Here is a 56821-nt window from a genome sequence, read left to right as displayed (position 1 = left end):
CCGCCACTGGCGCTTTCGCCAGGGCGGCGACGAGGTGACGGTGCGTGTGTCTGGCCGTTATGTCGCCAACCACAGCGAGGTACGGCTTGACGGCGCCCTGCAGCACCTAGGCCTGGCCAGCCTGCCCGACTTTACGACACGCCAGGCGCTGGCAAGTGGTCAGCTGGTGTCGGTGCTGGACGACTGGACCCATGTCACCGACTACGCGGGCACGGCCTGGCTGCTGTACCCGCCCAACCGTTATCTGGCGCCCAAGTTGCGTGTCTGGATCGACTTTGTGGTGGCTGGCCTTGCCGCAGATTTTGGGTAAAAATGGCTTTTTACCCTTATATTAAAAGGACCTATAGCTATAAAGTGGATAGCATCACGCGACCTGTTGGCCCCCACGGCGACGCCGTAAAATCTGGAACGACGTTTCGAAAATGAACTCACCCCACCCCAACCCCTCGTGTGCTGACGATTTGGCCCCGCTGGAGCCCGTCCAGGGCCGCACCAGCGGCGCCTGGCCCATCCATTACGAGGTGCTGGGCAACCCGGCGCATCCGGCCATTGTGCTGATCATGGGTTTGGGGTTGCAACTTGTGGCCTGGCCCGACAGCTTGTGCCAGGCCCTGGTGGCGGAGGGTTACCGCGTGGTGCGTTTTGACAACCGCGACTGCGGCCTGTCGGCCCGCGCACCGGCGCACGGGCGGTTTGACTTGCTGCGCACCATTGCCGCCTCGGTGTTCAAGCTGCCGGTGCCTTCGCCCTACACCCTGCACGACATGGCGCAAGACACACTGTCGGTGATGGACGCACTGCAGATCCAGCAAGCGCACATCGTCGGGGTGTCGATGGGCGGCATGATTGGCCAGGTACTGGCTGCAACCCACCCGCAGCGGGTGCTGAGCCTGACCTCGATCATGTCCACCAGTGGTCACCCGCGTTTGCAGCAGCCTGCGCTGCATGTGCGCCGTGTGGTGGTGAGCCGCCCCACGCGGCCAAACGACATCGAGTCGGTGATCGACCACCAGGTGCGCATTGTGCGCACCATTGGCAGCCCGGTCCACCAGGAGTCTGAGCAGGCGCTGCGTGAGCGTGTGGGCCGGGGCATCCGCCGCGCTTACGAGCCCGCTGGCCTGACACGCCAGGTGATGGCCATCATCGCCAGCGGTGACCGCCGCCCCTTGCTGCGCAGCATCACCGCACCCACCCTGGTCATCCATGGCCGCGACGACCCGCTGGTGCCGCTGCCCGGGGGACAGGACACGGCGGACCACATCCCCGGTGCCAAATTGCTGGTGGTGGAGGGCATGGGGCACGACCTCTCGCCCGCGCTGCTGCCGCAACTGGCCCAGGCCATGCTGAGCCACTGCAATACCATTTCGGCCTCTAGCCCTTATCGAAATTGAGCTAGATGCTCCTTTTTTTGACAATTTTACCAACCCGAGTCGATGACCATGACACAAACACTCTCCACCCTCAACACCACTTTTGCGCTGGGCAACAGCCTGCGTTTCACCGAGGCTGTGCCCGGCCTGCCGGTGGCCGAAATCAGCACCCCTCTGGCCACCGCCAGCGTCGCGTTACACGGCGCCCATGTGCTGAGCTGGCAACCGGCCGGGCAGGCGCCGGTGATCTGGGTCTCCAAAGCGGCGATTTTTGAACTGGGCAAACCGGTGCGTGGTGGTGTGCCACTGTGCTGGCCTTGGTTTGGCCCGTTGGCCGACAAACCCATGCACGGCTTTGTGCGCACCATGGTCTGGCAAGTGCGTGGTGCTGAGCTCGATGCCAGCGGCCAGCTGGTGCTGCGTCTGGGCATCAGCGACGACGCCAGCACCCGCGCGCTGTGGGATTTTGCTTTTGACCTGGAGCTGGTGATCACCGTCGGCAGCACGCTGACCATCGCACTGACCACCCGCAACACAGGCGCGACACCGTTGAGCATCAACCAGGCTTTGCACACTTACTTTGCCACCAGCGACATCAACCAGACCACGGTGCAGGGCCTGGCCGGTGGCAGCTACATCAACAAGGTGCAAAACTTTGCCGTCTGCCAGCAAGACGGTGACGTGGTGTTCACCGGCGAAACCGACCGCATCTACACCGACACCAAGGCCGACAGCGTGATTGTGGACGGCGTGACAGGCCGCCGCATCCGCATTGCCAAACAGGGCAGCGCCAGCACCGTGGTCTGGAACCCCTGGTCAGAAAAGGAAAAAAACATCGTCGACATGGCTGCCGGTGAACACCGCCAGATGGTGTGTGTGGAAACCTGCAACGCCGGCCCGGACAGCATCAGCATCCCGGCTGGCGGCGTCCACACACTGGCAGCGACCATCTCGGTCGCCTAAAAGCTCAGAGTGACCCGGCAACCAACGCCTCAGGGCGCTGGCCGAACTCGGGCGTAGACACAGGTGTTGCGCAGGCTGCCGTCGGTGGCGCGGCGGTCCTGGCGCAGGATGCCTTCGAGTTCAAACAAACAGCGCTCAGCCACCCGGCGTGAGGCCAGGTTGGCCTCGTCGGCAATCAGCTCGACCCGGGCCACCTGCATCTGGCTGAAGGCGTAGTCCACCAGCGCCAGCACCGCCTCCCGGGCGTAGCCCCGGCCCGCACACGAACTGCGAACCCAATAACCGACCTCGGTCTTGGGTGTTTCCCAGACGGTGCGTAACAGGCCCGCGCCGCCCAGCAGCTGGCCGGTCGACTTCTCGAACAGATGAAAAGGCTGATGGGTGCGCATCACAAAGTGGGCCGCACCGGTGCGGCTGCGGATTTCGGCGTCCTCGGGGGTGGTCGGGTTGGCCACCCAGGGCAGGGCGCTCAGAAATTGCCGGAGTTCTGGCAAGGACTCGCAGACAGCCGCATGCAGGGCCGGGCCATCGCCCTCCTTCGGCACCCGGATCAGCAGGCGCTCGGTTTCAAGCGTGGTTGGCAGGGGCAGAAGCAGGGGGTCGATCATGGTGGTGAAGTGCTGCGCAGGGTGCGGGCATCTGTTGGCTGCTGGTGCAGAACAGTGGATGGCGGGACAGGCGGCTATTTTGCCGCGTTGGCCGACCCCGCTGCGCCGATATGAATGGGAAAATGGTGCGAGTTCTCAGCGTGATCGCCGCCGCTCTGAGGTAGCATTTGCCCATCACACGTGTTCGTTGGAAGGGGCATTTTTCATGGCACCAGAGACAACCCCCACGAGAGCGCCGTTCGTGATCGAATGGCGCGACGGGTTCAAGATCGGCATCGACCAGGTCGATCAGGAGCACCGACAGCTGTTCACCCTGGTGCGCGCGCTCAACCTGGCGTCGGTCGACCACACCGTGGACGAATTGCTGAACTATGTGGTCACACACTTTTCCAACGAGCAGGCGTTGATGGAAAAAAGCGGTTACCCGGCGTTTGAGCAGCATCTGAAGTTGCATGAGGAATTTGCCGCCCAGGTGGCTGAATTTCTGGGCAGCGACCAGGCCTGGACCGAAGATCGGGTGCAGGATTTGCGCAAGTTCCTCAACAAATGGCTGATTGGTCACATCATGACGCACGACCTGCGCTTCGGCAAATGGCTCCTTGGTCATCCGGTCTCCAGCGCGCCGGTGGCGCCCCAGCCGCCGCCCAAACCAGGCGGGTTTTTTGCCCGTTTGTTCGGCCTCAAATGAGCACGGCGCAGCGGCCTGAGTCCGACATCTGCGACGCCCGGTTACCAGAGCACCTGAGTCTGGTGCGCGAGATGCTGCGTGAGTACCAGGCCAGCCTGGGTGTCAGTCTGTGTTTCCAGGACTTCGAGGCCGAGCTGGCCGGTTTGCCTGGCGCCTACGCCGCACCCCAGGGTCGTCTGCTGCTGGCTTGGGCCGACGGCCAGACGCTGGGTTGTGTCGGCCTGCGCCCGCTGGAAGACGGTCTGTGTGAAATGAAGCGCCTGTACCTGCGCCCGGTGGCACGTGGCCGGCATCTGGGGCGGCGGCTGGCGCAGGCCATCTGTGTCGCGGCCCTGGAAAGCGGTTACCGGGCCATCCGGCTTGACACGTTGCCGGGCATGGCTGCCGCGCGGGCGCTCTACGCTTCCATGGGTTTTGTGCCGGTGCCTGCGTATGTGTACAACCCGATCCAGGGCACCCATTTTCTGGAGCTGGACCTCCAGACCTGGCAACCCAGCTGATGGCGGTGGCCGGACCGCACAAAACACACAAGTTATGGGTATTTTGTCGGTCTCGCTAGACTCCACGAGTTTTTACCTCTAGCGACCCGCCCCATGGAACTACTGACCGACCCGAACACTTGGATTGCCTTCTTCATGCTTGCCGCACTGGAGATTGTGCTGGGCATCGACAACATCATTTTCATCAGCATCCTGGTGGGGCGCCTGCCGCCCGAGAAGCGTGACCTGGCGCGCCGCCTGGGTCTGGCCTTCGCCATGGTGTCGCGGATTGCGCTGCTGTTCAGCCTGGCCTGGGTGATGACACTGACCGAGCCACTGCTGACCGTGCTGGGGCAGGAGATCAGTGGTCGTGACCTGATTTTGCTCGGTGGTGGCCTGTTTCTGCTTTACAAGGCCTCGCACGAGATTTTCATGGAAGTGGAAGCCCAGGAGAGCAACGAAACCCAGTCCGGTGTGGACAGTGTCAAAGCCGGTGCCGGGATATTCTGGGGCACGATTGTGCAAATTGGTGTGGTCGACATCGTGTTTTCGCTGGACTCGGTGATCACAGCGGTGGGCATGGTCGACAACATCGGTGTGATGGTGGCGGCGGTGATCGCCTCGGTGGCGGTGATGATGTTTGCCGCCAAACCGATTGGTGAATTTGTTGACAAACATCCCTCGATCAAGGTGCTGGCACTGGCCTTCCTGACCATGGTCGGCACACTGCTGGTGGCCGAGGCCTTTGACGTGCATGTGCCCAAGGCCTATGTCTACGTGGCCATGTTGTTTTCACTGACGGTGGAGGCGCTCAACATCCGCGCGCGCACTAAGCGCCAGGCACGCAGCTAAGGCAACTGGCTGGCTTTGCGTCAGCTCAGCAGCAGCCGGTCAACTTCAAGGCCAGCCCGGCTACGGCGCACGCGGCCATCACCCGTAGCATGCCCAGCTTGTAGCGCAACAGCGCCAGCGCAGCCAGTGCCGCCAGGGTCAAGGCGGGCAGGTCGACCATCACGCCCCACAGGCTTTTGGCCCCGCTGCCCTGGGCCACATGCACCAAGAAAAAAAGCGCCAGGCTGGCCATCACACCCACCACGGAGGCGGTGATGGCGGTCAACGGGGCTGTGAAGTGTTGCTTGCCGTGGGTCGACTCCACCAGCGGGCCACCGGCCAGGATGAAAATGAACGACGGCAAGAAGGTGAACCAGGTCACCACCGTGGCGGCCAACAGCGCACCCGCGAGCAGGGCCTGCGGACCCAGTACCTGCTGGCTCCAGCCGCCCAGAAAACCGACAAAAGCCACCACCATGATCAGCGGGCCGAGCGTGGTTTCACCCAGCGCCAGGCCGTCCATCATCTGCGGGCCGCTGAGCCAGCCAAAGTGTTCCACACCGCCCTGATAGACATAAGGCAGCACCGCATAGGCGCCACCGAAGGTCAGCAACGCGGCTTTGCTGAAAAACCAGCCCATCTGCGCCAGCGTGCCGCTCCAGCCTTGCCAGGCCACCAGCAGCACCATTGGCAGCAGCCACAGCGCCGCACCCGCCAGCAGCACCCGGGCCAGCCGCCAGGGTTTGAAACGGGCGTGCTCGGGTGTGGGGCAGTGGTCATCAATCAGATAAGCGGTGTGGGCCTGTTCTGGTGCGATGCTGGCCTGCGCCGTGCCGCCATGGCTTGGCGTTTTGGAAAACTGGTCCATGTCCCGGCGTTGAGCCAACCAACCGGTCAGTGCCGCCACCAGCACCACCCACGGAAAAGACACGTTGAGCCAGGCCACGGCCACAAAACTCATAGCAGCTACCGCCCATAAAACGGGGGCTTGCGCCGGTTTTTTTAATGTGCGGCTGCCCATGCGGTGCACTGCCTGCAGCACAATCGCCGCCACGGCGGGTTTGATGCCATACAGCAGGCCCGCCACCCAAGGCAAGGTGCCAAAGGCCACATAGACCCAGCTCAGCCCCATCAGGATAGCCAGCGAGGGCAGCACAAACAGCAGCCCGGCCAGCACACCGCCCCAGCTGCGGTGCATCAGCCAGCCGAGGTAGGTGGCCAGTTGCTGCGCCTCGGGCCCGGGCAGCAGCATGCAGTAGTTCAGTGCGTGGAGAAAGCGGGCCTCGGAAATCCAGCGTTTGTCCTCGACCAGCGTGCGGTGCATCAGCGCAATCTGCCCGGCCGGCCCCCCAAAACTGATGAAGCCGAGTTTGAACCAGAAGCCCAAGGCCTCGCCAAACGGCACCTGGCCAAGCGGTGCGGCCTGGTGCTCATGCAGCCCCATGGACGTTGTTGGCGGGCGGCGTGGCCGTTGCGCTCAGCGCTGCTCGAGTGTGGGGTAGTCGGTGTAGCCCTTGGCGCCACCACCGTAGTAGGTGTTGCGGTCACCTTCATTGAGCGCGCTGCTGTGGCGCAGGCGCTCCACCAGGTCGGGGTTGGCAATGTAGGCGCGGCCAAAGGCAATCAGGTCGGCGCCTTCACGCACCGCTTGTTCGGCCAGCGCCTTGTCCAGGCCGTTGTTGACCATCCAGGCGCCTTTGCCACCGGCCGCACGGTAGGCGCGGCGCAGGCCGGTGTAGTCAAACGGGCGGTCTGAGAGCTCGCGCGGGCCACCGGTGGCGCCTTCGATGATGTGCACATAGGCCAGCCCGAAGCCCGCCAGCTCACGCACCAGGTAGTCAAACAGCGGCTGCGGATCGGGGTCAAATGCGTCGTTGGCCGGGGTCACCGGCGACAGGCGGATGCCAACGCGCCCGGCGCCAATGGCCCCGGTGACGGCGCGCACCACTTCGAGCACCAGCCGGGCGCGGTTTTCGATGCTGCCACCGAAGTCGTCACGGCGGATGTTGGAGCCGCTTTTCAAGAATTGGTCGAGCAGGTAGCCGTTGGCAGCGTGGATCTCCACCCCGTCGAAACCGGCGGTTTCCACCGCGTTGCGGGCGGCGGCGGCGTAGGTGTGCACGATGTCGGGCAGCTCATAGGCTTGTAACGCACGCGGCTCGGAGGTGTCGACAAAGGTCGGCACCCCGTCGGTGATCAGAACCGTCTTGGCATTGGCGCGGATCGCTGACGGGGCCACGGGCGAACCGCTGTTGGGTTGCAGGCTGGTGTGGGAGATGCGCCCGACATGCCAGAGCTGCACCACGATCTTGCCGCCCGCAGCGTGTACCCGTTTGGTGACCTGTTTCCAGCCATCGATCTGCTCGCTGCCGTACAGGCCGGGCACGTCAGCGTAGCCCTGACCTTGGTGGCTGATCGCGGTGGCCTCGGTGATGATCAGCCCGGCGCTGGCGCGTTGGGCGTAGTACTCGGCCATCAGCGGGGTTGGGATGGCGTCCGGTGCGCGGTTGCGGGTGAGCGGCGCCATCACGATGCGGTTGGCCAGGTGCAGGTCACCTGCGTGCACGGGATTGAACAAGGTGGCGTGGGTGTGAGGCATGGCAAGGGGTTCCGTTTGACAAGATCAATGGGTTGGGGACAGCTTGGCCACATCGCAGGCCAAGTTGCCCTGGTCAAGCCATTTTGGAGCAAGACGGGCGCTTGCGCCAGTGCGCCAGGCCACCAACGGAGGGAAAGGTCTAACGGGTGAGCTTGTAGACCGAGGTGCCTGCCAGCAGGTTGGGTGCAAAACGTAACACCTCGCCGTCCTGGATGCCAAAGCTGTCGACCACCTTCAAGCCACAGGCGCGTGCCAGCAAGCCCAGATCAGCGTGGGTGCCGACGCGGATGTTGGGCGTGTCGTACCACTGGTAGGGCAGGCGCCGGGTCACCGGCATGCGCCCGCGCAGCACACTCAGGCGGTTGGGCCAATGCGCAAAGTTGGGGAAGGCGACGATGCCGAGCTGGCCCACACGCACCGTCTCGCGCAGCATCACCTCGGCATTGCGCAGGTTCTGCAAGGTGTCGATCTGCAGCACCACGTCGAATGAGGCGTCCTCGAACATCGACAAACCTTCGTCCAGGTTGAGCTGGATGACGTTGACACCGCGTTGCACACAGGCCAGTACATTGGCATCGTCAATCTCGATGCCGTAGCCGGTGCAGCCACGGGTGGCTTGTAAATGCGCCAGCAAAGCACCGTCACCACAGCCCAAGTCGAGCACACGTGCGCCCTCAGGCACTAGTTCGGCCAGGGCCTGGCCAACCACACTGACACTCATGCTGACACCTCCATGCTTTCAAAATAAGAGCGAACAACGTCCATGTAGCGAGGGTCATCGAGCAAAAAGGCATCATGGCCATGGCGTGCGCTGATCTCGGCGTAACTCACCTCGCGCTGGTTGTCCAGCAAGGCCTTGACAATCTCGCGGCTGCGTTTGGGTGAAAAACGCCAGTCGGTGGTGAAACTCACCAGCAGGAATTTGGCTTTGGCACGCCCCAACGCCAGGCTCAGGTTGCCGCCGTAGGCGCGCGCCGGGTCAAAGTAGTCCAGCGCCCGAGTGATCAGCAGGTAGGTGTTGGCGTCGAAGTATTCGGCAAACTTGTCGCCCTGGTAACGCAGGTAACTCTCGATCTGGAACTCGACGTCTTGCGTGCTGTATTTGTAGGCCCCGGCATCCAGGTCGCCAGCGGTGTTGTTGGCCTGCGCCAGTACCGCGTCGCGCAGCTGACGGCCAAACTTCTCGTTCATCACATCGTCACTGAGGTAGGTAATGTGGCCGATCATGCGGGCAATACGCAGGCCGCGTTTGGGCACGGTGCCGTGCTGGTAGAAGTGCCCGCCGTGGAAGTCGGGGTCGGTCACGATGGCGCGCCGCGCTACCTCGTTGAAAGCGATGTTCTCGGCCGTCAGATTCGGCGCGCTGGCAATCACCAGGGCGTGGCGCACCCGGTCGGGGTATTGCAGTGTCCAGCTCAGGGTTTGCATGCCGCCCAGGCTGCCACCCATCACCGCAGCCAGGGTCTGGATGCCCAAAGCGTCGAGCAGCCGGGCCTGGGCGTTGACCCAGTCTTCGACGGTGACCACCGGGAAGTCTGCGCCATAGACCTGGCCGGTGTCGGGGTTGATGTGCATCGGCCCGGTCGAGCCAAAACAGGAGCCCAGGTTGTTGACGCCGATGACGAAAAATTTATTGGTATCGAGCGGCTTGCCCGGGCCGATCATGTTGTCCCACCAGCCCTCGGACTTGGCCTGGCCCGCGTAAACCCCGGCCACATGGTGCGAGGCGTTGAGCGCGTGGCAGACCAGCACCGCGTTGGACTTGGCCGCGTTCAAAGTGCCATAGGTCTCGTAACTCAGCGCGTAGTTGCGCAGACTGGCGCCGCTTTGCAGGGGCAAGGCGGCCGCAAATGACATCGACTGGGGGGTAGCGATCAGTTGCATGAATGAAAAAACCCGGTAGCGCTAAAGGCAAAACCGGGTTGGCTGACATCTTTAGCGGTATTTGTTAAGCGCCCGCAATTCTGGCAAATCGGCGCAACAACAGTATAACCAGACCGTCCGGCCAGCCCGGCTTGGCCGTGCGCCGTGCCAGGCCAGCCTTTGTGATGTTGGATGCCAAATAGGCCTCTAGCCCTTTGAATAAAAGGGCAGACAGCTCCTGTCTTTGTAGTTTTTTCATACATATTGCCGCTGTGTTTCCCCAGAACGTCCAAGCGCCTGAGGTAGCATGGTTCACAGCCCACACGCTTCACCCACCCCGCAGCCCATAGAGAGGAGCGCCATGCCTGTTTTGCACCCGGACCGCCGCCAGCTTTTGGCCAGCGCGCTCGGGCTGTCGCTGGTGGGTTTGGGCGCCTGTGAGCGCGCTGAGCCGCTGGTGCGGGTGGCGACCAACCCTTGGGTGGGTTACACCGGCTTGTTGCTGGCGCGCGAGCTGGGTCATTTCAACAACCCCAGCCTGCGTTTGCTGGAGCTGACCACCGCCTCCGACAGCCTGCTGGCGCTGGCCTCTGACCAGGTCGAGGCGGCGACCCTCACGCTTGACGAATGGCTGGTGGCGCGCGAGGGCCAGCTCGACCTGCGGGTGATCATGGTGTTTGACGAGTCGGCCGGAGCCGATGTGGTGATGGTCCGCCCGGGCATCACCCGCGTGGAGCAACTGCGCGGGCAGCGTGTGGCGGTGGAAGAAACCGCCACCGGTGCGCTGCTGTTGTCGCGCACGCTGGATGCGGCCGGCCTGCGCCCTGACGATGTCATCAAGCTGCCGCTGGCTGGCGCCGCGCAGCTGGCTGCCTATGCCAGCGGTGCGGTGGACGCGGTGGTGTGTTTTGAGCCTTATGCCAGCCAGCTGGCCCGTCAGGGGGCCCACCGCTTGATCGACAGCCGGCGTTTTCCGGGTGTGATCATGGATGTGTTGGCGGTGCGAGCCAGTGCGCTGGCCGCCTCGCCCGAGGTGTTCAAACAGCTGCTGGTCGGCTATTTTCAGGCGCTTGGGGTGTTGCAAAACTCGGCCGCACAGTCTGCCGCCTTGATGGCCCCTGCGCAGGGCATCAGCGCGTTGGAGTTCACGGCGGCGCTCAAAGGGGTGCACCTGATGAGCCTGGACGACAACCGCCGGTTGCTCGATGCGGCTGCCCCGGGACTGCGACCGATGGCGCAGTCGGTGGCGACCCTGATGCAGCGCTCCGGGCTGCTCAAGCAGGTGCCGCTGCTCGACGGTGTGATGGATGGACGGTTTTTGCCTGCGCCTGATTGGAGAGCTTGAGATGCGTTTTCCCTGGAGTCTGAAATGGGCCTTGCCGCTGGCGCTGGCCAGCCTGTTGCTGATTTTCAGCAGTTTCGCTACCTGGCACAGCCTGAGCACTCGTTTGACCAACCTGACACAGACAGCACGGCAGGACGCGCTGGACCATGTCTCCCATCTGGCGCGTATGGCGGAACAGGGGTTGCAAACCAGCACCGCGATGGTGGCCTCCGATCTGGCGCAGACCAGCACCGACCCGCGGGTGCTGGCGGTGCTGATCCTCGACGAGCAGGGCCGGGTGCTCATGGCCCACCGCAAGGCCTGGGTGGGCAGTGCGGCCAAAAGCCTGTTGCCCGACTTTGACGATGGCTGGCGCCTGCAGGTGATTGCCGGGCGGCTGCCTCAGGTGCGCACCGAGGAGGATGGGCTGCGCCTGGCTGTGCTGCAGCCGTTTGAGTTGCCTGCCGCCAGCAACGAGGTGCGCAGTTCGCGCTGGGGTTCGGTGTTTTTGGAGATGGACCTGGATCTGGCCTGGCAGCAGGCCCGCTACGAAACCTTGTTGTCGCGTCTGCCCTGGCTGGTGCTGGCCCTGCTGGTGTTGCTGGCCGTGGGCCTGTTGCTGCGCCGGTTTGTCGCCCAGCCTTTGCAGGCACTGGCAGATGCGGCAGGCTGTCTCAAACAGGGGCAGCTGAGCAGCCGCGCGGTGGTGCAGGGGCCGCTCGAAATTGCCGCATTGGCGCGTGACTTCAATGACATGGCGCAAGCCATTGAAGACGCCCAAAAAGCACTGATCACCAGCGAGGAGCGCATGAGCATCACCCTGCACTCGATTGGTGATGGCCTGATCGCCACCGACGCCCGTGCCCGCATCACCTTGATGAACCCGGCCGCTGAACGTTTCACCGGTTGGGCTTTGGCAGAGGCCCGCGGCTTGCCGATCTCGGACGTGTTTGTGATTGAGAGCGAGATCACCGGCCTGCCCGCCGAGATTCCGGTGAAACGGGTGCTGACCGAGGGCACGGTGCTGGGGCTGGCCAACCACACGGTGCTGATTGCGCGGGATGGCACCCGGCGCGATGTGGCCGACTCGGCCGCGCCGATCCGCAACGCCCGGGGCGCCATCGAGGGGGTGGTGCTGGTGTTTCAGGACGTGACCGAGCAGTACCGCATGCGCCGCGCACTGGCCGACAGCGAGCAGCATTACCGTACCCTGGCCAACACCGGGCAGGCGCTGGTCTGGACCGCCGGGCTGGACAAAAAATGCAATTATTTCAACAGCGTTTGGCTGGCCTTTACCGGCCGCACGCTGGCCCAGGAGCTGGGCGACGGCTGGGCTGAGGGCGTGCACCCGGACGACCTGGCGCACTGTTTCACCACCTATGTGGCGGCTTTTGAGGCGCGCGAGGCCTTTGCCATGGAGTACCGCCTGCGCCATGCCAGCGGCGAGTACCGTTGGATTCTGGACCAGGGCAGCCCGCGTTATGACAGCCAGGGGCGGTTCTTGGGCTACATCGGACATTGCCTGGACATCAGCCAGGTCAAGCAGGCAGAAGCCCAGGTGGCGCATCTGGCCTACCACGACGCCCTCACCGGCCTGCCCAACCGGGCGCTGTTTCAGGACCGCCTGACCCAGGCGGTGGCGGCGGCGCGGCGCAACCAGCGTGTGGGTGCGCTGATGTTTGTGGATCTGGACCATTTCAAGCGCCTCAATGATGTGTACGGCCATGCGCTGGGGGATGCGGTGCTGAAGGAGGTGGCCGGTCGCTTGCAGTTCTACCTGCGCCAGGAGGACACGGTGGCGCGTCTGGGTGGGGACGAGTTTGTGGTGCTGCTGCCCGCGCTGGCGGCCGAGTCTGACGGTGCTGCCACGCTAGCACGGGCGGTGGCTGACAAGATCCGGCTGGCGCTGGAGGGGCCGATTCTGATCGACGGCACCAGCTACCACACCGCCGCCAGCATGGGGGTCACGCTGTTTCCCAAACACAACGAGTCGGTGGATGACCTGATGCGCGAGGCCGACATCGCCATGTACCGCGCCAAGGAACGTGGCCGCAATCAGATCTCCTTCTTCCAGGTTGACATGCAGCAGACCGTGACCCAGCGTTATGCACTCGAGCAGGAACTGCGTGAGGCGGTGTCGCAGCAGGCTTTTGAGCTGTTTCTGCAGTCGCAGGTGAATGCCGACGGTGAGGTCATCGGTGCCGAGGCGCTGGTGCGCTGGCGCCACCCGACGCGTGGCCTGGTGGCACCGGCCACCTTCATCCCGCTGGCCGAGGAGTCGCGTCTGATCCTGCCGCTGGGTGACTGGGTGCTGCAGCAGACCTGCCAGGTGCTGGCCCGACTCGAGGCGGCTGGCCACAGCCTGCATATCGCCGTCAACGTGAGCCCGCTGCAGTTTGCCCAGCCGAACTTTGTGACCCGCATTCGCGACATTCTCAAACAAACCGGGGCCGACCCGACTCACCTGACGCTGGAAATCACCGAGGGTCTGCTGGTGGAGCACATGACCGAGACCATGGGCCGTATGGCCGAGCTCGCGGCGCTGGGCATTCGTTTCTCGATCGACGACTTTGGCACCGGCTATTCGTCGCTGTCCTACCTCAAGCGCCTGCCGCTGTACGAGCTCAAGATTGACAAGAGTTTTGTCCAGGACCTGCCAGAAGACCCCAACGACGTGGCACTGGTCGAGACCATGCTGGCCATGGCGCAACACCTGCATCTGAGTGTGGTGGCCGAGGGTGTGGAGACCGCAGCGCAGTTCGAGTTCCTGAAGAACCGAGGTTGCAGCCGGTTTCAGGGTTACCACTTTCACCGGCCGCAAGACCATCGCGAGTGGTTTGAGGCCTTTGCCAAACCGTCGCAGCTGGCGCCCCAGTAGCCACCTCCAGACGCACCATGCCCCGATTTGCTGCCAATCTGACATTCCTGTTCACCGAGGTGCCGTTTCTGGACCGCTTCGAGCGAGCAGCACGTGCCGGGTTCTCTGCGGTGGAGTTTTTGTTTCCTTATGCCTGGCCCGCCAGCGAGATCAAGGCGCGACTCGACGCCTGTGGCCTGCAGCTGGTGTTGCACAACCTGCCCGCAGGTGACTGGGACGCGGGTGACCGGGGCCTGGCCTGCCATCCAGGGTGCCGTGAGGCGTTTCGCGCTAGTGTGGCCACCGGCATCCGTTACGCCCAGGTGCTGGGTGTGCCACAACTCAACTGTCTGGCTGGCAGGGTGCCTGCTGGTGTGAAGGAAGCGCTGGTGCATCAGACCCTGGTGGAGAACCTGCGTTACTGCGCGGGCGAATTCAAAGCGGCTGGGCTCAAGATGCTGCTGGAGCCGATCAATACCTTTGATATGCCCGGGTTTGTGCTGAACCACACGGCCCAGGCCGTGGCGGTTTTGGATGAGGTGGGTGCCGACAACGCGTTTGTCCAGTACGACATCTACCACGCCCAGCGTATGGAAGGTGAGCTGGCGGCCACACTACAACGGCACCTGGCGCGCATCGGACACATGCAGCTGGCTGACAACCCAGGCCGCCATGAACCCGGCACTGGTGAGATCAACTTCGCCTTTTTGTTCAAACACCTCGATCAGATCGGCTACACCGGCTGGATCGGCTGTGAGTACCACCCGCTGGCCCAGACCGAAGGCGGGCTGGGTTGGTTGCAAAACCTCAGGCGAAGCTAATTTGATAGCTATCTGCCCTTGTTTTGAAAGGGCTAGAGGCACTTTTGACGTATAAGTGGCCGGGTTGGTCGGTTCGGCCAGCTCCGCCACTGACTCGTCGGTTCAGCGCACCAACATCACCCCAGCAGCGCCCACAAGCCCAAGCCCGCAAAAATCAGCGCCGAGACAACATGCACCACACGCAGTGGCACCAGGCGTGTCATGCGTTCGCCGAGCCAGACCACCGGCGCATTGGCCAGCATCATGCCCACCGTGGTACCGGCAATCACCGCATAGTAGGCTTGGTACTGCGCTGCCAACATCACCGTGGCGATCTGGGTCTTGTCCCCCATCTCAGCCAGAAAAAACGCCACCACCGTGGTGCCGAATACACCAAAACGTGGTTTGGCGGGGGTGTCGCTGTCATCGATCTTGTCGGGAATCAGCATCCAGACGGCCATCGCGATGAACGAGGCACCCAGTACCCAGCGCAGCACGTCTGGCCCGATCACGGTGGTCACCCAGGCTCCGGCGGCCCCGGCCAGGGCGTGGTTGACCAGGGTAGCGACAAAAATGCCCAGGACAATCGGCCAGGGCTGGCGAAAACGCGCCGCCAGAATGAGGGCCAACAGTTGGGTTTTGTCACCCATCTCGGCGAGGGCAACGATGCCGGTGGATACAAAAAAGGCTTCCATGAGGGTCTCCGGCCGGACAAACAAAACCAATGACTGCGCAGCATCCCCGGCCAAAAACGGAGGCGCGCAGCCAAAGGTCTCGCCAAAATCCTGTTGCAGGACTCTGCTTGCGCCATGTTGGCCGATGCTGGCCAGACAAGTCTGTTGACGCAAGCCCCTCTCAATAAAGAAGGGCGGCTACTCCCCAATGACAGCGCGCATTGTAGGGGTATCGCGCTGGCACCCGTCCCGTGTGTCTTCTTGATCTGTTGGCGGGCGGGGCTTGCGCAGGGACTGCCAAGTCAACAAGTGTCAACTTTACGTTGGCTTCACCGCAGCGACATGACACATCGTGGGGCATGGGGCAACATCACGGACTTTGGACGCGGCGTGTCCCGCTGCCCTGTCCTGTCTGTACTTCACTGTGAATGGATCCATTTTGAACGTCTTGCGCTTTTTCCAGCTGTGCCCATCGAAGGGGATGGCGAGTCTCGTTTTGGCTGGCCTGACCGGTCTGGGGGCCATCCAGGTCAGCCACGCCCAGAGCCTGCCCGCCACTGCCCTGGCTGGGCCACGGACCACGGCGCTGCCCGACATGACCAGCATCGTGGCGCAGTTTGCGCCGACCGTGGTGAACATCAGTGTGCGCGGAACCCGCAAGGTGTCGACGGCGGGCACCACCGCGCAGGACCCTGGCAATGAGGCTGAAAGATCCCAGGAGGATGATGCGGTGAGTGACTTTCTGCGCGGGTTTCAGAAACGTTTTGGTGGTCTGCCATCGCAGCTGAACATTCCTGTGCGTGGAGAGGGTTCCGGTTTCATCGTCAGCGCGGATGGTGTGATCCTGACCAACGCGCATGTGGTGAGTGATGCGGAAGAGGTGGTGGTCAAACTGACTGACCGCAGAGAGTTCATGGCCAAGGTTCTGGGTACGGACAAGCGCACCGACATTGCGGTGCTGAAAATCGATGCCCGTGATTTGAAGGCCGCACCCACCACCTCGTCGACCCCGCCGCAGGTCGGCGAATGGGTGCTGGCCATCGGCTCCCCCTTTGGGTTTGAGAGCACGGTCACGGCGGGGGTCGTCAGCGCCACCCGGCGTTCCTTGCCGGGTGATGGCTCGGTCTCGTTCATCCAAACGGATGCGGCCGTCAACCCAGGCAATTCGGGTGGGCCGCTGATCAATATGCGTGGCGAGGTCATTGGCATCAACTCCCAAATCTTTACCAAAACGGGGGGATATCAGGGCCTGTCGTTTGCCATCCCGATGGCGGTGGCGCAGCGTATCCAACAGCAGATCCTGAGCACCGGCAAGGTACGCCACGCCAAGCTGGGTGTGGAGGTGCAGGATGTCAACCAAACATTGGCGGAAGCTTTCAAACTGGGCAAACCGGCCGGAGCGCTGGTGCTCAATGTGGAAAAAGGTAGCGCGGCCGAACGGGCTGGTCTGCAGGACAGCGATGTTGTGCTGGCGGTCAACGGCAAGGTGATCGAGTTTTCAGGCGACCTCTCTGCCAGCGTGAGTTTGGCGCAGCCAGGTGACCGTTTGGAACTGAATGTGTGGCGCAAGGGAGCCACGCGCACGATGCAGGTCCAGCTGGGTGATGCGACCGTGCCGGTGACCCAGTCGGTAGCCAACGCCACCGTCGCATCCAGACCGGTGGAACGGCTCGGTCTGCTGTTGCGTCAGCCGAAAGTAGCTGACAAACCCGGACCCACCAGCGACACGGGCTTGCTGATTGAGGGTGTGGCTGCTGCGGCTGACCGAGCAGGTGTTCAACCCGGTGATCTGCTGCTGGCGATCAATGGCCAGACCGTGAGCACGTTGGCCCAGGTCGACACGGCGGTGCAGCAGGCCGGCAAGTCGGTGGCACTGCTGGTGCTGCGCGATGGTGTCAAGATCTACCTGGCACTCAGGCTGGCTTAGGCGCATCACCCAGCAGCTGGCCTCCAAATCCCTCAAAAAAGTGCACACGGTTGCGACCTTCGCCCTTGGCCTGGTACATCGCGGTATCTGCCCGTTGCAAGATCTGCTCCTGGCTGGTGTCGTGGTGTGAAAACAGAGTGACGCCGATGCTGGCTGTGCAGAGGTGTCCCACTTCGCGGGTTTGGTAACCGGTGTCGCAGAAGGTCAGAACATAGGGTGCGGCCAAGCTCGCCAGTATCTTGGCCGCAACAGCCTGAGCTTGTGTTGAGGACGCGCCAGCATCGACCGCCAAGTCGGTCAGCATGACCACAAATTCATCACCACCAATACGCGCCACGGTGTCGACCTCGCGCACGCAGGCTTTCAGGCGCCGTGCCAGTTCGCTCAACAACATGTCCCCCAACTCGTGGCCATGCCGGTCATTGAGCGGTTTGAAGTTGTCCAGGTCGATGTACATCATGGCGCCATAACATCCGCTGCGCCGACTGGCGGTGATGGCCTGGGCGAGCCGGTCGATCAGCAGTCTCCGGTTGGGCAGCTGTGTCAGTGCATCGTAAAAAGCCATGTGTCTGACCTGCAGCTCCATCTCATGGCGGTCGGTCACGTCCTCAAACACCACGTAGGCTTGCGCCAGCTTGCCGTCTTTGAACAAGGGCATGGCACTGACCAGCAGCCAGACGTAATCGCGTTCAGGCACAGCAATGCCCATGATCACGTTGCGCACCGGTTGGCCGGTCCTGAGTGCCCTCGAAATGGGATGTTGTTCACCGGGAAAATCGCTACCGTCTTCGTGGATGGCATGCCAGCGCGGGTCGGTGGACGTGGTGCCTTGCAGCTGGTCCAGTGTCAGGCCCAGCAGCCGCTGCGCCGCCGGGTTGGCCGAGGTGATGACACCGTCGAGATTTTCATAGAGGACGCCGGTGGGCAGGGTCTCGAACAAGGTGCGGAACATGTCTTCGCTGGCCCGCAAAGCCTCTTGGGTGGCCTTTTGATCCAGGGCAATGCTGACCAAGCGGGCAGACTGCTCGATCAGGGCAATGTCATGGGGTGCGGGTGAATGGACCTGGCGGTGGTAAATGGCGAAGGTCCCCAGCACCCGCCCGCTGGCGGACAGCACTGGCTGCGACCAGCAGGCGCGCAGCCCCGCTTGTTGGGCCAGGGCCTTGTAGTTGGCCCAGTAGGGGTGGGTGGCGATGTCTTCCACGATGACACGTTCACCGGTGGTGGCGGCCGTGCCGCACGAGCCCTGGCCAATACCTATGGGCATGCCCACCAGAGCCTGGTTGTAAAAATCGGGCAGGCTCGGTGCGATGGATCGCTCCAGATGCCGTCCTTGGCTGTCGAGCAAAAGAATGCTGCACAGCATGGCCGGGTGCAGCTGCTCCACCCCTAACACCATCGCGTGCAATAGATCTGCCAGGCTGGCATCACCCGTCATCAGCTCCAGGACATGACCGCGAAACTGCTCTAGGCGTTCGGTCAGCTTGATGGTGCTGATGTCGGTATAGGTGATCACCGCGCCGTTGTGGGTGGGTAAGTGCACCGGCCGCACGACCATGCTGAACCAGCGCTGCTGGTCGGGCGAAGCCGCGGGGTAGTCCAGACAGAACTGGGTTGAGCGACCTGCCAGCACCGACTCAACACCCTCGCGCACCAGTGCCAATGTTGGATCGGTGTTGATATGTGTGATGCCACAGGCTTGCAGGTAGTTGGAACCGACGTCGGTGTTTGGCGCAGCTTGGCAGGTTTGAGGGCTGTTGCCCAGGGCAAAACGCCGCCATTGTTCATTCACTGACAGGATGGTGCCTTGGTGATCAATCACCGCCACCCCGGCCGCCACCGAGTCTAGGATCAGGTTTTGAAACGTAGCGCTGTTGTCCTGGTCGTGCTGATCCAACTCGACCCCATGGGCAAGCCCGTTGGCGGCTGCCCCCCGACGCGTCAGCAGTGCGCTGGCCAACACTGAAAAAACCGCTGCCATCAGGGTACCCAGCAGCACATAGAACACGCCATCACGTGTGAGCTGTGACAGGCGCTCCTGCAAGGCCGCGGTCTGGCTTGGCTGAATGGCAAGCAGAGCTTCCTGCTGGCGGCGTGTCAGATCCCAGACCAAGGCTGACAGCGTCAGGGCGACGCACAGCACCGTACCGGTCACCAGTTGACGGCGCAAACTGCCCAGCAGCAGGTGGTGCAGGAAATCGCGCATCAGCAGCTTTCAATCGGCCGCATGGCCACCCCAAACGCTCTGACATTGCGGGCCACCACGTCATGACGGCGCTTGGCGAATCTTCCGGTCGGCAGCTCGGTTACCCACATCTCCTGGCCTTGGGGCGCTGCCTGGGCGTGGGTTCGCTGACGCAGTGGCCCGTTTGCGCCTGCGCCAACCGGGGTCTTTACCCGCTTGTTGCGCAGTGACGTCCCATTTGAAACGGGCTGGCAGGAACACCGTACAACGGCCATCAGTGCAGCGCCTCCTTTGACCAGTTGTTGCAAGTCTTTCATGTGCCCCCACCTGCTGGTTTTGTCAACCCCACTCGTCTTTGATAACTTTAGCACCGCTGTTCAGAATGCGAAAGCAACTGTAGGTCTATTATGTGGAAAATACCCTTCAATCCCTTGCTAATAAAGAGGAACAAGCTTTGTATTTGATAGCGTATCATGTGCTGACTGCGGGCTAACCAAGCCCTCTGGCTGGTGATCTGCGGGGTGCTGCTAAGCTCAAGCCATGTACAAGCATCCTGATCACCCGCCCGCAGTTGGGGCACACACACACCGCATCAACCTGGGGCTGCAAGGTGGCGGTTCACACGGCGCATTCACCTGGGGCGTGCTGGATGTGCTGTTGCAAGACCCGCGCATCGACATCGAAGGCATCAGCGGCACCAGCGCTGGCGCCATGAACGCTGTGGCCCTGGCGCACGGCCTGGCGCAGGCTCAGGGGCGATCCCGCGTGACGGCACGTGAAGCCGCGCGCGAGTCGCTGGCCAACTTCTGGAATGGCATCGTGGCCATGGGGGCGCTCAGCCAAGCGCAGCGCGCCCCGTTTGACCTGATGTTCGGTTTGACAGGCTTGGACAGCTCACCCACCGGGCAATGGGCTGACGCGATGGCACGCGCCTGGTCAGGGTCGATGTCGCCCTACCAAAGCAACCCGCTCGACATCAATCCGCTGAAGGACTTTGTCGAACGTCAGATCGATTTTGAGCGACTGGCCGCTTTTCAGGATCTCAAAGTCTTTGTGGTGGCCACCAAGGTGAGCACTGGCAAGGCCGAGGTGTTTTCGGGTGAACGCCTCACCGCCAGCGCGGTGATGGCCTCGGCCTGTCTGCCGATGATGTTCCAGGCGGTGGAGATTGACGGTGAGTTCTACTGGGACGGTGGCTACGTCGGCAACCCGGCGATTCATCCCCTGATCTATCAATGCACCAGCCGCGATATCGTGCTGGTACAGATCAACCCGATCCGGCGCGACAAATTGCCCACCAGCGCGGTGGACATCATGGATCGGCTCAACGAAATCACTTTCAACGCGGCGCTGATGGCTGAAATGCGTGCCATCGACTTTGTCAAGCGCCTGCTCAAGGAAGGCAAACTCAACCCTGAGCACTACAAGGACGTTTTGCTGCACCGCATTGACGGTGGAGAGGTGCTTGAACAACTCGGCGCGGCCACCAAGCTGGCAACCGACGCGCCGCTGATCAACGCTCTGCACGACCTGGGGCAAAGCCACGCCCGCCAATGGCTGGCCCAGCACGCCGGCGACTTGGGTGTGCGCTCGGGTGTCAATATTGCGCAGGACTACCTCGACGATTTGCGTGTGCCAGTTGTGCGTGAGCGTCGAACTCAAAACAACTGATGGGTAACTTACAAAGTGGTATCGGGGCGACAGATTGATGCCATTTCAAGCACTGATGAAAAAATAGTTTGAAAAACGGTAACTTGACGTATGATCCTCGCCATATTGCTTCTTCATGGAGTGGTATGGGTTTGCGGTGAATGCCAGTTACGCGTCTTCTCTAAGTCTCCAGGGGTTTGGTTGCAGCGGTCATGGACTCCATCGCGTTTTGAGTTATTTTGAGGAGTCCTTTCATGGGCAACAAACTTTACGTAGGCAATCTGCCTTATTCCTTCCGTGACGATGACCTGCAACAGGCATTCTCCCAACACGGTACCGTTACCAGCGCCAAAGTCATGATGGAACGTGACACCGGCCGCTCCAAAGGTTTCGGTTTCGTCGAAATGGGTAGCGATGCTGAAGCACAAACAGCCATCAACGCCATGAACGGCCAACAATTCGGTGGTCGTGGCTTGGTTGTCAACGAAGCCCGTCCGATGGAACCCCGTGCTCCTCGCTCTGGTGGCGGCGGCTTCGGCGGCGGTGGCGGTGGCGGCTACGGTGGTGGTGGCCGCTCTGGCGGCGGCGGCGGTGGTGGTTACGGCGGTGGTGGTGGCGGTGGTTACGGCGGTGGCCGTAGCAGCTACTAAGCACTTGCTGCTTGGTTCAGACTTCGGTCTGACAACAAAGGGTCCCTCGGGACCCTTTTGTTTTTGCTACGTGGTTCAGACGCTGTTGCTGCGCGGTTTGCGCGGGCGTCCGGCGAAAGCCTTGTCAAACAGGGCGTTGGGCAGCAGGCGCAGCACCTTAGCCACCACGCCCATTTGCCAAGGGATCACCCGGTAGCTGCAGCCCGCCTGAATGGCTTTGAACGCTATTTCTGCAAACGCCTCAGGTTGCATTAAAAAAGGCATGATGTAGCCGTTGTTCTGTGTCAGTGGTGTGGCGACATAGCCCGGGCACAGGGTCACGACCTTGACGCCCGTGTTGCGCAACTCACCGCGCAGACTTTCGCAATAACTGATGACCGCTGCTTTGCTGGCGCAATAACCCCCGTGGCCGGGCAGGCCCCGAATGCCAGCCACACTGCCGATACCTACCAGCGTGCCCGAGCCACGCGCCACCATGGCGGGGATGAATGGTCCGAGGGTGGCCGCTGTGCCCATCACGTTGGTGGCCAGAATACGGGCCATGACGTCCAGGTCTTCGGGGTGTGACGAATCCACACCGATGCTGATGCCTGCATTGGCAATCACCACATCGGGCACACCCTGGCGCGCCATGCAGGCTTGTGCCATGTGCTGCATCGCCTGGGTATCTGTCACATCGGTGCTATATATTTGGTATCTGTCAGTGCTTATTTCATAAGGGTTGAGCCAGGATTTGATGCTCTCCCCTCGGCGTGCGACCAGGGCCAGTCTCCAGCCTGCTCGGGCGTAGTGCACGGCCAAAGCTTGGCCCAACCCGCTGGAGGCGCCGGTGATCAGGACGAGAGGTGCCATGCGGGTGTCCGATCAGCGTTTGGGGCTGGGAATCAGCACACCTTTGACACGGCCGTCGAGTTGAATCACACGCGTCTGGTTGTCGTAGGCCATGTTGTCGGCGGTGAAGGTGTCCTGGTTGCGTGTCAGAACAACCGGCTGGTTCGAGCTGACCTGCTCGGTGTTGATGAACGCATGCAAATGCTCGCCACTGAAGGTCAGTGTGGGTTGCTCCTTGCCGTTGGCGCTGACGGTGGCTGCCCTCAGCACCTTGGCGTCGCCGATCAGGGTGACTTCGGAGCCATCCCCATTACTCAGCGCGCTGCGGGCGGTGGCCGTGGTCAAACGCCCCTCCTGATCAAAAGAACGGATGATCACCTGGTCGATTTCCAGGGTGTCGGTATCGGGATAGTGCCGCGCCTCGGTCCCTTTGACCTCGCTCTTGAGCTGTCCCGTGGCATCAAAGGTTTTGACAGAAAACTGGCGCATGAAGTAGTCGGGCTCATGCTGAGGCGCTGTGGCCGCCGCCACGGCGCCAGGGCTGGGGGTGCTGCGCACCAGCCAGTAGGTGGCGCCCGCCAGCAGCCCCATCAGCAGCACCGGCAGGTACAAGGCCAAACGGTCCCAGGCCCAGCGCAGCCTGTTCATGGCAAATAGGCTTGCAACAGCTGGGCATACCGCCCACTGGCCACCAGCAACAGGTCACACAGCTCGCGCACCGCGCCCTCGCCCCCACACCGCTGTGTGACATAGTGGGCCCGCGCGAGCACTTCGGCCTGGGCATTGGCGGGCGCACAGGCGAAGGCGCAGCGCGTCATCATGGGCAGGTCTGGCCAGTCGTCACCCATGGCGGCCGCTTGTGTCCAGTCCAGTCCAAGGGTCTGCAGGATGGCCTCGGCAGCAGGGCGTTTGTCCTCGGTGCCGAACACCGCGTGTTCGATACCCAGTGCGGCCAGCCGCAGGCGCAAGGGTTTGGAGTCGCGCCCGGTGATTACCGCCGGGGTGATGCCTGCGCGCTGCAGCAGTTTCAGGCCATGGCCATCGAGAGTGTTGAAGCGTTTGAGGGTTTCGCCGCCTTCCGAAAAATACAGGCCACCGTCGGTCAACACACCATCCACATCCAGAAAGACCACGCGGATGCCTTGTGCCTGGAGCAGCAGTTCGGGGGGGAAGTTCAGAGCCGGTGCCATCAGATCACCTTGGCCCGCATCAGGTCGTTGCTGTTGAGCACACCACACAGCTGACCGTTGTTATCGAGCACCAGCACGCTGGTGATACGGCGCAACTCCATCAGCTCGGCGGCCTCCACCGCCAGTGCATCCACACTGACCGTCTGCGGGTTCAGGTGCATCACCTGCCCCGCAGTGGTCTGGCGTAAATCGATGCCTTTTTCCACCAGACGGCGCAGGTCGCCGTCGGTGAAGATGCCGCGCACCTGACCAGCCTCGTCCATCACGGCGGCTGCACCCAGGCCCTTGGCGCTCATCTCACGCATCAGCTCGCTGAAACTGGCCGTCAGGCCCACCTTGGGGATCTGGTCACCCGTGCGCATCACATCACGCACATGGGTCAGCAGCTTGCGCCCCAGCGCGCCACCGGGGTGGGAGCGGGCAAAGTCCTCTGCCTTGAACCCGCGAGCGTCCAGCAGGGCGACGGCCAATGCATCACCCAGCGCCAGCTGGGCGGTGGTGCTGGCAGTGGGGGCCAGGTTCAGCGGGCAGGCTTCTTTTTCAACGCTGCTGTTCAAGAAGACGGTGGCATGGCGCGCCAGGGTTGAGGTGGCGCTGCCCGCCATGGCCAGCAAAGGGATGCCCAGGCGCTTGATCATTGGCAGGATCACGTTGAGTTCGTCGGACTCGCCACTGTTGGAAATCGCCAGCACCACATCCAGTGGCTGGATCATGCCCAGGTCACCATGGCTGGCCTCGGCCGGGTGCACAAACATGGCCGGTGTGCCGGTGGAGGCCAGCGTGGCCACAATCTTGCGCCCAATGTGACCACTTTTACCCATGCCCATGACCACCACCCGTCCGGGGCTGGCCAGCACCAGCTGGACCGCTTTGACAAAGTTGTACCCCAGATGCTGCTTGAGGCGCAGCACCGCTGCCGCCTCCACATCCAGGGTGTCTCGGGCCAGCATCAGAACGCGGTCAGCGTCAAAAGATGGCGCAGAGGTGGGCAGGTTGTTCATGCTCGCATTTTATCGGCCAGCCGGGGTTCATCCCAAAATCGCTTGTTAGTATCCAGGGGTGAATCCGCTTGATTTAACCCTTCTTTACCTGCTGGCCGCCGTACTCGGTGTGGTGGTGTGCCGTTCCCTGAAATTGCCACCGATGCTGGGTTATCTGGCCGTGGGTGTGGTGATTGGCCCGAACGCGCTGGCGCTGGCCAAAAACGCCGATGGTGTGCGCCACCTGGGCGAGTTTGGTGTGGTGTTCCTGATGTTTGTGATTGGTCTGGAGTTCAACCTGCCGAAGCTGCGCACCATGCGCCAGCATGTGTTTGGCCTGGGGATGTTCCAGGTGACGCTGACCATGCTGGTCACCACCGCCGCCAGCATGGTGTTGGCGACGCTGGCGCCCAGCCAGTGGGGTATGGATTGGAAAACAGCCCTGGCCCTGTCGAGTGCGATGGCCATGAGCAGCACCGCGATCGTGGTCAAGCTGATGTCCGAACGCATCGAAATGGAGAGCGAACATGGCAAGCGGATCATGGGGGTGCTGCTGTTCCAGGATTTGGCGGTGGTGCCCCTGCTGGTGCTGATTCCGGCGCTCAGCGCCTCACCCGAACAGATGGCAGAGACCCTGACCTGGGCGCTGTTCAAGGCCGGGGTTCTGATCACCCTGCTGCTGGTGGGCGGGCCGCGTGTGATGCGCTGGTGGTTGACCCAGGTGGCACGGCGCAAGAGTGAAGAGTTATTTGTGCTGAACCTGCTGTTGGTGACGCTGGGCCTGGCCTGGCTGACCGAGCTGGCGGGGCTGAGCCTGGCGCTGGGGGCGTTCATCGCGGGCATGCTGATATCGGAGACGCAGTACAAGCACCAGGTGGAGACCGACATCCGACCCTTCCACGACGTGCTGCTGGGTCTGTTTTTCATCAGCATCGGCATGATGCTGGACTGGCGCCTGGTGCTGGAGCGTTGGCCACTGGTGCTGATCCTGGTGACACTGCCGGTGCTGTTCAAGGCCGCGATGATCACCCTGATCACCAAAGGTTTTGGCGCCAGTGCCGGGGTGTCCTTGCGCACCGGCCTGTACCTGGCGCAAGCCGGTGAGTTCGGTTTTGTGCTGCTGACGCTGGCGCAAAACAACAACCTGGTGCCACCGGCATTGCTCAACCCGATTCTGGCCGCCATGGTGTTATCGATGCTGGCCACACCCTTCATCATCATGCGCAGCAGCGCCATCGTGATGCGCATGGTCAGCAACGAATGGCTGATGGAGTCGGTGCAGATGACCACCATCGCCCGCAAAGCCATCAAAGCGAACAAACACGTCATCATCTGCGGCTATGGCCGCTGTGGCCAGAATCTGGCGCGTATGCTTGACAAGGAACACATCGCCTACATGGCGCTCGACCTGGACCCGGACCGGGTGCGCCAGGCCGCAGCGGCGGGTGACTCGGTGGTGTTTGGGGACGCCGGGCGATTACAAGCCTTGATGGCTGCGGGTCTGGCGCGTGCCAGCGCGGTGGTTGTGACCTATCTGGAAACCGCCAGCGCCCTCAAGGTGCTGTCCCATATTCAGGAGCATGCACCGCAGGTGCCGGTGGTGATCCGCACCCAGGATGACCACGACCTGGAGCTGTTGCAAAAAGCCGGTGCCACCGAGGTGGTGCCCGAAACCATCGAAGGCTCCTTGATGCTGGCCAGCCACGCGCTGGCGTTGGTGGGTGTCCCGATGCGCCGCGTGATCCGCATCGTGCGCGAGCAGCGTGATGCCCGCTACAGCCTGCTGCGCGGCTTTTTCCGTGGCGCCGACGATGGGGACGCCGACGAGGCGCAGCTGGAGCGTCTAAGTACCCTGCAATTGCCTGCCCATGCCAAATCCATCGGCCAGACGGTGGGGGATCTGGACCTGGACGTGCTCGACACCCGGTTGGTGAGCCTGCGTCGCCAGTCCGGGCAGATCATGCCCCTTACCGATGAACTGGTGTTGGTGGCGGGCGACACCCTGGTGATCTCCGGCAAGGCCGACGCCATCAGCCAGACCGAACTGAAACTGCTCAAAGGTTGATGTTGCCCAAACTGGCATGGCCACAGCGCCATGCACAATAGAGGCTGATCTTCCAACTTTGCCGTTTTTATGTACAACACCAGCGTCAACCAATACCTTCGTGAGCACATCCGCACCGTGATGGACTGGCCGGCACCCGGCGTGCAGTTTCGCGACATCACGCCGCTGCTGCAGGATGCCAAGGTGTTCAGGGTGCTGATCGACGCCTTTGTGCACCGCTACATGGACCCCGCTTTGCGCCCCGACGTGGTGGCTGGGCTGGACGCGCGTGGGTTCATCATCGGTTCGGTGATTGCCTACGAGCTGGGTGTGGGGTTCGTTCCGATCCGCAAAAAAGGCAAGCTGCCCTTCACCACGGTGGAAGAAACCTACGAGCTGGAATACGGCAGCGCCACCGTGGAGTTGCACGTGGATGCGGTCAAGGTCGGCCACCGGGTGCTGCTGATTGACGACCTGATCGCCACCGGCGGCACCATGATGGCTGGCAAAAAACTGCTGGAAAAACTTGGTGCCGAAGTCATGGAAGGCGCCGCCATTGTGGACCTGCCCGAACTGGGCGGCTCCGCCAAACTGCGTGCCAACGGCTTGCCGCTGTTCACCCTGGTCGATTTCGAAGGTATGTAAGCCCCTGGGCGTCGTTACAGCCCGCCGAACTGGGTGCGGCTCAAGGGCGAGGCCGCATCGTCCGGTTCCAGCAACTGGGTGTCTTCATAACCGGGTGGAGGTGCTGGTTTGCGTGGCCCCGAGGTCAGCACCTCTCCGGGTTTGACGTCTGCGGGCGTCCCAGGTGAGGCCTCTGAGATGGCTTTTTTGAAGGCCAAGACCTCGTCGTTGTCGATCGGGTCATAACCCTGACGTGCCGGTGTGGCCGGGATTGCGACCTCGGCCGGTGCCCGCACCGGTTCCTCGATGGGCTGTGCGCTGCGTCGAGCCGCCTCTGCCGCCGTGTGCGGCACCAGCCGCCAGTACACCGCCTTGACCTGCAGGTCGTAACGCTGCGCTGCCGTCATGGCCATCAGCTGCTCCACCGCATTCCAGCGGCCTGGGGCCAGCACCTGGTCACCCAGCAAGTCGATCATCACCAGAAACTGGCGGCCGCGTGCGTCGAGTGACAGCACCTTGAATTTGTAGTGCGAGGCCAACACCTCGCTGCGCAACATGACATTGCGCACCACGTCGTACAGGTTCTCACGCCGTTCGTGGCGCTGGTGTTTGAGGTCGGCCAGCGGGTCCACCGAGTTGGGTCCGGGCACGGACCTGGGTGCTGCGCTCTTGGTAACAGCGGGCGCAGCTGCAGTGGGCTCTGGCGCTGACTTGGCAAACAACCAACTGAATACGGACATGGTGAACCTCTTGAGCAGTCGGGCCGATAGGAGCTGGCATTCTCGGTCAGTCCGCTGTGTGGCGGCCTGACACCTGGCTATTTTCCAATGCAAAAACTTGAAAAAATGACACCCAGCAAATCATCGGCACTGAACTCGCCGGTGATGCTGTTGAGGGCATTTTGTGCCAGCCGCAGCTCTTCGGCCAGTACATCCAGCGCCTGCGCCTGCTGCGCCAGGTGTTGGTCGCACAGTTCCAAATGCGCTTGTACCTGCTGCAAGGCCTGAACGTGGCGCGCCCGGGCGGTGAACAAGCCCTCGGCGCCGGGTTGCCAGCCCGCCAGGGCCAGCAGTTGCTGGCGCAGCGCATCGAGCCCAGCGCCGGTTTTGGCCGACAGCGCAATACCGGACGCGGGCGCTTTGTCAGGCGCGCTGTCGAGCTTGTTCCAGACATCGATCACCGTCACAGTATGTGGCAGTTTTTCGGTCATAGCCCTTGTGATGTCAGCATCAGCAGCTCTGTATTCCGTAGCGTCCAGGCGCGTCAGGTCGTGCAGGAACAAGACCGCATCGGCCTCGCCAATGGCGTCCCAGGCGCGTTCGATGCCGATTTTTTCAACCTCGTCCTCGCTGTCGCGCAAGCCGGCGGTGTCGATCACATGCAGCGGCACCCCGTCGATCTGGATAGTTTGCTGCACCTTGTCGCGGGTGGTGCCCGCTACCGCAGTGACGATGGCTAGCTCGGCTCCGGCCAGGGCATTGAGCAGGGAGGACTTGCCAGCGTTGGGTTGTCCGGCGATCACCACCTTGATGCCTTCGCGCAACAGGGCTCCTTGGCGTGTTTTGGCAAGCACCTGGGCCAAACGCTGTTGCAGGTGTGTCAGCTGACCCTGCGCGTCCGATTGGCGCAGGAAGTCAATTTCTTCTTCAGGAAAGTCGAGCGTGGCCTCCACCAGCATGCGCAGGTGGATCAGCGCGTCACGCAGTTGGTGGATCTCATGCGAGAAGGCGCCAGCCAGCGAGCGGCTGGCGCTGCGCGCGGCGGCCTCGGTGCTGGCGTCGATCAGGTCGGCAATCGCCTCGGCCTGGGCCAGGTCGATCTTGTCGTTGAGGAAGGCGCGTTCGGAAAATTCACCTGGCAGCGCCAGGCGCAGATGCGCCAGCGTGGGTCGGCCATCGGGCTGCGCTTGTGCCGCAGCTTCGAGGCAGCGCGCCAGAAGCAGTTGCAACACCACCGGGCCACCATGCGCCTGCAGCTCCAGCACATCCTCGCCGGTGAAAGAGTGCGGCGCCGGAAAGTACAGCGCCAGCCCGTGGTCAATCGCCACACCCTGGCCGTCCAGAAAACCGGTGTAGCTGGCTTCGCGCGGGTGCAAGGCTTTGCCACACAGGGCCAACACCAGCGCCTGCAGACCGCGTCCGCTGACGCGCACGATGCCCACCGCACCCCGGCCCGGGGCGGTGGCAATGGCGGCAATCGGGTCTTGGTGGCGTGGCAGGGTCACGGTGTGTTCTTTCTGTGGCAGTGGGCTGGCTTGGCCGCTGGGCCAAGGGGGCCTGAAGTGTACGGTTTTTACAAGACTTTTTGGGGTGTTGGCCCTTGTTGATCAAGCGCTGATAGCTATGTTTTTAGGAGTGTTTGGCCTGCGGCACTGCAGGCCCCGAGCCGCCTACCAGGGGCGTTCTGCCATCACCTGGCGTGTCAGCGACATCAGCCGCTCCAGGGTGTGGGTTACCTTGACCTCGCGAAATGGCACACTGCTGGTGATGCGGTACTCGGCCTGGCTGGTGTCGCGCACAATCGGTTCACCCGTGGGCATGCCGTGCCGGTTGATCAGCACTGCCACCTTGGGCATGGTGGTGTTGAGGCCGCGCTTGACGACCACCGCCACCTCTTGCGAGCTCAGTTTGACGTAGGTGCCGGGGGAGTAAATGCCGACCGCCTTGATCAGTGCCGCACCCGCCTCGTCAATTTGTTTGTTTTCATCAAAATAACAGGATTGCATGGCTACGCCGGGGGCTTCCGGTGCACGGGTGACACGTGGCGACATGCGGGCCGCAAACATGTCGGCACGCTGGATCAGGCGCGCCAGGCGCTGGCCGTCACTGCGCGGTGCCAGCGGTCCGGGGGATTTGGCGCTGTGGTTGAGCACCGCCTCCAGCCACAGTACATCGGACACCCCCATTTGTTGCAGCAGGTCCACCGAACGCGGCGCATGGCTGTGGATGAGTTTCAACTGGGCCGGATTGGGTGGTTCTTTTTGCGCTGCCAAGCGGTCCTGCAGCTCGGTCATGCTGATGTTCATGGTCAGGGCCGCACTGCTCAGCGCTCGGACGTGGGCTGCTGGCCAGCGCAGCACGTCCCGGGCGGCCAGGCAACACATCACACAGACCAGCATCGCGTGGGTGGCGCTGTAGTGCCGGATTTCGCTGCCCGAGAGGTGGATCAGCGCAAACAGGGCGCCGTCGGGGTTGCGCAGGGTTTCGCGCTCCAGATCGTTTTGCAGGCGCTCCAGCCGTGGCAGAAAAGTGTCACCCTGTTGGTCGCGCAGCAGGGCGTGGGCCTGGTGCTGCAGGTACAGCCAGTCGGCCGCGTCGTTGTCAGTGTCAACACTCTTGCTTGGTCTGGCGTCATAAGGGGACACCTGGACCTCGGCAATTTGCCCCAGCGATTTGTCCTCCAGCACCAGGTTGTTGAGCCGGTTGACGTAGCTGCGACGCAGGTTCTCGGTCTGGTCTGCGTCGATGTAAATCTGGCTGCGTTTGCCAACCATCACCTCCAGCTCCTGGCGGCTGCCCACCATGAAGCCCGGGCTGGCCAGCAGCACGCCATTTTGGTCGAGTAAAGCACATGGCAACGGTTGCCCGACAAGGATCGAATCGGTGGTGACAGGGACCAGGTTCATAGCGGCGTTGATTATGCCCAGCAGCCCACAGTGGCGCAGGTGCCGGGAGGATAAACCAGAGTCTGCGCCTGATAGCATCCAATACATGCCACAAACCCATTCTGTTCCTGCCTTTGACGATGCCCTGAAGCCAGGGGCTTTGACCCAAAAACTGTGCCGACCCGACCAGCTGTTGCCGTGTCTGGCGCGATTACCACGCCCGCTGGTGTTCACCAACGGGGTGTTTGACGTGTTGCACCGCGGTCATGTGATGTACCTGGAGCAGGCGCGTGCGTTGGGTGGCAGCCTGGTGGTGGCGCTCAACACCGATGCCTCGGCCAAACGGCTCGGCAAAGGGCCGGACCGCCCGCTCAACAACGAGGTCGATCGCGCCTGTGTGATTGCGGCGCTGGCCAGCAGCTCACTGGTGACCTGGTTTGACGAAGACACGCCGATAGAGCTGATCCGCCTGGTGCGCCCGGACATCCTGGTCAAGGGTGGCGACTACGACATGGAGACTCTGGCCGAGACCCAGGTGGTGAAAGCTTACGGCGGGCGGGCGCTGGCGCTGCCTTTTGTGCACGGTTACTCCACCACGGCGCTGGTGAAGAAAATCAGAAGCACATCCTAAAGTGCCTCTAGCCCTTATTCATAAAGGGCTGGTAGCTACTTATTGGATAGCGGCAGTGGCTTGTGCCCTGGCTCGGGTTGCAAGGTGTGCTCAGCGCTCGTTGCGGAACTGCTGGTGGCAGCTTTTGCAGCTTTTTTCCACGTCATTCACGGCAGTGCTGATGGCCGGTAGGTCGCCACTGCCAGCCACCGCCAGCAGTTGGTCGACACTGGCCAGGTAGCTGTCCTGTGCTTGTTTGAATTCGGCTGCTTGGCTCCAGGCCTCCGGCTTGGCACGCGTGGGCGGGTAGTTGCCATCGGCCGTGAAAAAAGCCCAGGGTTGGCTGGACAGGTCTTTGAGCGCCTGGGCACCCTCGACAAAGACCGGTTTGACGTAGTCTTTGTGGCCACGCGCGACCAGACCCAAAGGCTCCAGCGTTTGGGTCATCTTTTTGAAAATGGCAACACGTTGGCTGACAAGTTGCTGCGGGTGGGTGTCTTTGGCCGCGTCGCTGCAGGCGCCCAGCAACAAGGTGCAAGCCAGCAGCGACAGCGTGATGGGGAAGTGTTTGGACATGGACGTGTGCCGTTGGAGGTTGGAGGGCAGAGCGGGCATCAGCCGTTCAAGGCCACTGGCCCGCTCGCAAAAGGGTTCAGTGGTCGAAGACGGCCTGCCACAAGGCCAGGATCGCTTGGCGTTCCGTCTGTAATTCGTCGGGGCCGACTTGGGGCGACTCTTCATTGAGCCGTGCCCGGTGTTGTAGCACGCGCAGGGTGCGGTAGGCGCTGGCAGCCGCGTGGCCGATGCCAGCGGGTAACAGGCCCAGCACCTCGGCGCGTTCCAGCAAGGCAATGTTGCCCGCATTGACCATCAGCTCCGGATGAGTACCGGACTGCGACAACACCAGAAACTGCATCACAAACTCGGCGTCCATCATGCCGCCAGGGCTGAACTTGACATCAAATTTGCCTGGGCGGATCGGGTGGGCGCTGGCCACCCGGGCACGCATGGCGCTGATCTCGGTGCGCAAGGCGGCCACATCACGCTCGGCGCTGATGACGGCCGTGCGAACCGCTTCAAACCGGCTGTGCAAGGAGGCGTCGCCGAGCACACAGCGGGCGCGGGTGATGGCCTGGTGCTCCCAGGTCCAGGCGGTGTTGGAGCCACGCTGCTGCTGGTAGTTGGCGTAGGAGGAGAAAGAGGTGATCAGTAGCCCGGCATTGCCATTGGGGCGCAGCGCGGTGTCGATCTCGTACAGGTCACCTTCGCCGGTTTTCACCGTCAGCCAGTTGATCAGCTTGCGCACCAGGTTGGCGTAGACCTCGGACGCGCGCTCATCGTCATCGTCAAACACAAACACCAGGTCCAGGTCGCTGCCGTAGCCCAACTCCTTGCCACCCAGTTTGCCGTAAGCAATGATGCCGAACTGGGGCTGTTCGCGGTGGGTCTTCTTGAGTCGACTCCAGCACCAGCGGGTGGTGATGCGCAACACCGCATCGGCCAGCGCACTCAGGTCATCGGCAACCTGTTCGACGCTGAGCTTGCCCTCGATGTCACGCGCCAGGGTGCGAAATGTTTCGGCATGGTGCGCCCGGCGTAGCAGGTTGAGCAAGGCTTCCTCGTCGTCTTCACCAGCAGTCTGCAGCGTCAAGCGGCGGTGGTCGAGCTCTGCCTCAAAAACCGTAGCGTCAAAACGCGCTTCGAGCATGGTCGAGACGGCCAGCTCGTCGATCACACCGGGGTGCAAGAGCAGATAACGCGCCGGCCAGCGCGCGGCGCCCAGCAGGCGCAAGAGGCGTTTGTGCACATTGGGCCGCTCCAGCAGCAAGGCTAGGTAACTCTCGCGGCGCAGCAAGGGCTCCATCCAGTCCACCAGGCCCACGGCGGCGGCCTCGGTCACCCGTCCTTCGCGCACCCACTGTGCGGTACGCGACAGCAGGCGCATCAGCCGGGTACGGGCTTCCTCGCGCAGGGCCAGCACCCGCGGGTGCTCAACCCATGCCGTCAGGCGTTGGCGAAAGTCCTCCCCGAGCTGGGGCAGCAACTCGGTCATGCTGGCCGTCACCTCAGGCGTTTTGCCAGCGTGGCAACCCTTGCATTCGGGCGCGCCGCCACCGAGTAACTTGTCAAACTCTTGCGCCACCAGCTCCCGGTGGCTGTCGAGCTGTGTGAGCAGGGTCTGGGCCGAGTCCAAGCCCATGGTGCTGGCAATCCAGGCCAGATCGGCATCCTGGGTGGGCAGGATGTGGGTTTGCTGGTCGTCCAGGTACTGGATGCGGTGTTCCACCTGGCGCAGGAATTCGTAGGCCTGCGCCAGCGCCTGGGCGGTGTCGCTTTGCATCAGCTGGGCCTTGACCAGGCGCGACAAGGCGCTCAAGGTCGGGCGAGTGCGCAGCTCAGGATACTGGCCACCACGCACCACCTGCAGCAGCTGCACGATGAACTCGATCTCGCGGATACCGCCGCGAGAGAGCTTGACATCGTTGGCCCGTTCGGGCCGACCAGCGCTGCGTTTGCTGGCGTGGTCGCGAATCTGGTGGTGCAACAGGCGCAACGCGTCAAATACGCTGTAGTCCAGATAACGGCGGAACACAAAAGGCATCACCACCTGGCGCAGAGGCTGGATGGCGCCGCGCTCAACGCTGGCCCGGGGCGCCACCACCCGGCTCTTTAGCCAGGCAAAACGCTCCCACTCGCGTCCCTGGACATGCAGGTACTGCTCCAAGGCGTCGAGCGACACCGCCGCCGGGCCCGAGTTGCCGTTGGGGCGCAGCGCCAGATCGACCCGGAACACAAAGCCGTATTCGGTGACATCCCCCACCAGCCCGTAGACGGCACGCACCACTTTGCCGAAATACTCGTGGTTGGTGATGCGGTTGCGGCCCAGCGTGTCGCCAGCGGTGTCTCCGTCTTCGTCGTAGATGTAGATCAGGTCGATGTCGCTGGAGACGTTGAGCTCACGCGCGCCCAGCTTGCCCATGCCCACAATCCACAACTCGGCCCGCTGGCCACTGGCCGCCATGGGAGCGCCGTAGGTCTGGTCCAGGGTGGCCAGCACCTCGGCCAGCGCCTGGTTCAGGGCAAATTCCGCCAGGTCGGTCATGGCCTGGGTGACCTCGGGCAGGCTGGCCTGGGCGTCGCAGTCCAGGCACAGCAGCCGCTCGAGCACCAGCGCCCGGGTGATGCGCAAGGCACTGCCGGTGTCCTGTCCCGAGCTTTTCAAGGCATCAAAGGTGGCCTGGAGGTGTTCCGGCGTGGGCAGGCCCGGTGCCAGCAGGGGCAATTGCTGTTCAAACCGGCGATGTACACGCTGCGCAAAGCGGGAATGCAGAGCCAGGGAGGCGCGGGTCATAATTCTGCTGTGCAACTTCTTATCCAAAAAATTTGTCTCCCCCGACTTTCACTTTGCTGAGAACCTGGTCCGCTCTGACGCGTGGCCTGTTGATCGTCGCGGTGCTGGTCTGGCTGTTGTTTGGCGCGACCTGGGCCACGCTTCATTGGTGGATTGTGCCGCGAATCGGTGACTTCCGCCCGCAGCTGCAGGCCCAGGCCAGCAAGGCGCTGGGGGTTCCGGTGCGCGTGGGTGCGGTCTCTGCCCACTCCAGCGGCTTGATGCCTTCGCTGGAACTGCGCGACGTGGAGATGCTCGATGCTGCCGGCCGGGTGGCCCTGCGTCTGCCGCGTGTGCTGGTGAGCCTGTCGCCGCGCTCGGTCTGGCATCTGGGGTTTGAGCAGCTCTACATCGACCAGCCCCAGCTCGACATCCGACGTGACGCCAGTGGTCGTATCACGGTGGCGGGGCTCGATGTGTCTGGCGCAGGCGGCACCAACCAGGACAGCTTGAACTGGCTCTTCTCCCAACGGGAGCTGGCGATTCAGGACGGTACGGTGCGCTGGACCGACGAGATGCGGCACACCGAGCCGGTAGCCTTGCAACAGGTGAGTTTTGTTGCTCGCAACAGCGGGCGCCACCATGACCTGCGCATCGACATGACGCCGCCCCTGTCCTGGGGTGAGCGATTCACGGTGCAGGGCCAGTTTGTGCAGCCCTTGCTGGCGCGTGACAACGGGCGCTGGCAGGACTGGGATGGTCAGCTGTTTGCGTCTTCTGGGCGGGTTGACCTGTCCGAACTGCGCCGTTTCGCGGATCTCGGTTTTGATTTGCAGCAGGGCCGAGGTGCGCTGCGCGCTTGGGGTGATGTCAAGCAGGGCCAACTGACCGGAGTGACGGCCGATCTGGCCCTGGCCCAGGTGTCGGTCAAGCTCGGGGCCGATTTGCAGGTGTTGTCGCTGCAGCAGGTGCAGGGGCGCCTGGCCGGGCGGGTGTGGGCAGATGGGTTTGAGGTGTCAACCCAATCTCTGGTGTTTGACACCGCGGATGGCCAGCATTGGCCCGGCGGCAATGTCCGGATGCTGTCCCAGGGGCCCCAAGGCAAGCTCGCCGCGCATGGCGAGTTACAGGCCGACCAGCTGGATCTGGCCGCGCTGGCCCAGATTGCGGACCGGCTGCCGCTGGACGCCAAGCTGCGCGACGGTTTGATGCGTTATGCACCGCAGGGCCGGGTTGAATCACTCACGGCCAGCTGGCAGGGGCCGGTGACCGCGCCTGTTTCCTACCGGGCCAAGGGCCGGTTGCGGCAGCTGGCGCTGGCTGCCGTTGATGATGTGCCGGGCTTTCAGGGGCTAGACGCTGATGTGGACTTTGACCAGAACGCGGGGCGCGCCAAGGTCTCGGTGGTGCAGGGCAGTGTGGCGGTGCCGACGTTTTTCCAGGACGGGGTGATACCGATTGACCAGCTGAGTGCGGATGTGTCGTGGCAGCTGGCGGGCGAGCAGATGTCTGTGGATGTGGCCAATGCCAAGTTCAGCAACGCGGACGCGCAAGGTCAGGCACGCATCAAGTGGCACACCAGTGACCCCGCCACATCGACGGCGCGCAGCCGTTTTCCTGGGGTGCTCGATCTGCAGGCCAGCTTGAGCCGTGCCGAGGGACGCCGGGTCTACCGCTACCTGCCGCTGGTGATAGATGCCCAGGCGCGCGACTATGTGCGTGACGCGGTGCTTGCTGGCCATGCCAGAAATGTGCAGTTTGCCATCAAGGGGGACATCAATGACATGCCCGCCACACGGCCCGCCCAGGGTGAGTTCAGGATCAGTGCCGATGTCAGCCAAGCCCGGCTGGCGTATCTGCCCAGAAGCCTGCAAGGCCCCAAAGAGCTGCCCTGGCCGGTCTTGACCGAACTCAGCGGACAGTTGCTGATCAACGGCATGCAATTGCATGTCAAAGGCGCGCAGGCCAAGCTGGGTGAGGGCAGTGCGCTACAAATTTCTCAAGCCGAGGTGGCCATCCATGATCTGGAGAAGACCCGGGTGGAGGTCAATGCCGAGATGAAAGGCCCGCTGAAAGATGCCTTGCGGGTGGTGAACAGCTCGGCGCTCGCGGATTTGACGGGCCATGCGTTGGTGGGTGCGGTGGCCTCTGGCAATGCAGACTTCAAACTCAAGCTGGATTTGCCCATTGCAGACATCAACAAGTCGCAGGTAGCGGGCAGTGTGTCGCTGCCAGGCAATGATGTGCAGATCTCGCCCGACACGCCCAAACTCATGCGTGCCCGCGGTGTGGTGAATTACACCCAAAACGGGTTCAGTCTGGCAGGGGTTCAGGCGCGTTTGTTGGGTGGCGACGCGCGGCTTGACGGTGGCCTGGTGTTGTTGCCCGGGGCGGTGGCAGAGGCCGCTGCACGTGGTGCACCCACCAGCTTGCGCATCACCGGCGTGGCCAGCGCCGAAGGACTGCGCCAGGCCAGTGAACTGGGTTTTGTCTCGCGCCTGGCGCAAAACGCCAGTGGCAGTGCTGCCTATAGCGCCACCGTGGGCTGGCGTGGTGGTGCCCCGGATGTGCTGGTGACCAGCAGCTTGCAGGGCCTGGCCTCGACCCTGCCAGTGCCGCTGCAAAAAGAGGCACAGACCCGTCTGTCACTGCGCTACCAGTCTGGCATGCTCAGCGGTGAGGCAGGTGCGGCGGCTGCGCGTGACCGCCTGAACCTGAGTCTGGAAGGGCTTGGCCGCTTGACCTACGAGCGTGATGTGAGCCGCGCCGAGCCACGTGTGCTGCGAGGTCAGGTGCTGGTGGGGACAGAGGCATCGTCCTCACCCGCGCTGCCGTCACAGGGCGTCAGCGCCAGCATCAACCTGGCACAGCTCAACGCTGACGCTTGGGGGGGGGTGCTGCAACCGCTCTTTGGCAAATCGCCTGTGACCACAGGGGGCAGTGCTGCTGTGGACATGGCTTATGTGCCCAGTGTGCTGGCGGTACGCACCGGTGTCCTGACCGTGGGTGGGCGGTCCTTCAACCGGGTGACGCTGGATGCACGCCGGGAAGACCAGGTCTGGCGCGGCAATGTGGATGCAACCGAGTTGGCTGGTTACCTCGAATACCGCCAGGCCAGCGAGGCCACGGTGGCAAACAGTGGGGGGCGGGTGTATGCCCGGCTGTCGCGCCTCAACATCGCGCCCAGCGCCGCCACCGAGCTGGAAGCTTTGATGGATGCCCAGCCCGCCAGCATGCCCGCACTGGACGTGGTGGTGGATGAGTTTGAGTTGCGTGGCAAGCGCCTCGGGCGTCTGGAGGTTGATGCTGTCAATCGCACCGCAGGCGCCTCTGGCAGTACCGCTGCGACCACCGAATGGCGGCTCAACAAACTAAACCTGATCACGCCTGAGGCGACCTTGAGCACCAGCGGGAACTGGGCACGCCTCAATGCCCAGGCCCCGGTGTCCGGTCGAGGCGGCTTGGCCAGCACCGCGCAGCGCAGTCGAACCGTGCTGAGCTTCAAGCTCGATATCAACGATGGTGGCAAGCTGCTCAGCCGCTTTGGCATGAAGGACGTGGTGCGCCAGGCCAGCGGCAAGATGGAGGGGCAGGTGTCCTGGATGGGCTCACCGCTCAAGCCAGATTACCCGAGCTTGGGTGGGGCATTCACGGTGAATGTGGCCTCCGGACAGTTTCTCAAAGCCGATCCCGGCCTAGCCAAGCTGCTGGGGGTGCTGAGCTTGCAGGCCTTGCCCCGGCGCCTGACGCTGGATTTTCGTGATGTGTTCAGCGAAGGCTTTGCCTTTGACTTTTTGCGCGGCGATGTCACGGTGGACCAAGGCATTGCCCGCACCAACAACCTGCAGATGAAAGGGGTCAACGCGGCGGTGTTGATGGAAGGCTCGGCCGATATTGCTCAGGAAACACAGAATCTCAGGGTGGTGGTGGTGCCCGAGATCAATGCCGGCACCGCCTCATTGATTGCAACGGTGATCAACCCTGCCGTTGGCTTGGGCACCTTTCTGGCACAGATGGTGTTGAGGCGCCCACTGATCGAGTCCAATACCCAGCAATTTCACATTGACGGATCTTGGGCCGACCCCAGAGTCACCAAAATCAGCAGCGCCAGTGCGCTGCCCAAGGAGAAAACCCCATGAAAGTTGCCGTGATCCAGATGGTGTCGTCCACCAGTCTGTCTGCCAATCTGGCGCAAGCTGCGGACTTGCTGCACCAGGCCGCCCTGGGCGGTGCCGAACTGGCGGTGTTACCGGAGTACTTTTGTCTGATGGGCCAGCATGACGCCGACAAACTGGACATCGCTGAGCCTTTTGGCCAGGGGCCGCTGCAGCAGTTTCTGGCAGAAACTGCCCGGGCTGAAGGTTTGTGGCTGGTTGGTGGGACGATCCCGCTGCGGACAGACAGCGGCGATGTTGCCACCGCCCCCGATCGGGCTTTTAATGCCAGTTTGGCCTTTTCCCCTGATGGTGCCTGCATAGCGCGCTATAACAAAATTCATCTTTTCCGTTTTGACAATGGCACTGAACGTTATGACGAGTCGGCGGTGCTGGTGGCTGGCACCGAGCCGGTGACGTTTGATCTGGATTCGCGCGATGGGCATGTCTGGCGCATTGGGATGAGTGTGTGTTACGACATGCGTTTTCCGGAGTTGTACCGGGCCTATGCCGATGCCGGGGTGCACCTGCTGCTGGCGCCCAGCGCCTTCACCTACACCACCGGTCAGGCGCATTGGGAGGTGCTGCTGCGTGCCCGTGCCATCGAAAACCTGGCATTTGTGGCCGCTGCCGCGCAAGGTGGCCAGCATGACAACGGGCGCCAGACCTGGGGCCAGGCGATGCTGATCGACCCGTGGGGCCAGGTGCTGGCGCAACGCGCGCAGCAAGCAGGGGTGGTGCTGGCGGATCTGGACTTTGAACGCTTGACCGCATGCCGCAGCCGTTTGCCAGCCCTGGCGCATCGCGTTTTATGACGACTGCCTCGTCTCTCTTTCGGGCAGTCACAAGTGTTGGCGTGCTGGCTTTGTTGGTGGCCTGCGGCGGCGTGCCCCTGTCCAGCCCCGGCTACCGCACCGACGGCGTGTCGCCGACCAGTCCATCCGTCGCGCCCGCCGCCCGTAGCGCTGCGCCGGAAGCTGCGCCGTCCGGCCCCGTGTTGATGCAGCGCAACAGCCGCTGGGTGCCGGTGGCCTGGTCTGAGCTGCCTGGTTTGGAACAAGACGCGCTGCATGAAGCCTGGAACGCCTGGCTTAAAAGTTGTGAGCGTCCGGGGCCGGTGTTTGCGCCGCTATGCCCCGAGGTGCGGCGACTGAGCATTGGAGATGCCCAAGCGCAACACAGCTGGTTGCTGTCGCGTTTGCAGCCTTACCGGGTGGAGCCGCTGCAGGGGGGCACAACGCCGGGTTTGTTGACGGCGTACTTCGAGCCCGAGTTTGCCGCGCGCCGCCTGCCAGGTGAGGGTTTCACCACCCCGTTGTACCAGCCCCCGGCCGGTCTGAGTCCGGGCAAACCCTGGTTCAGCCGCAAGGACGCCGACACCTTGGCGCAGCCACAGGCAGCTTTGCGCGGGCGCGAGTTGTTGTACTTGGCTGATCCGGTTGAGGCGATGTTGTTGCAGATTCAGGGCTCCGGGCGCCTGCGTGTGACCGAGCCCGATGGCCGTCAGCGACTGGTGCGACTGGCTTTTGCTGCGCACAACGGCCAGCCGTATCAGAGCATCGGCCGCTGGCTGCTGGACCAGGGCGAGGTGCGCGACGCCTCCTGGCCAGGCATTCGCGCCTGGCTGACCCAGAACCCGCAACGCCAGGCCGAGTTGTTGTGGCAAAACCCGCGTCTGGTGTTTTTCAAGGAAGAAGCTCTGAATGACTTTGATGCGGCTTTTGGCCCACGTGGTGCGCAGGGTGTACCGCTGACGCCGGGGCGCTCGATAGCGGTGGACCCGCTCAGCATCCCGTATGGCACACCGGTCTGGCTGGCTTCTGAGGGGCCCAACCTGTCCTTGCAGCGCCTGGTGCTGGCGCAAGATACCGGTGGTGCCATTGTGGGGCCGACGCGCGCAGATTATTTTGCTGGCTGGGGTGAGGAAGCGGGTGAGTTGGCGGGGCGACTCAAGCAACCTGTGCGACTTTGGGTGCTCTGGCCAAAAGAGCGTCAATGACGTTAACATCCACGCTCAGTGCCGGATCCACTTCACAGAAGACACACCATGAACAAATCAACCATGCGAGACATTGACGAACGCACCAATCTGGCGAGTAACAGCATGTTTGAGCTGCTGCTGTTTCGTTTGGGGGAGGCACCCGGCACGGACCGGCGTGAACTGTTTGGCATCAACGTGTTCAAGGTGCGTGAGATTCTGGTCATGCCCGAAATCACCGCCATGGTGAACTCGCCTCCGGCGGTGATGGGGGTGGCCAACATCCGCGGCCAGATGATCACCGTGATCAACCTGCCTCACCTTGTGGGCACCAACCCCACCAAGGGCCTGGGCATTTTGCTGGTGACCGAGTTTGCCCGCACCACGCAAGCGTTTGCGGTGGAAGAGGTCAACGAAATTGTCCGTCTGGAGTGGAAACAGGTGCTGTCGGCCGAAGGCCGTGGTGGTGGTCTGGTGACAAGCATTGCGCGTCTGGATGGCGCCGCCGAGAACACCCGGCTGGCCCAGGTGCTCGACGTGGAGCAGATTCTGCGTGATGTGTTCCCTGAACAACACTCCTCCGATATCGAGGTGACTGGCAAGCTGCAGTTGCCACCGGGCACGGTGGTGCTGGCCGCCGACGACTCGGCGGTGGCCCGCATGATGATCGAGCAGGGCCTGAAGTCCATGGACGTGGCCTACATCATGACCAAGTCCGGCCAGGAAGCCTGGGACCGGCTCAAGGCCATGGCCTCAGAGGCCGAGGCACAGGGCCAAACCATCCGTGACAAGGTGGCGATGGTGCTGACCGACCTGGAAATGCCTGAGATGGATGGTTTTACCCTGACGCGCAACATCAAGCAGGACCCCCGTTTCAGCAAACTCCCGGTGGTGATCCACTCCTCACTCACGGGCGCTACCAACGAAGACCATGTGCGCAAGGTCGGTGCCGATGGTTATGTGGCCAAGTTTGTTGCTGAAGAGTTGGCGCAAGCCATCCGCAAGGTGCTGCAGCGCTGACATCGCGTTTGCCAATCGCTTTTTTATTGATAGCTGCTTGCCCAATCAGGGTAAGGGCTTGGTGGCAATTTAGCCTTAGGTTTACCGATGGCCGGTGGTGGCTTTGCCGGGTACCACCGCGCACAGCCCACACAGCATCATGGCCAGCCGCGCCAGCGCCTGCCAGGGCGCGCTGGGCCAGTCGGCTTGTTTTAAACCCTTGACGATGCCATCCACCAGGTGTGCGCTGTGCAGCAGCTGCGCCAGATCGGCATCATTCAGGCGTGGTAGCACGCGCTCGAACAAACGCTCCTTGTTGCCCCAGACCCGTTGTTCACGCAGCGCCATCGGCAGCGGGCTGCCCCGGTTGATGGCGTCTTTGACCCGTTTGAGGGCGCGGATGTCCTCGGCCAGGGTGTAATGCACCAGCACCTCGGCCTCCCCCTCGGCCTGCAGCCCATCCAGCATCCGTTGCACCCGCGCTGACTTACCAGCCAGCACGGCTTCCGAGAGCTTGAACACGTCGTAACGCGCCACATTGAGCACCGCCGACTCGATCTGCTCAAACCGCAGCTCCCCCGTCGGGTGCAGCAGCGCCAGCTTCTGGATCTCCTGGTGCGCGGCCAGCAGGTTGCCTTCGACCCGGTCCGCAAAAAACTGCAGCGTGCGCTGGCCTTCTTCACCTGCTGCCACACGTTGGCCTTGTGCGGCCAGACGCTGGGCGATCCACTGTGGCAGCGCAGCACGCTCCACCGGGTTGACTTCGAGCGTGATGCCACTCTCCAGCGCCACAAACCAGGCGCTGCTTTTGGTCAGCTTGTCGAGCCGGGGCAGAACCACCAGGGTCAGCGTCGACTCATTGCCACGTGATTGCTCCACCAGTTGCTGCAGCGCCACACTGCCGTCTTTGCCAGGTTTGCCGCTGGGGATACGGATTTCGACAATCTGTTTGTCGGCAAACAGGCTCAGGGACCCGCAGGCGGCCAGCACCTCACTCCAATCAAAGTTGGCGCCGCTGACGGTGTGGGAGCTGCGCTCGGTAAAACCCTGGGTGCGTGCAGCTGCGCGGATCGCGTCCAGCGCCTCTGTGATCAGCAGTGGCTCGTCGCCATGCAGGGTGTAGAGGCTTTTTAGCCCCTTGTTCAGGTGGGCAGATAACTGGGGCGGGCTGAGTTGCATGCAAGCAGTTTAGCCTTCCAGCAGCGCCAGTTGCCCAGAGCGCGGCTGGCGCGCGGCGGCATCCAGCTTGAACACGGCCACCATCTCCACCAGTGCATTGGCCTGGCTTCTCAAGCTGTTGGCCGAGGCTGCCATTTGTTCAACCAGGGCGGCATTTTGATGGGTGGTCTGGTCCATCTGGCCAATCGCCTCACCCACCTGGGATACCCCCTGGCTTTGTGCTGAGCTGGCCGCGCTGATGTCCCGCACGATGTCGGTCACGCGCTGAATCGCCGCCACAATTTCTGACATGGTGGCACCGGCGCGGTCCACCAGTTCGGTGCCTTGTTCGACCCGTTGCACACTGGCACCAATCAGCAGCTTGATCTCCTTGGCCGCTTCGGCGGAGCGGCCCGCCAGGGAGCGCACCTCGGACGCCACCACCGCAAAACCACGGCCTTGTTCTCCGGCACGTGCGGCCTCCACCGCCGCGTTGAGTGCCAGGATATTGGTTTGAAACGCAATGCCGTCAATCACCTGGATGATGTCGGCGATCTGGCGCGAGGACTGGTTGATGCCTTTCATGGTTTCAACCACCTGCCCCACCACATCACCCCCTTTGACGGCCACGGAGGATGCCGTCAGGGCCAGTTCATTGGCCTGCCTGGCGTTGTCGGCGTTTTGGCGCACGGTGGACTCCAAGGTATGCATGGACGACGCGGTGACTTGCAAGGCATTGGCCTGGTGCTCGGTTCGGTCGCTCAAGTCCTGGTTGCCTTGGGCGATTTCTGCACTGGCGTTGGCCACATTGCCCGAGCCTTCCCGGACCTGCTCCACAATGGCCAGCAAGCTGGTTTGCATGCGCTGCAAGGCTTGCAGCAGGCGCCCGGTTTCGTTGCTGGAGTCAATCGCAATGTTGTGCGACAAATCACCGGCGGCAATCCTGCTGGCGACCTCAATGGCGTCATGCAGCGGCTGAGTGACTGAGCGAATCAGCCAGACCGCCGCGCCCACGGCCAGCAGCACACAGACGAGCAGGGCACCCAGCATGGCGTAGCGGGCGTTGGCGTAAGTCTCGCCACTGGCCGCCGTTGCGGCGGTAGCTGCGTCGTGTGTCAGGCTGGCCAGCTGGTTCAAAGATGTGTTGAGGCGTGCAAAAGAGGCGGCGGAGTCACCCTCCAGCAACTTTCTGGCGGTGAACTTTTCGCGCTTTGTCGACAGGTCCACAATCTGCAGGTGGATGGTGGTGTAGTTCTTCCATTCCGCCTCTAGCGCCTGAACATGCTGCTGTTGCTCCGTTCCTGTCAGGCGTTGTTTGTAGGCCGCCATGTCGGTGTTGATGGCACCCATGCGCTCCTTCATGGCCTGTTCGGTCTTCGTCATGCCGTTTTCCTCCTGGTTCATGACGTGCTGGGTCTCGTCAATGCGCAGGTTGGAAAAGTTGATCTTGATGCGATTGACCAGCTCCACATCCGGCAATTGCTGCTCGGCGATGTCAACCGTCACCGCGTGCATGGTCTTCATCTGCAACAACGCGATGCTGACAATGACCACCAGGAGGGCAATCAGCAGCCCAAAGGCCACAGACAGACGCGTCGAAATTTTCAAGTTGTGCAGATTTACCATGTCTCTTATTCCTGTTGTCGATGCCAATCAAAGGGGTCATCCACTCTGGGTCGCAACGCAGCACTTGAGCGGCTGACTTCAGCCATCCATCATAGTGATATTGCCCTTGCCATCGACCCACCTGCGTCAAAGAAGCGCGCAACTGCCGAATCTGGGTCAAGACAGGCGGTAGGTTTCCAGATGGATGCTGGTTTCGGTGTTGCTGATGCCTTTGAGCAGGCGGATGCGCTCCAGCACCTTGGCCAATTCCTGCAGACTCTCGGCGCGCAACTCGGCCAGCAAATCCCAGCGGCCATTGGTGTCGTGCAGCTTGGCCACACCGGGCTCACCCAGCAGAGCAGCAATCACCGCACGGGTCTGGTTGCCGTCCACCGCGATGCTCATCCAGGCCGTGATCTGGTCGTGTTGCACGTCCGGACGCAGGCGCACCGTGTAACCCACGATCACACCGTCGTCTTCGAGCTTGTGGATGCGATTGGTCACGGTGCCGCGCGACACCTTCAACTTGAGCGCCAACGCCGCCACCGAGAGCCGGGCATCTTGCCGCAACAGCGACAGCAGTTGTTGATCTGTTTCGTCCATAGTGACAATGAAGTCTGTCAAAACGGCAATTATGTGACGATTTTTCTACAAAGTTGCCGATTGTGATTGTGTGCGTGCCCGGGCAAACTCGTTCTGACCTGATATCAGTTTTTGCGCAGCCCAAAGAGATCCCCCATGAACCTCACCCACACCTCCTCCACACAGCGCAGCAACACCCTGTTTCTCAGCCCGCAAGACGTGGCAAACTTGATCGCTCGCCTGGGGCTGCCCGCCACGTTGCAAGGTTTGGCGGCCACCATCCACCAGGATTTTTTGCGTTGGACAAGTTTTGACAAAGCACCTCGTGTGGCCAGCCACTCGGTCGACGGTGTGATTGAGCTGATGCCGATTGCCGACGACAGCTCCTACAGTTTCAAATACGTCAACGGTCACCCCAAAAACACCAGCAAAGGCCTGCCCACCGTGATGGCCTTTGGTGTGCTGGCCGATGTGGCCACGGGCGAGCCGTTGCTGCTCAGCGAGATGACATTGACCACCGCGCTACGCACCGCCGCCACCTCGGTGGTGGCGGCCCGAGCACTGGCCCGGCCCGACAGCCGGGTCATGGCGCTGATTGGCAACGGTGCCCAAAGTGAATTCCAGGCACTGGCCTTCCACCACCTGCTCGACATCACCGACATCCGCCTGTACGACATTGACCCCCAGGCCACGGCCAAGCTGATGGCCAACCTGCGGGCCAACCCGGATGCTGCCGGTCTGCGCCTGACGCGCTGCGCGAGTGTCAGGGAGGCGGTGCGCGGTGCGGACATCGTGACCACCATCACCGCCGACAAAACCAACGCGGCCATCATCACGACCGACATGCTGGAAGCCGGTATGCACATCAACGGCGTGGGCGGCGATTGCCCGGGCAAGACCGAAATCCACGCCGATGTGTTGCGGGCAGCCAAAGTGTTTGTGGAATTTGAGCCACAAACCCGCATCGAGGGTGACCTGCAGCACCTGCCTGCTGACTTTGCTGTGACCGAGCTGTGGCGCGTGTTGTCTGGCCAGACCGTGGGGCGTGACAACACCACCCAAATCACCATGTTTGACTCGGTCGGTTTTGCGATGGAAGATTTTTCTGCGCTGCGTTACCTGTATGCCCAGGCGCAGGCGCTGCAGCTGGGGGCACCCATTGCCCTGATGGCGCAGTTGAGCGACCCCAAGGACCTGTACCAGCTGATCCGGCCGACAGCCGTTGTGCCCCTGCGCAGCGTGGCCGCCGCCGCCGTTACGGAAGCTTTTTGATGGCCGCCAGCCGACGCTGGATTTGCTGCGCGACGTCACTTTGCATGTCGCGGTACAACAAGGCGATTTCGGTTTCTTTGGCCAGCGCGGCAGATTCGTTGTAACTGACGTCACGCTGCTGCGAAATTTCGGTGTCGGCGATCAGCTCGTCACCTTGCGGGGTGTCCAGCCTGAACTTCACAATCAGCCGCAGTTGCAACTCCCGCACCTGGCCGGATGAGCTCAGCCCCACCACCACTTTTTCGCGCTGTTCACCCAGCACCTTGAGCACCACCTGGGCCTGTGTCAGCGGCGCATCGGCCTCCAGCACCCGCACCGCATTCTTGAAAGAGCGGCGCAACTCCTGCACCAGTGCGCTGCCCGGGTTGGGCTGGATGGCGATGCTGGTGAAGACAAAGTTCTGCTGACCACGCAGCCTGAAGCCGCAACCGGCCAGCAGACCGGCTGCCAACAAGGCCGCGCCCACACTGCGTCGTGACAGGCCCGCAGCTCGTGTTGGAGAGGAAGGTGTTGATGTGAACTCAGCAGGTTTCATGGGAACTCCTTACACCACCAGATTGACCAGACGGCCCGGCACCACAATCACTTTTTTGGGTGCCGCGCCATTGGCCAGTTTTTGGAACATCTCATGGGCGATGGCTGCTTGCTCAATCGTCGCCTTGTCGGCGCTGCTGCTGACCACCAAGGAGCCGCGCAGTTTGCCGTTGACCTGCAGCATCAGTTCGATCTCGTCCTTGACCAGGGCGTTGGGGTCGACCTTCGGCCAGGGCGCATCGAGCAGATCACCCAGGGCACCGGCATAACCCAGCTGTGACCACAAAGCGTGGGTGATGTGGGGTGTGGCTGGGTACAGGCAGCGCAGCAGGATGCCAAAACCTTCGATCAGCGCCACCTGGGCACCGGCGGTTTCCACCGCCTTGAAGTCTTCGAGCGCGTTGATCATCTTCATGGCGCCAGACACCACGGTGTTGTACTGCATGCGCTGGTAGTCGTAGTCCACCTGCTTGAGCACGGTGTGGATCTCCAGCCGCAGGGCCTTGGCCTCTTTTCCGAATTCCACATCATTTAGGCTTGTGGCCCTTGTAGATATTGAGCGAGAAGCTTCCAAATCCATAGTGGTCAATTTGACGCCAAAGTTCCAGACGCGGCGCAGGAAGCGGTAGCTGCCCTCCACCGCGGCGTCGTTCCACTCCAGCGTGGCTTCGGGCGGGGCTGTGAACATGGTGTACAGGCGGGCGGTATCGGCGCCGTATTTTTCGATCAGGTCCTGCGGGTCGACCCCATTGTTCTTGGACTTGGACATGGTGCCCACACCTTCGTAGTCGATGGGTGTGCCCACTGGCAAGTCGTCGACGGCGTTGATCAGGCGCGCGCCAATGACCTTGCCTGCGTCGTCAAACACATGCTCCACGTCGCTCGGCCAGAAGTAATCTTTGCCGCCTTTGTCGTTGCGGCGGCTGTAGATGTGGTTGAGCACCATGCCTTGGGTCAGCAGCTTGGTGAAAGGCTCATCGACCTTGACCAGGCCCAGGTCACGCATCACCTTGGTCCAGAACCGTGCGTAGAGCAGGTGCAGGATGGCGTGTTCGATGCCACCGATGTACTGGTCCATCGGCATCCAGTAGTCCGCACCGTCGGCCACCATCTTGCCGGCATTGGTTGGGTCGCAGTAGCGCATGAAGTACCAGGAGCTATCGACAAAGGTGTCCATGGTGTCGGTTTCGCGCCGCGCCGCTTTGCCGCAGATCGGGCAGGTGACACCGGCGTGGAAAGCCTCACATTTGTTGAGCGGGTTGCCCGAGCCGTCGGGCACCAGATCATCGGGCAGCACCACCGGCAAATCCTTCTCGGGTACCGGCACCGCACCGTGGTCGTCGCAGTGGATGATCGGGATCGGGGTGCCCCAGTAACGCTGTCGGCTCACGCCCCAGTCACGCAGGCGCCAGGTGACTTTTTTCTCGCCCAGGCCCAGGGCGGCCAGATCGGCGGCGACAGATGCGACGCAGTCCTTGAAAGCCAGCCCGTCGTACTTGCCGGAGTGGATGGCAACACCGGCGCCTTTGTCGGCGTACCAGTCGTGCCAGACCTGGTTGTCGAACACCTGCTGCCCAACACCCACCACTTGCTGGATCGGCAAGGCGTATTTCAGTGCAAACGCAAAATCGCGCTCGTCATGCGCAGGCACACCCATCACCGCGCCATCGCCATAACTCATCAGCACATAGTTGCCGACCCACACCTCGACCTGTTTGCCGGTCAGCGGGTGAGTGACGTACAGCCCGGTGGGCATGCCCTCTTTTTCCTTGACGGCCATCTCGGCCTCAGTGGTGCCGCCTTTTTTGCACTCTTCAATAAATGCTGCCAGCTCCGGGTTGCTGGCGGCGGCATGGGTCGCCAAGGGATGTTCTGGCGCCACGGCACAAAAGGTCACACCCATGATGGTGTCGGCGCGGGTGGTGAACACATACATGCGCCCGCCATTTATCAGCTTGCCGTCAGCGCCTTGAATGTCGTGCAGGAAGGCAAAACGCACACCTTCGCTCTTGCCAATCCAGTTCTCCTGCATCAGCTTGACACGCTCGGGCCAGCCCGGCATCTTGTCGCCAGTGACATTGGCCAGCAGCTCGTCGGCGTAGTCGGTGATGGCGAGGTAATAACCCGGAATCTCGCGTTTTTCTACAGTAGCACCGGTGCGCCAGCCCTTGCCGTCAATCACCTGCTCGTTGGCCAGCACGGTCATGTCGACCGGATCCCAGTTGACGACCTGTGTCTTGCGGTAGGCGATGCCTTTCTCGAGCATCTTCAAAAACAGCCACTGGTTCCACTTGTAGTACTCGGGGGTGCAGGTGGCGACCTCGCGGCTCCAGTCGATGGCCAGGCCCATGGCCTGCATCTGCTTCTTCATGTAAGCGATGTTCTCAAACGTCCATTTGGCCGGTGGCACGCCGTTTTTGAGCGCTGCATTCTCAGCAGGCAGGCCAAACGCATCCCAGCCCATTGGCATCAACACGTTGTAGCCCTGCATACGCAACTGGCGCGTGAGCATGTCGTTGATGGTGTAGTTACGCACATGGCCCATGTGCAACTTGCCGCTGGGGTAGGGCAGCATCGAGCAGGCGTAGAACTTCTTCTTGGGCTGGCCGTTGACGTCTAGCGCGTTTTCCGTGACCCGGTAAGCGTCGGTGGACTGCCAATGGGCTTGGGCGGCGGGCTCTACGTCAAGGTGCTGGTATTTGTCTTGCATGGCGATTTGTCTTGGCGGCGGACATGCCGCTCTGGCGGAAGGTGACTAAAAGAGAAGTGTCTGGTACTTACCCCGCGCACGCACAGCGCGCCCGGTGAAACTGACCCGATTTTAGGGTTTGCGTAGCGCGCCCCCGGCAGGTGCCGCTACGGGTGCTGTTGCAGTGGATGTGGTGTTGGCAGGCGTGGCATCAGCGACAAAACCAATGCGGTTGAGCCCGACCTTTTGCGCCGCGCCCATGACTTCCACAATACGACCGTAAGGCACCGCCTTGTCAGCGCGCAACTGCACCTCAGTGTCGGGGTTTGCCTGTTGCGAGGTCGCAAACTGGCGCGCCAGCTCGTCCTGCGACACCGGACGATCATTCAGGAACGCCTGCCCGGCGGCGTCCACCACAACACGCACGGCCTGGGGCACCTCACTGGCTTTGGCGGCGTCGGTTTTGGGCAGATCAAGCTTGATGGAGCTGGCCAACAAAGGCGCGGTGATGATAAAAATCACCACCAACACCAGCATCACGTCGATCAGCGGCGTCATGTTGATGTCGCTCATGGGCTGTGCGCCCGAGCTGCGGTCCAGGCGGCCAAAGGACATGATGATCAGCCCTGATTCACAGTTGCGCGCTGGCGTTGCCCACCAGCTCACGCAGATCGCGGGCAAAACCTTCGAGCTCAGCCTCAATGCGGGCCACAGACCGACCAAGCACGTTGTAAGCCAGCACCGCAGGAATCGCGACCGCCAAGCCAGCCGCCGTCATGATCAGCGACTCACCCACCGGGCCAGAAATTTTGTCGATGGTCACCTGCCCGGCCGTCGCAATACCAATCAGCGCGTGATAAATACCCCACACCGTGCCGAGCAAACCCACAAAGGGTGCGGTGGCACCCACGGTGGCCAGCAGAACCTGGCCGTGTTGCAGCTTCGTCAAGGCCTGGTGCAGGGCGTTGCGCAGTACCCGGGTCAACTGGGTTTGCAGACCGCCGGCTCCGGCCAGGGTGTGAGTTGCTTCAATTTTTGAAGCCAATACCATAGGCAATACAAGGGCTTCACGGTCAAAAGCCTTGATACTCTGGCTGGCGTCGTCGACATTGCCCGCTTGCCAGAAGGCAGCGATACAACGATCCACGTCACGGCTGGCGCGGTGCAGCAACCAGGCTTTCCACAGAATCACTACCCAGCTGCTGACCGACATGGCCAAAAGCAGCAAGGCTACGCCCCGCGCCAAGGCATCTCCCTGCCAGAAAAACTGTGCCAGGTTCATTTCAGATTGAGCACGTCGGCCATGTCAAACAGACCGGAGGTACGACCGGCCAGAAAACGCACGGCGCGCAAGCTGCCCTGTGCGTAGCTGACGCGGCTGGACGACTTGTGGCTGATCTCGATGCGCTCGCCGGTACCGGCAAATAACACCGTGTGGTCACCCACAATGTCGCCACCGCGGATTGTGGCAAACCCGATGCTGGACGGGTCGCGCTCACCGGTGACCCCTTCACGCGCATATACCGCACAGTCTTTGAGGTCACGCCCAAGGGCGCCGGCGATGACTTCACCCATTTTGAGTGCGGTGCCGGAAGGTGCATCGACCTTGTGGCGGTGGTGCGCTTCGATGATCTCGATGTCGTAGCCGGTGGACAAGGCCTTGGCCGCCATCTCCAGCAGTTTGAGGGTCACGTTCACACCCACACTCATGTTGGGCGCAAACACAATCGCGATGTCTTTGGCTGCTTCGGCAATCCCGGCCTTCTGGGCATCGGTGAACCCGGTGGTGCCAATGACCAGATTCACGCCGAGTTCACGGCATACGGCCAAATGGGCCAGCGTGCCCTCAGGTCGGGTGAAATCAATCAGCACATCACTGTTGCTCAAACCCGTGGGCAAATCGGCGGTGATGCTGATGCCGCTGCTTTTGCCCAAAAATGCTGCCGGGTCCAGGCCGATCGCCGGGCAAACCGATACATCCAGGGCACCGCTGAGTTGGCAGTCCTCGGCTTGGGAGATGGCTTCAACCAGCATGCGGCCCATACGACCGCTGGCACCGGCCACACAAATACGGTGGAGATGTAAGTCGCTCATGGGGCCTCGTTAACGCACGCTGTCTTCAAGTGGCGGGTAGCTTGCAGGTGGTGCTGCGACCGGCTTGGTGGGCTCTGCCGCAGGGCTTGTTTTGGCCGGGGCGGCGGCTTTTAAGCTGTCGGGGGACATCTCCAGCACGGGTACTGGCGCGGCCTTGCGATCTGAGTCCATCGATGCCACAAATTCGGCTTCCGTGGGCAAAGGGTCGGCCACGATGCGTACCAGCAGATCGTCTTTGAAGAACACCGTCACCTTGCGGGCCTGGGGTTCCACCCCCTGGCGCTTGAAGGTGAAGACATAGTCCCAACGGTCTGCGTGGAAAATGTCGGTGAGCAGCGGTGTGCCAAGGATATTTTTGACCTGGCCACGTGGCATACCCTCTTTGAGAGCAGCGAGTTGTTCACTCGAGACAAAATTACCCTGGACAATATCGATCTTGTAGGGCCTGACGAGACTGGCCACCCGGTTGCTGGTGCTGTCAAACGTGCCACACCCGGAAAGCATCACGCCAGCGGCCCCAAGTGCACTCCAGCAGACATAACGAACAATGGAATCAAACATAGGACAGGCCGCAACGATATGATGCTTGCATTGTACTGGCAGCGTTTTCAACAATGACCCCCAGCCCAGACGCACCTGCGCGCGAAACCGGAACCTCTGTATGAGCAAGATTGACGAACTAAAAAGCACCGGCCTGAAGGCCACTTTGCCTCGGCTGAAGATCCTCGAAATTTTCCAGAAGGGCACCCGACGCCACATGACGGCGGAAGATGTGTTCAGGGTGCTGCTGGAAGAGCAATCGGATGTGGGCCTGGCCACGGTGTACCGGGTGTTGTCGCAGTTTGAGCAGGCCGAGATCCTGACACGCAGCCATTTTGAGAGTGGCAAGGCGGTGTATGAACTCAACGAAGGCCAGCACCATGACCATCTGGTGTGCCTGGACTGTGGCCGTGTCGAAGAGTTTTTTGACCCCCAGATCGAGCAGCGCCAAAACGCTGTGGCCAAGGAAAAAGGCTTTGCGATTGCCGACCACGCCTTGAGTCTGTACGCACACTGCACCCGTGGCAGCGCCTGCGAGCACCGCAGCAAAACGCGTTAGTTAAGGCGATTCTTCCATCGCTTTACGGTGGCGCTCCACAAACTCCTTGTAGGTGTCCACGCCTCGGATCTGCAAGATGGTGTTGCGCACCGCTGCCTCCACCAGCACCGCGATGTTGCGTCCGGCCACCACCTGGATCACCACCTTGCGCACCGGCACATCGAGCACATCCTGGGTCAGGGGTTCGTAGGGAATGCGTTCGTAATCGCGCTCCATGGTTTCGCGGCGGACCAGATGCACGATCAGTTGCAGCCGTTTTTTGCGCCGCACTGCGGTCTCACCAAAAATGCAGCGGATGTCGAGCAGGCCGATGCCGCGCACCTCCAGCAAATTGAGCAGCAGTTCAGGGCAGCGCCCTTCAATCGTGTCCTGGTTGATGCGGTACAGATCCACCGCATCGTCAGCCACTAGGCCGTTACCGCGTGAAATCAGCTCCAGCCCCAACTCACTCTTGCCCAGGCCGGACTCGCCGGTGATCATCACCCCCAGGCCCAGAATGTCCATGAACACACCGTGCATGGTGCAGCGGTCGGCAAAGTGTTTGGACAGATAGGCCCGCAGCACATCGATCACAAATGCCGAGGAGCCCTGGGTGGCAAACATCGGGATCTGGGCGCGCTCACACATTGACATCAGCGCTTCCGGTGCGGTCTGGCCATCGGCCAGGATCAGGACCGGCGGCTCCAGCGTGACGATGCGGGCAATGCGCCGCAAACCGTCTTCGGGTGTGGCATCCGACAGGTAGGCGACTTCGCGTTCACCCAGAATCTGTACCCGATAGGGGTGGATGTAGTTGAGGTAACCCACCAGATCGGCACCGGAGCGCGCCGCACGGACCGCCAGCTCATCAAAACGGCGCTCGGAGGCGCCCAGCCCGGCCACCCATTCCCAGCGCAGGTTTCCGCGAAACGCCTCAAAGAGGACATCCGCACTGATGACGGTGGGCTTCAAGGTGCTGGTTTAGTTGGACTGGACCGATTGCCAACCTGTGATCAGCCCGTGCAAGTCGGTCACCGTCGGGCTGGTCATCAGCTTTTCGCGCAGCTCTGTATCACTGAGCATCTCTGCGATTTCAGACAGGATTTCCAGGTGTTTCTGCGTGGCTGCCTCGGGCACTAGTAAAAAAATCATCAACCCCACAGGCAATTCGTCCGGCGCTTCAAAAGCAATCGGACGTGCCAGCTGAAACACGGCAGCCATCGGTGACTTCAGGCCTTTGATGCGGCCATGCGGGATGGCCACACCGTGGCCCAGACCGGTGGAGCCCAGGCGTTCGCGCGAAAACAGGCTGTCGGTGACCAGAGCGCGGCTCAGGCCATGGAGGTTCTCGAACAGCAGGCCTGCTTCTTCAAAAGCCCTTTTCTTGCTGGATATGTCCACCTGAACAAGCACATGTTCAGTCGTGAGGATAGACGCGAGTCGGTTCATGATTGGCCCAAATTATGCGCCCGGAAAAATTGGACGCAAAAAAAGCCGCACGCACCAGCGGGCGGCTTGCCGGAGTTTAAATTACATCAGGCGCTTGGCGGCATCGTGATGGTGGGATTGCAACCGGTCTTTGTGGCGAACCACCTGTCGGTCCAGCTTGTCCACCAATTCATCCACCGCCGCATACAGGTCGGAATGGGCGCTTTCCGCGAACAGTTCGATGCCTTTGATATGAATATTGCACTCAGCTTTTTGTCGACGTTCCTTTTCTTTGAGGTTTTCAAGGGTCAGCAGAACTTTGACATCCACAACCTGGTCGAAATGGCGTTTGATCCGGTCGAGCTTGTTGGTGACGTAAGACCGTAACGCGGGAGTCACTTCCAGGTGGTGTCCACTGATTGTCAAATTCATAAGGAGTCTCCTACAGCTTGGTTGAGAGAGTCGCGGGCAAGTTTGCCAACGACAGGGGGGAACAAATTTGAATCCTTGATGACACTATGCCCCGCAGATTAGCTTATTGCAACTATTTCCATGTTGCACTGCAACAGTGTCAGGGCTTGCTGCGTTCGCCTTGTTTTGGCTCACTTCCCGATGCCATAATCCTGAGGTTGTCAACAACCGAAAGCCCCTCTTGGAAACCTACCCTAGTCGGTAGCTTTCGACCCCAAAACACGCATCAGGGGTTGGAAGCCAATCCAATCCCCCCCGCTGATGCTTTGTTTATTTTGGGAGTGAGCGCATGCTCAATATCTTCACCCTCGCCAATGGCCGCCTGTTCCAGGAAGAAATCGAATCCCTGGAAGAGTTGTCGCGTTTCCAACCCATCTGGGTTGACCTCGAATCCCCGACACCGGAAGAAAAACGCTGGATCAAGCAGTATTACGGCCTGTCGATTCCCGAAGACGCGATGGACGAGGACATCGAGGAGTCGGCCCGCTTCTACAAGGAAGACAACGGTGAGCTGCATATCCGCAGCGACTTTTTGGTAGCCGACGACGCTGAGCCGCACACGGTGCGGGTGGCCTTTATCCTGAACACCGACAACGAAGAACTCAAAAGCAAGGGTGTGTTGTTCTCGATCCACGACGAAGACGTGCCGGTGTTCCGGCTGCTGCGTATGCGTGCCCGGCGCGCACCGGGCTTGATTGAGGACGCCAAAGAGGTGTTGCTCAAGCTGTTTGACGCCGATGCCGAGTACTCGGCCGACACCCTCGAAGAAATTTACGACGAGCTCGAAAAAGTCAGTCAGAAAGTGCTCTCGGGCGACCTCACCGACGCGCTGGCGGGTGAGGTGCTGGGCGCGATTGCCCGCCACGAAGACATGAGCGGGCGCATCCGCCGCAATGTGATGGACACCCGCCGTGCGGTGAGTTTCATGGTGCGCAGCAAGATGCTCAACGGTGAGCAGTTTGAAGAGGCGCGGCAGATTTTGCGCGACATGGACTCGCTTGACTCCCACACCGCGTTTCTGTTCGACAAGATCAACTTCTTGATGGACGCCACCGTGGGTTTCATCAACATCAACCAGAACAAGATCATCAAGATCTTTTCGGTGGCGAGTGTGGCCTTGCTGCCACCGACCCTGATCGCCAGCATCTACGGCATGAACTTCAAGTACATGCCTGAACTGGACTGGACGGTGGGTTACCCATATGCCCTGGCGCTGATGGTGGCCAGCGCGCTGGGGCCGATGTGGTACTTCAGGAAACGCGGCTGGCTCAAATAAGAAGTTGGACTCTGGCCCTTATTTAATAAGGGCTGGTCGCTATTATTTTGGCAGTGACTGCATGAACTGCGACACCACCGCCAAGGCATAAGGACTGGCCACCTGCTGCACAAAGGCCGAGAAATCCATGTGGGCGTCGGCATCCGCCCGGTCGGAGATGGTGCGCATCGCTGCAAACGGGACGCCATAGTCAAAACACACCTGGGCCACGGCGGCGCCTTCCATCTCCACGGCCAGCGGCAAATGGCCCGCTGCCTGCAAGTCGGTGCGGATCTTGTGCACCGTCAAGGGGTCGCACACAAACTGGTCACCACTGGCAATCAGCCCGCTGTGGACCGCCGCATTTGCCAGCAAGCTATCACGGTGAAAATGGTCGCCAACCCGCGCCAATCCTGCGTGGACTGCTTCAAGCAACAGAGCCGATAGGGCCGCATCACAGTCCAGGGTGGCGCGGCCATAGAGTGGGATCTCAAAGCGTGGGAACAGCGGGCCGGAGTCCATGTCATGCTGGATGAAGGCGTCGGCCACCACCACGTCACCCACCTTGACGCCGTCCCCAATGCCACCGGCCACACCGGTAAACAGCACCCGCTCGACACCAAAGGCCTCAATCAACGTGGCTGTGGTGCTGGCGGCGGCCACCTTGCCAACCTTGGACAACACCAGAACCACCTCGTGGCCTGCCCACTGCCCGCACCAGAAAGTGCGCCCGGCACGTACCCGTTTGGTGGGTTGTTGCAGTTGATCCAGCAATCCTTTTTGTTCGTCCAGCAGGGCACTGACGATGGCAAGTGTTGTCAACGGAAATCCTTCAGAGGTTG

The 56821-nt window shown here is 61.9% G+C and carries 52 protein-coding genes and 1 riboswitch (2 of these 53 cut by a window edge); of the genes, 22 read left to right on the top strand and 30 right to left on the bottom strand.

Annotation, left to right across the window (positions count from 1 at the left end; genetic code table 11):
• The 3 genes from KKO72_RS06205 to KKO72_RS06195 form a co-directional block, all read left to right on the top strand.
• On the top strand, window positions 1-310 hold the final stretch of the coding sequence (locus tag KKO72_RS06205) for a LysR family transcriptional regulator (RefSeq protein ID WP_214936512.1). It extends 605 nt beyond the left edge of the window; only the last 310 of its 915 coding nucleotides appear in the window; its start codon lies off the left edge, out of view; the stop codon is at window positions 308-310.
• Between the two features lie 112 nt (window positions 311-422).
• Window positions 423-1391: an alpha/beta fold hydrolase gene (locus KKO72_RS06200; RefSeq protein ID WP_214936510.1), complete on the top strand. Its 969-nt coding sequence runs from the start codon at window positions 423-425 to the stop codon at window positions 1389-1391.
• A 48-nt stretch (window positions 1392-1439) separates the two neighbouring features.
• Complete coding sequence (locus KKO72_RS06195; RefSeq protein ID WP_214936508.1) at window positions 1440-2333, top strand: D-hexose-6-phosphate mutarotase; 894 nt, start codon at window positions 1440-1442, stop codon at window positions 2331-2333.
• Window positions 2334-2362: 29 nt separating this feature from the next.
• Here KKO72_RS06195 and KKO72_RS06190 read toward each other — a convergent pair whose 3' ends face one another.
• Window positions 2363-2941, bottom strand: coding sequence for a GNAT family N-acetyltransferase (locus KKO72_RS06190; RefSeq protein ID WP_214936506.1), 579 nt, complete (start codon window positions 2939-2941; stop codon window positions 2363-2365).
• A gap of 205 nt (window positions 2942-3146) precedes the next feature.
• Here KKO72_RS06190 and KKO72_RS06185 point away from each other — a divergent pair, with 205 nt between their 5' ends.
• The 3 genes from KKO72_RS06185 (at window position 3147) to KKO72_RS06175 (ending at window position 4960) form a co-directional block, all read left to right on the top strand.
• Complete coding sequence (locus tag KKO72_RS06185) at window positions 3147-3629, top strand: bacteriohemerythrin (protein ID WP_214936504.1); 483 nt, start codon at window positions 3147-3149, stop codon at window positions 3627-3629.
• Window positions 3626-4129, top strand: coding sequence for a GNAT family N-acetyltransferase (locus tag KKO72_RS06180; protein WP_214936501.1), 504 nt, complete (start codon window positions 3626-3628; stop codon window positions 4127-4129). The genes KKO72_RS06185 and KKO72_RS06180 overlap by 4 nt, the downstream gene beginning before the upstream one ends.
• Window positions 4130-4222: 93 nt before the next feature.
• A complete protein-coding gene (locus KKO72_RS06175) occupies window positions 4223-4960 on the top strand; it encodes a TerC family protein (protein ID WP_214936499.1) in 738 nt (245 codons plus the stop codon).
• A 25-nt stretch (window positions 4961-4985) separates the two neighbouring features.
• Here KKO72_RS06175 and chrA read toward each other — a convergent pair whose 3' ends face one another.
• The 4 genes from chrA to KKO72_RS06155 all read right to left on the bottom strand — a co-directional run bounded on the left by chrA (window position 4986) and on the right by KKO72_RS06155 (window position 9422).
• Window positions 4986-6383 carry a chromate efflux transporter gene (gene chrA / locus KKO72_RS06170; protein ID WP_214936497.1) on the bottom strand — a complete coding sequence of 466 codons (1398 nt, stop codon included), beginning with the start codon at window positions 6381-6383 and terminating at the stop codon, window positions 4986-4988.
• Between the two features lie 33 nt (window positions 6384-6416).
• The gene (locus tag KKO72_RS06165) at window positions 6417-7538 is read right to left on the bottom strand and encodes an alkene reductase (RefSeq protein ID WP_214936495.1); all 1122 of its coding nucleotides are present in this window, start codon (window positions 7536-7538) and stop codon (window positions 6417-6419) included.
• A 139-nt stretch (window positions 7539-7677) separates the two neighbouring features.
• On the bottom strand, window positions 7678-8259 hold the full coding sequence (gene metW / locus KKO72_RS06160) for a methionine biosynthesis protein MetW (protein ID WP_214936493.1): 582 nt from the start codon (window positions 8257-8259) through the stop codon (window positions 7678-7680).
• Window positions 8256-9422 (bottom strand): homoserine O-acetyltransferase, encoded by a 1167-nt coding sequence (locus KKO72_RS06155; protein WP_214936491.1) that lies wholly within the window; start codon window positions 9420-9422, stop codon window positions 8256-8258. Before KKO72_RS06155 ends, metW begins: the two co-directional genes overlap by 4 nt.
• A gap of 340 nt (window positions 9423-9762) precedes the next feature.
• Between KKO72_RS06155 and KKO72_RS06150 the strand changes: the two genes are divergently transcribed.
• The 3 genes from KKO72_RS06150 to hyi are packed head-to-tail and all read left to right on the top strand — an operon-like array spanning window position 9763 to window position 14403.
• Complete coding sequence (locus tag KKO72_RS06150; RefSeq protein WP_214936490.1) at window positions 9763-10746, top strand: ABC transporter substrate-binding protein; 984 nt, start codon at window positions 9763-9765, stop codon at window positions 10744-10746.
• A gap of 1 nt (window position 10747) precedes the next feature.
• Window positions 10748-13603 carry an EAL domain-containing protein gene (locus KKO72_RS21250; protein ID WP_214936488.1) on the top strand — a complete coding sequence of 952 codons (2856 nt, stop codon included), beginning with the start codon at window positions 10748-10750 and terminating at the stop codon, window positions 13601-13603.
• 17 nt (window positions 13604-13620) lie between these two features.
• The gene (gene hyi, locus KKO72_RS06140; protein WP_214936486.1) at window positions 13621-14403 is read left to right on the top strand and encodes a hydroxypyruvate isomerase; all 783 of its coding nucleotides are present in this window, start codon (window positions 13621-13623) and stop codon (window positions 14401-14403) included.
• 116 nt (window positions 14404-14519) lie between these two features.
• Here hyi and KKO72_RS06135 read toward each other — a convergent pair whose 3' ends face one another.
• Window positions 14520-15077, bottom strand: coding sequence for a TMEM165/GDT1 family protein (locus KKO72_RS06135; protein WP_214936484.1), 558 nt, complete (start codon window positions 15075-15077; stop codon window positions 14520-14522).
• Window position 15078: 1 nt separating this feature from the next.
• A riboswitch (yybP-ykoY riboswitch) is annotated at window positions 15079-15275 on the bottom strand.
• A 262-nt stretch (window positions 15276-15537) separates the two neighbouring features.
• Between KKO72_RS06135 and KKO72_RS06130 the strand changes: the two genes are divergently transcribed.
• Window positions 15538-16983 carry a Do family serine endopeptidase gene (locus tag KKO72_RS06130; RefSeq protein ID WP_214936482.1) on the top strand — a complete coding sequence of 482 codons (1446 nt, stop codon included), beginning with the start codon at window positions 15538-15540 and terminating at the stop codon, window positions 16981-16983.
• Here KKO72_RS06130 and KKO72_RS06125 read toward each other — a convergent pair.
• Entirely contained in the window at window positions 16970-19189 is a 2220-nt protein-coding gene (locus tag KKO72_RS06125; protein ID WP_214936480.1) for a diguanylate cyclase domain-containing protein, read from the bottom strand. The genes KKO72_RS06130 and KKO72_RS06125 overlap by 14 nt on opposite strands.
• Window positions 19190-19708: 519 nt before the next feature.
• Between KKO72_RS06125 and KKO72_RS06120 the strand changes: the two genes are divergently transcribed.
• Both KKO72_RS06120 and KKO72_RS06115 read left to right on the top strand, forming a co-directional pair.
• Window positions 19709-20839, top strand: coding sequence for a patatin-like phospholipase family protein (locus KKO72_RS06120; RefSeq protein ID WP_214936478.1), 1131 nt, complete (start codon window positions 19709-19711; stop codon window positions 20837-20839).
• A gap of 233 nt (window positions 20840-21072) precedes the next feature.
• Window positions 21073-21468 carry an RNA-binding protein gene (locus tag KKO72_RS06115; RefSeq protein ID WP_214936476.1) on the top strand — a complete coding sequence of 132 codons (396 nt, stop codon included), beginning with the start codon at window positions 21073-21075 and terminating at the stop codon, window positions 21466-21468.
• 75 nt (window positions 21469-21543) lie between these two features.
• Here the strand turns inward: KKO72_RS06115 and KKO72_RS06110 are convergent, their stop codons facing one another.
• Genes KKO72_RS06110 through KKO72_RS06095 form a run of 4 tightly spaced genes read right to left on the bottom strand, consistent with a single transcriptional unit; the run spans window position 21544 to window position 24490 of the window.
• On the bottom strand, window positions 21544-22320 hold the full coding sequence (locus KKO72_RS06110) for an SDR family oxidoreductase (RefSeq protein WP_214936474.1): 777 nt from the start codon (window positions 22318-22320) through the stop codon (window positions 21544-21546).
• Between the two features lie 12 nt (window positions 22321-22332).
• The gene (gene lptC / locus KKO72_RS06105; RefSeq protein WP_214936472.1) at window positions 22333-22947 is read right to left on the bottom strand and encodes an LPS export ABC transporter periplasmic protein LptC; all 615 of its coding nucleotides are present in this window, start codon (window positions 22945-22947) and stop codon (window positions 22333-22335) included.
• Window positions 22944-23489, bottom strand: a complete 546-nt coding sequence (locus KKO72_RS06100; protein ID WP_214936470.1) for an HAD family hydrolase — start codon at window positions 23487-23489, stop codon at window positions 22944-22946. The genes lptC and KKO72_RS06100 overlap by 4 nt, the downstream gene beginning before the upstream one ends.
• On the bottom strand, window positions 23489-24490 hold the full coding sequence (locus KKO72_RS06095; protein WP_214936469.1) for an SIS domain-containing protein: 1002 nt from the start codon (window positions 24488-24490) through the stop codon (window positions 23489-23491). The genes KKO72_RS06100 and KKO72_RS06095 overlap by 1 nt, the downstream gene beginning before the upstream one ends.
• A gap of 58 nt (window positions 24491-24548) precedes the next feature.
• Between KKO72_RS06095 and KKO72_RS06090 the strand changes: the two genes are divergently transcribed.
• Entirely contained in the window at window positions 24549-26534 is a 1986-nt protein-coding gene (locus KKO72_RS06090; RefSeq protein WP_214936467.1) for a monovalent cation:proton antiporter-2 (CPA2) family protein, read from the top strand.
• A 69-nt stretch (window positions 26535-26603) separates the two neighbouring features.
• Complete coding sequence (locus tag KKO72_RS06085; RefSeq protein WP_214936465.1) at window positions 26604-27158, top strand: adenine phosphoribosyltransferase; 555 nt, start codon at window positions 26604-26606, stop codon at window positions 27156-27158.
• Window positions 27159-27172: 14 nt separating this feature from the next.
• Here KKO72_RS06085 and KKO72_RS06080 read toward each other — a convergent pair whose 3' ends face one another.
• From KKO72_RS06080 to KKO72_RS06070, 3 genes are all read right to left on the bottom strand, one after another.
• Window positions 27173-27877 carry a hypothetical protein gene (locus tag KKO72_RS06080; protein WP_214936463.1) on the bottom strand — a complete coding sequence of 235 codons (705 nt, stop codon included), beginning with the start codon at window positions 27875-27877 and terminating at the stop codon, window positions 27173-27175.
• 77 nt (window positions 27878-27954) lie between these two features.
• Complete coding sequence (gene mnmE, locus KKO72_RS06075) at window positions 27955-29361, bottom strand: tRNA uridine-5-carboxymethylaminomethyl(34) synthesis GTPase MnmE (RefSeq protein WP_371736829.1); 1407 nt, start codon at window positions 29359-29361, stop codon at window positions 27955-27957.
• Between the two features lie 165 nt (window positions 29362-29526).
• Complete coding sequence (locus tag KKO72_RS06070) at window positions 29527-30762, bottom strand: HD-GYP domain-containing protein (protein ID WP_251140483.1); 1236 nt, start codon at window positions 30760-30762, stop codon at window positions 29527-29529.
• Between the two features lie 85 nt (window positions 30763-30847).
• Between KKO72_RS06070 and rfaE2 the strand changes: the two genes are divergently transcribed.
• Window positions 30848-31372 (top strand): D-glycero-beta-D-manno-heptose 1-phosphate adenylyltransferase, encoded by a 525-nt coding sequence (gene rfaE2, locus KKO72_RS06065; RefSeq protein WP_214936461.1) that lies wholly within the window; start codon window positions 30848-30850, stop codon window positions 31370-31372.
• 90 nt (window positions 31373-31462) lie between these two features.
• On the opposite strand, the gene KKO72_RS06060 is transcribed toward rfaE2, so the two are convergent.
• A complete protein-coding gene (locus KKO72_RS06060) occupies window positions 31463-31927 on the bottom strand; it encodes a cytochrome c (RefSeq protein WP_214936459.1) in 465 nt (154 codons plus the stop codon).
• A 76-nt stretch (window positions 31928-32003) separates the two neighbouring features.
• Window positions 32004-34703, bottom strand: a complete 2700-nt coding sequence (gene glnE / locus KKO72_RS06055) for a bifunctional [glutamate--ammonia ligase]-adenylyl-L-tyrosine phosphorylase/[glutamate--ammonia-ligase] adenylyltransferase (protein WP_214936457.1) — start codon at window positions 34701-34703, stop codon at window positions 32004-32006.
• Window positions 34704-34756: 53 nt separating this feature from the next.
• On the opposite strand from glnE, the gene KKO72_RS06050 reads away from it, so the two are divergent.
• Genes KKO72_RS06050 through KKO72_RS06035 form a run of 4 tightly spaced genes read left to right on the top strand, consistent with a single transcriptional unit; the run spans window position 34757 to window position 41834 of the window.
• Complete coding sequence (locus KKO72_RS06050; RefSeq protein ID WP_251140482.1) at window positions 34757-38821, top strand: YhdP family protein; 4065 nt, start codon at window positions 34757-34759, stop codon at window positions 38819-38821.
• Entirely contained in the window at window positions 38818-39651 is an 834-nt protein-coding gene (locus KKO72_RS06045; protein ID WP_214936453.1) for a carbon-nitrogen hydrolase family protein, read from the top strand. The genes KKO72_RS06050 and KKO72_RS06045 overlap by 4 nt, the downstream gene beginning before the upstream one ends.
• Window positions 39609-40835, top strand: coding sequence for a murein transglycosylase A (locus KKO72_RS06040; RefSeq protein ID WP_251140481.1), 1227 nt, complete (start codon window positions 39609-39611; stop codon window positions 40833-40835). Before KKO72_RS06045 ends, KKO72_RS06040 begins: the two co-directional genes overlap by 43 nt.
• 48 nt (window positions 40836-40883) lie before the next feature.
• Window positions 40884-41834 (top strand): chemotaxis protein, encoded by a 951-nt coding sequence (locus KKO72_RS06035; protein WP_214936449.1) that lies wholly within the window; start codon window positions 40884-40886, stop codon window positions 41832-41834.
• Window positions 41835-41915: 81 nt separating this feature from the next.
• Here KKO72_RS06035 and holA read toward each other — a convergent pair whose 3' ends face one another.
• From holA to KKO72_RS06020, 3 genes are all read right to left on the bottom strand, one after another.
• Window positions 41916-42992, bottom strand: a complete 1077-nt coding sequence (holA, locus tag KKO72_RS06030) for a DNA polymerase III subunit delta (RefSeq protein WP_214936447.1) — start codon at window positions 42990-42992, stop codon at window positions 41916-41918.
• Between the two features lie 9 nt (window positions 42993-43001).
• Entirely contained in the window at window positions 43002-44597 is a 1596-nt protein-coding gene (locus KKO72_RS21245) for a methyl-accepting chemotaxis protein (protein ID WP_214936445.1), read from the bottom strand.
• A 156-nt stretch (window positions 44598-44753) separates the two neighbouring features.
• Window positions 44754-45179: an Lrp/AsnC family transcriptional regulator gene (locus KKO72_RS06020; protein ID WP_214936443.1), complete on the bottom strand. Its 426-nt coding sequence runs from the start codon at window positions 45177-45179 to the stop codon at window positions 44754-44756.
• A gap of 135 nt (window positions 45180-45314) precedes the next feature.
• On the opposite strand from KKO72_RS06020, the gene KKO72_RS06015 reads away from it, so the two are divergent.
• Window positions 45315-46430 (top strand): ornithine cyclodeaminase, encoded by a 1116-nt coding sequence (locus KKO72_RS06015; protein WP_214936441.1) that lies wholly within the window; start codon window positions 45315-45317, stop codon window positions 46428-46430.
• Here the strand turns inward: KKO72_RS06015 and lptE are convergent.
• The 6 genes from lptE to bamE form a co-directional block, all read right to left on the bottom strand.
• Window positions 46414-46911: an LPS assembly lipoprotein LptE gene (gene lptE, locus KKO72_RS06010; protein WP_214936537.1), complete on the bottom strand. Its 498-nt coding sequence runs from the start codon at window positions 46909-46911 to the stop codon at window positions 46414-46416. The genes KKO72_RS06015 and lptE overlap by 17 nt on opposite strands.
• Before the next feature lie 63 nt (window positions 46912-46974).
• Window positions 46975-49674 (bottom strand): leucine--tRNA ligase, encoded by a 2700-nt coding sequence (leuS, locus tag KKO72_RS06005; protein WP_214936439.1) that lies wholly within the window; start codon window positions 49672-49674, stop codon window positions 46975-46977.
• A 111-nt stretch (window positions 49675-49785) separates the two neighbouring features.
• Window positions 49786-50268: a biopolymer transporter ExbD gene (locus tag KKO72_RS06000; protein ID WP_214936436.1), complete on the bottom strand. Its 483-nt coding sequence runs from the start codon at window positions 50266-50268 to the stop codon at window positions 49786-49788.
• Between the two features lie 16 nt (window positions 50269-50284).
• Window positions 50285-50935 (bottom strand): MotA/TolQ/ExbB proton channel family protein, encoded by a 651-nt coding sequence (locus KKO72_RS05995; protein ID WP_214936434.1) that lies wholly within the window; start codon window positions 50933-50935, stop codon window positions 50285-50287.
• The gene (gene dapB, locus KKO72_RS05990) at window positions 50932-51747 is read right to left on the bottom strand and encodes a 4-hydroxy-tetrahydrodipicolinate reductase (RefSeq protein ID WP_214936432.1); all 816 of its coding nucleotides are present in this window, start codon (window positions 51745-51747) and stop codon (window positions 50932-50934) included. Before dapB ends, KKO72_RS05995 begins: the two co-directional genes overlap by 4 nt.
• A gap of 9 nt (window positions 51748-51756) precedes the next feature.
• Window positions 51757-52308: an outer membrane protein assembly factor BamE gene (gene bamE, locus KKO72_RS05985; protein ID WP_214936430.1), complete on the bottom strand. Its 552-nt coding sequence runs from the start codon at window positions 52306-52308 to the stop codon at window positions 51757-51759.
• A gap of 100 nt (window positions 52309-52408) precedes the next feature.
• Here bamE and fur point away from each other — a divergent pair, with 100 nt between their 5' ends.
• Window positions 52409-52846: a ferric iron uptake transcriptional regulator gene (gene fur / locus KKO72_RS05980; protein ID WP_078364655.1), complete on the top strand. Its 438-nt coding sequence runs from the start codon at window positions 52409-52411 to the stop codon at window positions 52844-52846.
• Here the strand turns inward: fur and hprK are convergent, their stop codons facing one another.
• The 3 genes from hprK to hpf all read right to left on the bottom strand — a co-directional run bounded on the left by hprK (window position 52847) and on the right by hpf (window position 54685).
• Window positions 52847-53797 (bottom strand): HPr(Ser) kinase/phosphatase, encoded by a 951-nt coding sequence (hprK, locus tag KKO72_RS05975; protein ID WP_214936428.1) that lies wholly within the window; start codon window positions 53795-53797, stop codon window positions 52847-52849.
• 9 nt (window positions 53798-53806) lie between these two features.
• Window positions 53807-54274: a PTS sugar transporter subunit IIA gene (locus KKO72_RS05970; protein ID WP_078364653.1), complete on the bottom strand. Its 468-nt coding sequence runs from the start codon at window positions 54272-54274 to the stop codon at window positions 53807-53809.
• Window positions 54275-54355: 81 nt separating this feature from the next.
• The gene (gene hpf, locus KKO72_RS05965) at window positions 54356-54685 is read right to left on the bottom strand and encodes a ribosome hibernation-promoting factor, HPF/YfiA family (RefSeq protein ID WP_078364652.1); all 330 of its coding nucleotides are present in this window, start codon (window positions 54683-54685) and stop codon (window positions 54356-54358) included.
• A gap of 328 nt (window positions 54686-55013) precedes the next feature.
• Here hpf and corA point away from each other — a divergent pair, with 328 nt between their 5' ends.
• Window positions 55014-56000: a magnesium/cobalt transporter CorA gene (gene corA / locus KKO72_RS05960; RefSeq protein ID WP_214936426.1), complete on the top strand. Its 987-nt coding sequence runs from the start codon at window positions 55014-55016 to the stop codon at window positions 55998-56000.
• A 42-nt stretch (window positions 56001-56042) separates the two neighbouring features.
• Here the strand turns inward: corA and KKO72_RS05955 are convergent, their stop codons facing one another.
• Window positions 56043-56801 (bottom strand): 5'-methylthioadenosine/adenosylhomocysteine nucleosidase, encoded by a 759-nt coding sequence (locus KKO72_RS05955; RefSeq protein ID WP_214936424.1) that lies wholly within the window; start codon window positions 56799-56801, stop codon window positions 56043-56045.
• A gap of 10 nt (window positions 56802-56811) precedes the next feature.
• On the bottom strand, window positions 56812-56821 hold the 3' portion of the coding sequence (locus KKO72_RS05950) for a long-chain-fatty-acid--CoA ligase (protein WP_214936422.1). It continues 1664 nt past the right edge of the window; only the last 10 of its 1674 coding nucleotides appear in the window; its start codon lies off the right edge, out of view; its stop codon occupies window positions 56812-56814.

The sequence above is a fragment of the Rhodoferax sp. U11-2br genome (assembly GCF_018619435.1).
In the GTDB taxonomy this organism is placed as follows: domain Bacteria; phylum Pseudomonadota; class Gammaproteobacteria; order Burkholderiales; family Burkholderiaceae_C; genus Rhodoferax.
Note: the sequence above shows the minus strand (reverse complement) of the source record. Positions and strands in the feature narration are given on the sequence as shown.

Coding starts and splice junctions, on each gene's coding strand:
- KKO72_RS06200 (WP_214936510.1), top strand. CDS start 423: ATGAACTCACCCCACCCCAACCCCTCGTGTGCTGACGATTTGGCCCCG.
- KKO72_RS06195 (WP_214936508.1), top strand. CDS start 1,440: ATGACACAAACACTCTCCACCCTCAACACCACTTTTGCGCTGGGCAAC.
- KKO72_RS06190 (WP_214936506.1), bottom strand. CDS start 2,941: ATGATCGACCCCCTGCTTCTGCCCCTGCCAACCACGCTTGAAACCGAG.
- KKO72_RS06185 (WP_214936504.1), top strand. CDS start 3,147: ATGGCACCAGAGACAACCCCCACGAGAGCGCCGTTCGTGATCGAATGG.
- KKO72_RS06180 (WP_214936501.1), top strand. CDS start 3,626: ATGAGCACGGCGCAGCGGCCTGAGTCCGACATCTGCGACGCCCGGTTA.
- KKO72_RS06175 (WP_214936499.1), top strand. CDS start 4,223: ATGGAACTACTGACCGACCCGAACACTTGGATTGCCTTCTTCATGCTT.
- chrA (WP_214936497.1), bottom strand. CDS start 6,383: ATGGGGCTGCATGAGCACCAGGCCGCACCGCTTGGCCAGGTGCCGTTT.
- KKO72_RS06165 (WP_214936495.1), bottom strand. CDS start 7,538: ATGCCTCACACCCACGCCACCTTGTTCAATCCCGTGCACGCAGGTGAC.
- metW (WP_214936493.1), bottom strand. CDS start 8,259: ATGAGTGTCAGTGTGGTTGGCCAGGCCCTGGCCGAACTAGTGCCTGAG.
- KKO72_RS06155 (WP_214936491.1), bottom strand. CDS start 9,422: ATGCAACTGATCGCTACCCCCCAGTCGATGTCATTTGCGGCCGCCTTG.
- KKO72_RS06150 (WP_214936490.1), top strand. CDS start 9,763: ATGCCTGTTTTGCACCCGGACCGCCGCCAGCTTTTGGCCAGCGCGCTC.
- KKO72_RS21250 (WP_214936488.1), top strand. CDS start 10,748: ATGCGTTTTCCCTGGAGTCTGAAATGGGCCTTGCCGCTGGCGCTGGCC.
- hyi (WP_214936486.1), top strand. CDS start 13,621: ATGCCCCGATTTGCTGCCAATCTGACATTCCTGTTCACCGAGGTGCCG.
- KKO72_RS06135 (WP_214936484.1), bottom strand. CDS start 15,077: ATGGAAGCCTTTTTTGTATCCACCGGCATCGTTGCCCTCGCCGAGATG.
- KKO72_RS06130 (WP_214936482.1), top strand. CDS start 15,538: ATGGCGAGTCTCGTTTTGGCTGGCCTGACCGGTCTGGGGGCCATCCAG.
- KKO72_RS06125 (WP_214936480.1), bottom strand. CDS start 19,189: ATGCGCGATTTCCTGCACCACCTGCTGCTGGGCAGTTTGCGCCGTCAA.
- KKO72_RS06120 (WP_214936478.1), top strand. CDS start 19,709: ATGTACAAGCATCCTGATCACCCGCCCGCAGTTGGGGCACACACACAC.
- KKO72_RS06115 (WP_214936476.1), top strand. CDS start 21,073: ATGGGCAACAAACTTTACGTAGGCAATCTGCCTTATTCCTTCCGTGAC.
- KKO72_RS06110 (WP_214936474.1), bottom strand. CDS start 22,320: ATGGCACCTCTCGTCCTGATCACCGGCGCCTCCAGCGGGTTGGGCCAA.
- lptC (WP_214936472.1), bottom strand. CDS start 22,947: ATGAACAGGCTGCGCTGGGCCTGGGACCGTTTGGCCTTGTACCTGCCG.
- KKO72_RS06100 (WP_214936470.1), bottom strand. CDS start 23,489: ATGGCACCGGCTCTGAACTTCCCCCCCGAACTGCTGCTCCAGGCACAA.
- KKO72_RS06095 (WP_214936469.1), bottom strand. CDS start 24,490: ATGAACAACCTGCCCACCTCTGCGCCATCTTTTGACGCTGACCGCGTT.
- KKO72_RS06085 (WP_214936465.1), top strand. CDS start 26,604: ATGTACAACACCAGCGTCAACCAATACCTTCGTGAGCACATCCGCACC.
- KKO72_RS06080 (WP_214936463.1), bottom strand. CDS start 27,877: ATGTCCGTATTCAGTTGGTTGTTTGCCAAGTCAGCGCCAGAGCCCACT.
- KKO72_RS06070 (WP_251140483.1), bottom strand. CDS start 30,762: ATGAACCTGGTCCCTGTCACCACCGATTCGATCCTTGTCGGGCAACCG.
- rfaE2 (WP_214936461.1), top strand. CDS start 30,848: ATGCCACAAACCCATTCTGTTCCTGCCTTTGACGATGCCCTGAAGCCA.
- KKO72_RS06060 (WP_214936459.1), bottom strand. CDS start 31,927: ATGTCCAAACACTTCCCCATCACGCTGTCGCTGCTGGCTTGCACCTTG.
- glnE (WP_214936457.1), bottom strand. CDS start 34,703: ATGACCCGCGCCTCCCTGGCTCTGCATTCCCGCTTTGCGCAGCGTGTA.
- KKO72_RS06045 (WP_214936453.1), top strand. CDS start 38,818: ATGAAAGTTGCCGTGATCCAGATGGTGTCGTCCACCAGTCTGTCTGCC.
- KKO72_RS06040 (WP_251140481.1), top strand. CDS start 39,609: ATGCCGCAGCCGTTTGCCAGCCCTGGCGCATCGCGTTTTATGACGACT.
- KKO72_RS06035 (WP_214936449.1), top strand. CDS start 40,884: ATGAACAAATCAACCATGCGAGACATTGACGAACGCACCAATCTGGCG.
- holA (WP_214936447.1), bottom strand. CDS start 42,992: ATGCAACTCAGCCCGCCCCAGTTATCTGCCCACCTGAACAAGGGGCTA.
- KKO72_RS21245 (WP_214936445.1), bottom strand. CDS start 44,597: ATGGTAAATCTGCACAACTTGAAAATTTCGACGCGTCTGTCTGTGGCC.
- KKO72_RS06020 (WP_214936443.1), bottom strand. CDS start 45,179: ATGGACGAAACAGATCAACAACTGCTGTCGCTGTTGCGGCAAGATGCC.
- KKO72_RS06015 (WP_214936441.1), top strand. CDS start 45,315: ATGAACCTCACCCACACCTCCTCCACACAGCGCAGCAACACCCTGTTT.
- leuS (WP_214936439.1), bottom strand. CDS start 49,674: ATGCAAGACAAATACCAGCACCTTGACGTAGAGCCCGCCGCCCAAGCC.
- KKO72_RS06000 (WP_214936436.1), bottom strand. CDS start 50,268: ATGTCCTTTGGCCGCCTGGACCGCAGCTCGGGCGCACAGCCCATGAGC.
- KKO72_RS05995 (WP_214936434.1), bottom strand. CDS start 50,935: ATGAACCTGGCACAGTTTTTCTGGCAGGGAGATGCCTTGGCGCGGGGC.
- dapB (WP_214936432.1), bottom strand. CDS start 51,747: ATGAGCGACTTACATCTCCACCGTATTTGTGTGGCCGGTGCCAGCGGT.
- bamE (WP_214936430.1), bottom strand. CDS start 52,308: ATGTTTGATTCCATTGTTCGTTATGTCTGCTGGAGTGCACTTGGGGCC.
- fur (WP_078364655.1), top strand. CDS start 52,409: ATGAGCAAGATTGACGAACTAAAAAGCACCGGCCTGAAGGCCACTTTG.
- KKO72_RS05970 (WP_078364653.1), bottom strand. CDS start 54,274: ATGAACCGACTCGCGTCTATCCTCACGACTGAACATGTGCTTGTTCAG.
- hpf (WP_078364652.1), bottom strand. CDS start 54,685: ATGAATTTGACAATCAGTGGACACCACCTGGAAGTGACTCCCGCGTTA.
- corA (WP_214936426.1), top strand. CDS start 55,014: ATGCTCAATATCTTCACCCTCGCCAATGGCCGCCTGTTCCAGGAAGAA.